Annotated in this window: 74 protein-coding genes and 2 tRNA genes (2 of these 76 running past the window's edge); 65 read left to right on the top strand and 11 right to left on the bottom strand. The window is 38.0% G+C overall.

Features of this window, described 5'->3' with window-relative positions; genetic code table 11:
• The 3 genes from QA584_RS22870 to QA584_RS22860 all read right to left on the bottom strand — a co-directional run.
• Positions 1 to 464 carry the 5' end (the start) of a tyrosine-type recombinase/integrase gene (locus QA584_RS22870; protein WP_278271415.1) on the bottom strand. It extends 583 nt beyond the left edge of the window, so only the first 464 of its 1047 coding nucleotides appear in the window; its start codon is at positions 462 to 464; the stop codon falls past the left edge of the window.
• Between the two features lie 216 nt (positions 465 to 680).
• Entirely contained in the window at positions 681 to 1148 is a 468-nt protein-coding gene (locus QA584_RS22865; RefSeq protein ID WP_334306035.1) for a hypothetical protein, read from the bottom strand.
• A gap of 2 nt (positions 1149 to 1150) precedes the next feature.
• Complete coding sequence (locus tag QA584_RS22860; RefSeq protein WP_278271413.1) at positions 1151 to 1615, bottom strand: helix-turn-helix domain-containing protein; 465 nt, start codon at positions 1613 to 1615, stop codon at positions 1151 to 1153.
• A gap of 164 nt (positions 1616 to 1779) precedes the next feature.
• Here QA584_RS22860 and QA584_RS22855 point away from each other — a divergent pair, with 164 nt between their 5' ends.
• The 4 genes from QA584_RS22855 to QA584_RS22840 are packed head-to-tail and all read left to right on the top strand — an operon-like array spanning position 1780 to position 2562.
• On the top strand, positions 1780 to 2001 hold the full coding sequence (locus QA584_RS22855) for a helix-turn-helix domain-containing protein (RefSeq protein ID WP_278271412.1): 222 nt from the start codon (positions 1780 to 1782) through the stop codon (positions 1999 to 2001).
• Positions 2002 to 2014: 13 nt separating this feature from the next.
• Positions 2015 to 2227: a helix-turn-helix domain-containing protein gene (locus QA584_RS22850; RefSeq protein WP_278271411.1), complete on the top strand. Its 213-nt coding sequence runs from the start codon at positions 2015 to 2017 to the stop codon at positions 2225 to 2227.
• Positions 2211 to 2411: a hypothetical protein gene (locus tag QA584_RS22845; RefSeq protein WP_278271410.1), complete on the top strand. Its 201-nt coding sequence runs from the start codon at positions 2211 to 2213 to the stop codon at positions 2409 to 2411. The genes QA584_RS22850 and QA584_RS22845 overlap by 17 nt, the downstream gene beginning before the upstream one ends.
• A complete protein-coding gene (locus tag QA584_RS22840; RefSeq protein WP_278271409.1) occupies positions 2386 to 2562 on the top strand; it encodes a hypothetical protein in 177 nt (58 codons plus the stop codon). Before QA584_RS22845 ends, QA584_RS22840 begins: the two co-directional genes overlap by 26 nt.
• Here the strand turns inward: QA584_RS22840 and QA584_RS22835 are convergent.
• A complete protein-coding gene (locus QA584_RS22835; RefSeq protein ID WP_278271408.1) occupies positions 2559 to 2873 on the bottom strand; it encodes a hypothetical protein in 315 nt (104 codons plus the stop codon). The two genes, QA584_RS22840 and QA584_RS22835, sit on opposite strands and share 4 nt — an antisense overlap.
• Positions 2874 to 2965: 92 nt before the next feature.
• Between QA584_RS22835 and QA584_RS22830 the strand changes: the two genes are divergently transcribed.
• The 18 genes from QA584_RS22830 (at position 2966) to QA584_RS22745 (ending at position 14900) form a co-directional block, all read left to right on the top strand.
• Positions 2966 to 3088: a hypothetical protein gene (locus QA584_RS22830; RefSeq protein WP_278271407.1), complete on the top strand. Its 123-nt coding sequence runs from the start codon at positions 2966 to 2968 to the stop codon at positions 3086 to 3088.
• Positions 3089 to 3129: 41 nt separating this feature from the next.
• Positions 3130 to 3672, top strand: a complete 543-nt coding sequence (locus tag QA584_RS22825; protein ID WP_278271406.1) for a hypothetical protein — start codon at positions 3130 to 3132, stop codon at positions 3670 to 3672.
• 1 nt (position 3673) lies between these two features.
• The gene (locus QA584_RS22820) at positions 3674 to 4027 is read left to right on the top strand and encodes a sporulation initiation factor Spo0A C-terminal domain-containing protein (protein WP_278271405.1); all 354 of its coding nucleotides are present in this window, start codon (positions 3674 to 3676) and stop codon (positions 4025 to 4027) included.
• Positions 4020 to 4226: a hypothetical protein gene (locus QA584_RS22815; RefSeq protein ID WP_278271404.1), complete on the top strand. Its 207-nt coding sequence runs from the start codon at positions 4020 to 4022 to the stop codon at positions 4224 to 4226. Before QA584_RS22820 ends, QA584_RS22815 begins: the two co-directional genes overlap by 8 nt.
• A gap of 66 nt (positions 4227 to 4292) precedes the next feature.
• Positions 4293 to 4793 (top strand): siphovirus Gp157 family protein, encoded by a 501-nt coding sequence (locus QA584_RS22810; protein ID WP_278271403.1) that lies wholly within the window; start codon positions 4293 to 4295, stop codon positions 4791 to 4793.
• 9 nt (positions 4794 to 4802) lie between these two features.
• On the top strand, positions 4803 to 5399 hold the full coding sequence (locus QA584_RS22805) for a hypothetical protein (protein WP_278271402.1): 597 nt from the start codon (positions 4803 to 4805) through the stop codon (positions 5397 to 5399).
• Positions 5399 to 6055, top strand: coding sequence for an AAA family ATPase (locus QA584_RS22800; RefSeq protein ID WP_278271401.1), 657 nt, complete (start codon positions 5399 to 5401; stop codon positions 6053 to 6055). Before QA584_RS22805 ends, QA584_RS22800 begins: the two co-directional genes overlap by 1 nt.
• The gene (locus QA584_RS22795; protein WP_278271400.1) at positions 6039 to 6638 is read left to right on the top strand and encodes a hypothetical protein; all 600 of its coding nucleotides are present in this window, start codon (positions 6039 to 6041) and stop codon (positions 6636 to 6638) included. The genes QA584_RS22800 and QA584_RS22795 overlap by 17 nt, the downstream gene beginning before the upstream one ends.
• 11 nt (positions 6639 to 6649) lie before the next feature.
• A complete protein-coding gene (locus QA584_RS22790; RefSeq protein WP_278271399.1) occupies positions 6650 to 7144 on the top strand; it encodes a hypothetical protein in 495 nt (164 codons plus the stop codon).
• An 8-nt stretch (positions 7145 to 7152) separates the two neighbouring features.
• The gene (locus QA584_RS22785; RefSeq protein ID WP_278271398.1) at positions 7153 to 9063 is read left to right on the top strand and encodes a DUF927 domain-containing protein; all 1911 of its coding nucleotides are present in this window, start codon (positions 7153 to 7155) and stop codon (positions 9061 to 9063) included.
• Between the two features lie 255 nt (positions 9064 to 9318).
• A complete protein-coding gene (locus tag QA584_RS22780) occupies positions 9319 to 9735 on the top strand; it encodes a Holliday junction resolvase RecU (RefSeq protein WP_278271397.1) in 417 nt (138 codons plus the stop codon).
• Positions 9726 to 11102, top strand: a complete 1377-nt coding sequence (locus QA584_RS22775) for a DEAD/DEAH box helicase (protein WP_278271396.1) — start codon at positions 9726 to 9728, stop codon at positions 11100 to 11102. The genes QA584_RS22780 and QA584_RS22775 overlap by 10 nt, the downstream gene beginning before the upstream one ends.
• Positions 11095 to 11406: a hypothetical protein gene (locus QA584_RS22770; protein WP_278271395.1), complete on the top strand. Its 312-nt coding sequence runs from the start codon at positions 11095 to 11097 to the stop codon at positions 11404 to 11406. The genes QA584_RS22775 and QA584_RS22770 overlap by 8 nt, the downstream gene beginning before the upstream one ends.
• A gap of 2 nt (positions 11407 to 11408) precedes the next feature.
• A complete protein-coding gene (locus QA584_RS22765) occupies positions 11409 to 12797 on the top strand; it encodes a DNA cytosine methyltransferase (RefSeq protein ID WP_278271394.1) in 1389 nt (462 codons plus the stop codon).
• A 14-nt stretch (positions 12798 to 12811) separates the two neighbouring features.
• Positions 12812 to 13141 (top strand): hypothetical protein, encoded by a 330-nt coding sequence (locus tag QA584_RS22760; RefSeq protein WP_278271393.1) that lies wholly within the window; start codon positions 12812 to 12814, stop codon positions 13139 to 13141.
• Positions 13138 to 13287, top strand: coding sequence for a hypothetical protein (locus QA584_RS22755; protein WP_278271392.1), 150 nt, complete (start codon positions 13138 to 13140; stop codon positions 13285 to 13287). The genes QA584_RS22760 and QA584_RS22755 overlap by 4 nt, the downstream gene beginning before the upstream one ends.
• A 21-nt stretch (positions 13288 to 13308) precedes the next feature.
• A complete protein-coding gene (locus tag QA584_RS22750) occupies positions 13309 to 13836 on the top strand; it encodes a hypothetical protein (RefSeq protein ID WP_278271391.1) in 528 nt (175 codons plus the stop codon).
• A gap of 80 nt (positions 13837 to 13916) precedes the next feature.
• On the top strand, positions 13917 to 14900 hold the full coding sequence (locus QA584_RS22745) for a radical SAM protein (protein WP_278271390.1): 984 nt from the start codon (positions 13917 to 13919) through the stop codon (positions 14898 to 14900).
• Between the two features lie 7 nt (positions 14901 to 14907).
• Here the strand turns inward: QA584_RS22745 and QA584_RS22740 are convergent, their stop codons facing one another.
• The gene (locus QA584_RS22740; RefSeq protein ID WP_278271389.1) at positions 14908 to 15198 is read right to left on the bottom strand and encodes a hypothetical protein; all 291 of its coding nucleotides are present in this window, start codon (positions 15196 to 15198) and stop codon (positions 14908 to 14910) included.
• Positions 15199 to 15279: 81 nt separating this feature from the next.
• Between QA584_RS22740 and QA584_RS22735 the strand changes: the two genes are divergently transcribed.
• From QA584_RS22735 to QA584_RS22580, 32 genes are all read left to right on the top strand, one after another.
• Entirely contained in the window at positions 15280 to 15474 is a 195-nt protein-coding gene (locus QA584_RS22735) for a hypothetical protein (protein ID WP_278271388.1), read from the top strand.
• Between the two features lie 136 nt (positions 15475 to 15610).
• The gene (locus QA584_RS22730; protein ID WP_278271387.1) at positions 15611 to 15805 is read left to right on the top strand and encodes a hypothetical protein; all 195 of its coding nucleotides are present in this window, start codon (positions 15611 to 15613) and stop codon (positions 15803 to 15805) included.
• Positions 15806 to 15818: 13 nt separating this feature from the next.
• Complete coding sequence (locus QA584_RS22725; RefSeq protein WP_278271386.1) at positions 15819 to 16271, top strand: hypothetical protein; 453 nt, start codon at positions 15819 to 15821, stop codon at positions 16269 to 16271.
• Between the two features lie 271 nt (positions 16272 to 16542).
• A tRNA-Val gene (locus QA584_RS22720) sits at positions 16543 to 16622 on the top strand.
• A 169-nt stretch (positions 16623 to 16791) separates the two neighbouring features.
• Positions 16792 to 17334, top strand: coding sequence for a hypothetical protein (locus QA584_RS22715; protein WP_278271385.1), 543 nt, complete (start codon positions 16792 to 16794; stop codon positions 17332 to 17334).
• A gap of 14 nt (positions 17335 to 17348) precedes the next feature.
• Positions 17349 to 17534: a hypothetical protein gene (locus QA584_RS22710; RefSeq protein WP_278271384.1), complete on the top strand. Its 186-nt coding sequence runs from the start codon at positions 17349 to 17351 to the stop codon at positions 17532 to 17534.
• A gap of 417 nt (positions 17535 to 17951) precedes the next feature.
• Positions 17952 to 18521: a terminase small subunit gene (locus QA584_RS22705; RefSeq protein WP_278271383.1), complete on the top strand. Its 570-nt coding sequence runs from the start codon at positions 17952 to 17954 to the stop codon at positions 18519 to 18521.
• 2 nt (positions 18522 to 18523) lie between these two features.
• Complete coding sequence (locus QA584_RS22700) at positions 18524 to 19918, top strand: terminase (protein ID WP_278271382.1); 1395 nt, start codon at positions 18524 to 18526, stop codon at positions 19916 to 19918.
• Between the two features lie 14 nt (positions 19919 to 19932).
• Complete coding sequence (locus tag QA584_RS22695; RefSeq protein WP_278271381.1) at positions 19933 to 21465, top strand: capsid protein; 1533 nt, start codon at positions 19933 to 19935, stop codon at positions 21463 to 21465.
• 141 nt (positions 21466 to 21606) lie between these two features.
• The gene (locus tag QA584_RS22690) at positions 21607 to 23142 is read left to right on the top strand and encodes a phage minor capsid protein (RefSeq protein WP_278271380.1); all 1536 of its coding nucleotides are present in this window, start codon (positions 21607 to 21609) and stop codon (positions 23140 to 23142) included.
• A complete protein-coding gene (locus QA584_RS22685) occupies positions 23139 to 23363 on the top strand; it encodes a hypothetical protein (protein ID WP_278271379.1) in 225 nt (74 codons plus the stop codon). Before QA584_RS22690 ends, QA584_RS22685 begins: the two co-directional genes overlap by 4 nt.
• A 193-nt stretch (positions 23364 to 23556) precedes the next feature.
• A complete protein-coding gene (locus tag QA584_RS22680; protein ID WP_278271378.1) occupies positions 23557 to 24177 on the top strand; it encodes a hypothetical protein in 621 nt (206 codons plus the stop codon).
• 16 nt (positions 24178 to 24193) lie between these two features.
• Complete coding sequence (locus tag QA584_RS22675) at positions 24194 to 25078, top strand: capsid protein (protein WP_278271377.1); 885 nt, start codon at positions 24194 to 24196, stop codon at positions 25076 to 25078.
• Between the two features lie 10 nt (positions 25079 to 25088).
• Entirely contained in the window at positions 25089 to 25415 is a 327-nt protein-coding gene (locus tag QA584_RS22670; protein ID WP_278271376.1) for a hypothetical protein, read from the top strand.
• 8 nt (positions 25416 to 25423) lie between these two features.
• Entirely contained in the window at positions 25424 to 25816 is a 393-nt protein-coding gene (locus QA584_RS22665; RefSeq protein ID WP_278271375.1) for a hypothetical protein, read from the top strand.
• The gene (locus QA584_RS22660) at positions 25816 to 26154 is read left to right on the top strand and encodes a hypothetical protein (protein ID WP_278271374.1); all 339 of its coding nucleotides are present in this window, start codon (positions 25816 to 25818) and stop codon (positions 26152 to 26154) included. The genes QA584_RS22665 and QA584_RS22660 overlap by 1 nt, the downstream gene beginning before the upstream one ends.
• Positions 26154 to 26531: a hypothetical protein gene (locus QA584_RS22655; protein ID WP_278271373.1), complete on the top strand. Its 378-nt coding sequence runs from the start codon at positions 26154 to 26156 to the stop codon at positions 26529 to 26531. The genes QA584_RS22660 and QA584_RS22655 overlap by 1 nt, the downstream gene beginning before the upstream one ends.
• The gene (locus QA584_RS22650; RefSeq protein WP_278271372.1) at positions 26531 to 26926 is read left to right on the top strand and encodes a phage tail terminator protein; all 396 of its coding nucleotides are present in this window, start codon (positions 26531 to 26533) and stop codon (positions 26924 to 26926) included. Before QA584_RS22655 ends, QA584_RS22650 begins: the two co-directional genes overlap by 1 nt.
• A gap of 8 nt (positions 26927 to 26934) precedes the next feature.
• A complete protein-coding gene (locus tag QA584_RS22645; RefSeq protein WP_278271371.1) occupies positions 26935 to 27381 on the top strand; it encodes a phage tail tube protein in 447 nt (148 codons plus the stop codon).
• Between the two features lie 56 nt (positions 27382 to 27437).
• Positions 27438 to 27734, top strand: coding sequence for a hypothetical protein (locus QA584_RS22640; protein ID WP_278271370.1), 297 nt, complete (start codon positions 27438 to 27440; stop codon positions 27732 to 27734).
• 17 nt (positions 27735 to 27751) lie between these two features.
• A complete protein-coding gene (locus QA584_RS22635; RefSeq protein WP_334306034.1) occupies positions 27752 to 28066 on the top strand; it encodes a Gp15 family bacteriophage protein in 315 nt (104 codons plus the stop codon).
• A gap of 206 nt (positions 28067 to 28272) precedes the next feature.
• A complete protein-coding gene (locus QA584_RS22630) occupies positions 28273 to 31215 on the top strand; it encodes a phage tail protein (RefSeq protein WP_278271369.1) in 2943 nt (980 codons plus the stop codon).
• 15 nt (positions 31216 to 31230) lie between these two features.
• On the top strand, positions 31231 to 31617 hold the full coding sequence (locus QA584_RS22625; protein WP_278271368.1) for a hypothetical protein: 387 nt from the start codon (positions 31231 to 31233) through the stop codon (positions 31615 to 31617).
• On the top strand, positions 31617 to 33854 hold the full coding sequence (locus QA584_RS22620) for a hypothetical protein (protein WP_278271367.1): 2238 nt from the start codon (positions 31617 to 31619) through the stop codon (positions 33852 to 33854). Before QA584_RS22625 ends, QA584_RS22620 begins: the two co-directional genes overlap by 1 nt.
• Positions 33838 to 34236, top strand: coding sequence for a hypothetical protein (locus tag QA584_RS22615; protein ID WP_278271366.1), 399 nt, complete (start codon positions 33838 to 33840; stop codon positions 34234 to 34236). Before QA584_RS22620 ends, QA584_RS22615 begins: the two co-directional genes overlap by 17 nt.
• On the top strand, positions 34236 to 34820 hold the full coding sequence (locus QA584_RS22610) for a hypothetical protein (RefSeq protein ID WP_278271365.1): 585 nt from the start codon (positions 34236 to 34238) through the stop codon (positions 34818 to 34820). Before QA584_RS22615 ends, QA584_RS22610 begins: the two co-directional genes overlap by 1 nt.
• A 12-nt stretch (positions 34821 to 34832) precedes the next feature.
• Positions 34833 to 35951 carry a hypothetical protein gene (locus QA584_RS22605; protein ID WP_278271364.1) on the top strand — a complete coding sequence of 373 codons (1119 nt, stop codon included), beginning with the start codon at positions 34833 to 34835 and terminating at the stop codon, positions 35949 to 35951.
• An 11-nt stretch (positions 35952 to 35962) separates the two neighbouring features.
• Entirely contained in the window at positions 35963 to 36295 is a 333-nt protein-coding gene (locus QA584_RS22600; protein WP_278271363.1) for a hypothetical protein, read from the top strand.
• Positions 36296 to 36309: 14 nt separating this feature from the next.
• On the top strand, positions 36310 to 36444 hold the full coding sequence (locus tag QA584_RS22595; RefSeq protein ID WP_278270325.1) for an XkdX family protein: 135 nt from the start codon (positions 36310 to 36312) through the stop codon (positions 36442 to 36444).
• A gap of 77 nt (positions 36445 to 36521) precedes the next feature.
• Complete coding sequence (locus tag QA584_RS22590; protein WP_278270324.1) at positions 36522 to 36827, top strand: hypothetical protein; 306 nt, start codon at positions 36522 to 36524, stop codon at positions 36825 to 36827.
• A gap of 21 nt (positions 36828 to 36848) precedes the next feature.
• Positions 36849 to 37124, top strand: a complete 276-nt coding sequence (locus QA584_RS22585; protein ID WP_278271362.1) for a phage holin family protein — start codon at positions 36849 to 36851, stop codon at positions 37122 to 37124.
• 2 nt (positions 37125 to 37126) lie between these two features.
• Entirely contained in the window at positions 37127 to 37984 is an 858-nt protein-coding gene (locus tag QA584_RS22580) for an N-acetylmuramoyl-L-alanine amidase (protein WP_278271361.1), read from the top strand.
• Between the two features lie 80 nt (positions 37985 to 38064).
• On the opposite strand, the gene QA584_RS22575 is transcribed toward QA584_RS22580, so the two are convergent.
• From QA584_RS22575 to QA584_RS22550, 6 genes are all read right to left on the bottom strand, one after another.
• Positions 38065 to 38526: a hypothetical protein gene (locus QA584_RS22575; protein ID WP_278271360.1), complete on the bottom strand. Its 462-nt coding sequence runs from the start codon at positions 38524 to 38526 to the stop codon at positions 38065 to 38067.
• 315 nt (positions 38527 to 38841) lie between these two features.
• On the bottom strand, positions 38842 to 39462 hold the full coding sequence (locus QA584_RS22570; protein WP_278271359.1) for a hypothetical protein: 621 nt from the start codon (positions 39460 to 39462) through the stop codon (positions 38842 to 38844).
• A 294-nt stretch (positions 39463 to 39756) separates the two neighbouring features.
• Positions 39757 to 39829: transfer RNA gene (locus QA584_RS22565), tRNA-Thr, on the bottom strand.
• 9 nt (positions 39830 to 39838) lie between these two features.
• Complete coding sequence (sigH, locus tag QA584_RS22560; RefSeq protein ID WP_278271358.1) at positions 39839 to 40471, bottom strand: RNA polymerase sporulation sigma factor SigH; 633 nt, start codon at positions 40469 to 40471, stop codon at positions 39839 to 39841.
• Positions 40472 to 40491: 20 nt separating this feature from the next.
• Positions 40492 to 40875, bottom strand: a complete 384-nt coding sequence (locus QA584_RS22555) for a DUF2085 domain-containing protein (protein WP_278271357.1) — start codon at positions 40873 to 40875, stop codon at positions 40492 to 40494.
• 6 nt (positions 40876 to 40881) lie between these two features.
• Entirely contained in the window at positions 40882 to 41094 is a 213-nt protein-coding gene (locus QA584_RS22550) for a hypothetical protein (RefSeq protein ID WP_278271356.1), read from the bottom strand.
• A 631-nt stretch (positions 41095 to 41725) separates the two neighbouring features.
• Here QA584_RS22550 and QA584_RS22545 point away from each other — a divergent pair.
• The 11 genes from QA584_RS22545 to QA584_RS22495 form a co-directional block, all read left to right on the top strand.
• Positions 41726 to 42733 carry a LacI family DNA-binding transcriptional regulator gene (locus QA584_RS22545; RefSeq protein ID WP_278271355.1) on the top strand — a complete coding sequence of 336 codons (1008 nt, stop codon included), beginning with the start codon at positions 41726 to 41728 and terminating at the stop codon, positions 42731 to 42733.
• 103 nt (positions 42734 to 42836) lie between these two features.
• Positions 42837 to 44549, top strand: coding sequence for a sensor histidine kinase (locus QA584_RS22540; protein WP_278271354.1), 1713 nt, complete (start codon positions 42837 to 42839; stop codon positions 44547 to 44549).
• A gap of 12 nt (positions 44550 to 44561) precedes the next feature.
• A complete protein-coding gene (locus tag QA584_RS22535; protein WP_278271353.1) occupies positions 44562 to 45626 on the top strand; it encodes a response regulator transcription factor in 1065 nt (354 codons plus the stop codon).
• A gap of 175 nt (positions 45627 to 45801) precedes the next feature.
• The gene (locus QA584_RS22530) at positions 45802 to 47172 is read left to right on the top strand and encodes an ABC transporter substrate-binding protein (protein ID WP_278271352.1); all 1371 of its coding nucleotides are present in this window, start codon (positions 45802 to 45804) and stop codon (positions 47170 to 47172) included.
• A gap of 512 nt (positions 47173 to 47684) precedes the next feature.
• Positions 47685 to 48563, top strand: coding sequence for a carbohydrate ABC transporter permease (locus QA584_RS22525; protein WP_278271351.1), 879 nt, complete (start codon positions 47685 to 47687; stop codon positions 48561 to 48563).
• Positions 48564 to 48580: 17 nt separating this feature from the next.
• The gene (locus QA584_RS22520) at positions 48581 to 49420 is read left to right on the top strand and encodes a carbohydrate ABC transporter permease (RefSeq protein ID WP_278271350.1); all 840 of its coding nucleotides are present in this window, start codon (positions 48581 to 48583) and stop codon (positions 49418 to 49420) included.
• A gap of 223 nt (positions 49421 to 49643) precedes the next feature.
• Positions 49644 to 50909: an MGH1-like glycoside hydrolase domain-containing protein gene (locus QA584_RS22515; protein WP_278271349.1), complete on the top strand. Its 1266-nt coding sequence runs from the start codon at positions 49644 to 49646 to the stop codon at positions 50907 to 50909.
• A 22-nt stretch (positions 50910 to 50931) separates the two neighbouring features.
• Complete coding sequence (locus tag QA584_RS22510; protein ID WP_278271348.1) at positions 50932 to 52488, top strand: DUF5605 domain-containing protein; 1557 nt, start codon at positions 50932 to 50934, stop codon at positions 52486 to 52488.
• Between the two features lie 21 nt (positions 52489 to 52509).
• Entirely contained in the window at positions 52510 to 55548 is a 3039-nt protein-coding gene (locus tag QA584_RS22505) for a glycosyl hydrolase (RefSeq protein WP_278271347.1), read from the top strand.
• A gap of 97 nt (positions 55549 to 55645) precedes the next feature.
• Positions 55646 to 57082 (top strand): four-carbon acid sugar kinase family protein, encoded by a 1437-nt coding sequence (locus QA584_RS22500; RefSeq protein WP_278271346.1) that lies wholly within the window; start codon positions 55646 to 55648, stop codon positions 57080 to 57082.
• A 225-nt stretch (positions 57083 to 57307) separates the two neighbouring features.
• Positions 57308 to 57671: the 5' portion of an aspartate/glutamate racemase family protein gene (locus tag QA584_RS22495; RefSeq protein ID WP_278271345.1), read on the top strand. 305 nt of this gene lie beyond the right edge of the window; 364 of the gene's 669 nt are visible here — the first part of the coding sequence; the start codon lies at positions 57308 to 57310; the stop codon falls past the right edge of the window.

Raw genomic sequence — 57671 nt, 5'->3', positions numbered from 1 at the left:
AATTCATTTATCTGTTTCTGAGTCCATGTTTTTTTCTTTTTCCTTTTGATTGCCGGCTTTCTGATTCCAATACATGGATTAGAACGGATATATTTCATTTCAATAGCAAAATCCATGATAAGCTTTAATGCTCCCATTATCTTGCTGATTGTTTCGGGAGCATAGTCAAGAGTCAACATAAATTCAGTTATATCCATTGGTTCAATATCACTGATTAGTTTATGTTCGAAGTTTTTCTTAAGATAAATATTGTATGTATTTTTATTTTGTCGGTAGGTAGCTCTGGCAACTGTTTTTTCCCGTACTCCTAGCCACTTTTCAGCTATGTATCCAAGACTTTTTTTATCTGCGACTTTATGGCCATTTTGTATAACAGATTTCTTAAGCTCCAGTTCAGCAAGTTGTGCGTCTGCTTTTTCAGTGTAACCGTCAGACCATTCATACTGACGCTCACCTTTTTTCATTCCCAGGTATACCGCTGCATACCATTTACCTTTTTTCTTGTGTAAACTCATATTAATACCATTCCTTTCTAAAATTGAGCATAAAAAATACACCTATTGCGGTGCAGAGATTAAAATGATATAATATGACTGTCAATTGGTATTATATCGTTGCGCTGCATCGAATAGTATCTATAAAAGCCGTTCCTGTGTTACTAGCACTGGGGCGGTTTTTATTTATAGCAATTTCATTACACCTAAATTGGGCTCAAAATAAATTATGTAATTATCTAATCTAGTGAATTCTCCATATTTACCTTTATAATATTTTAGAGTTTCCAATAAAAATTCTTCTGTTACATCTAAATGCTCAGCCATATCATAAAGGCATCTGCAATTGGCTTCGTAAGCATCTATGATACCTAATAGTCCGACTTGTTTGTTATATGCGATAATCCTAGCTTTAAGTTCTTGTTTCCTATTAATAGCATTTTTTTGATCCAGGATATTACCTACAGTAGTATAGTGATGTCCTAGTTCTTCAGCAAGGATACAAGCCTTTTCTTTAAGTGTTGGTATGTCTTTTTTTATTGCAATTCTATTCCCTTTCAATCTGCCTTTGTTTCCAGACAAATGAACTTCTTTAACAACTAAATCTAAACTATATGCCTCATCAAGTAATCCCTCGTAGTTCAAGTAGTGCACCCCTATTTCCAAAAATCATCATTATCCATGATATCCTCATCGAGCAGCTTATCTGCTTCTGATGTACCTTTGATCTCATGGGCAGCATTAGGAAGAAGATGAGTTTTTTTACACCTGTTATATTCCATTTCAAGAATAGTATCTACAGTATGCTTACCTTTTTCATCGAGACTTTCATATTTATGTAATATCATCTGTAGCTTCAAATCAATCTTGGATTGAGAAGGGTTTACTATCTCAGTTAAATTACTTCGGTTATTAACACTAGAATCTTTTGATAAAAGATAATTAGGCTCAATGTTTAGCACTCCACAAATTAGTTCAATCATATCAGGATCAGGTTTATTTTGGTCATTTTCCCAATTACTAATCGAGTTATGTTTAGCACCTAGTTGTTCTGCTAATTGTTTCTGTGTTAAGTTTTTAGCCTTTCTGGCATCCCTTAATTTTTGCCCAAATGTATTCATCCCTCATTTGCTCCTTTTGCTTTGTATTTCCAATTATATAATATAATTTCGAATTTGTAAATATAAAATTTCGATAATATTGAAAAAATATATTGACAATTCGAAATAATCGAAATATAATTAATATAAACTTCGATATATTCGAAATTAAGGAGGCGCTTATCATGTGTGTGGGACAAAAGATTAAAAAGTATATCAACGATAATGGAATTTCACAGACACATATCAGTAATAAAACAATGATTCCCTTACCCAAACTTAATCTGGCTCTTAATGGAAACAGAAAACTGACTTTTGAAGAATATGAACTGATATGTGGTGTATTGAATGTTAATACAGATAAGTTTTTAGAGCCCAAAATACCAGAAGAACAACAGTCAGGATAGGAGGTGATTCATTATGGAATTTGCATATTATACTATGAGCCAGGCAAGCCAGATGCTTCAGATATCTGAACGTACCATACAAAGAAGAATTAAAGATGGATTAATTCCCAAAGCAAATTTTTGTGGGAAAGTATTAATCCCAGCCTGGTTCTTTAGACAGGGATATGAAAAAGATTCAATACATCCGGTTATAAAGGAAGGAGAAGCCTATGAAGCAAAAGTATAAGTCCCGTCTGCAGCTCTTCGTGGCTGTAACATTCCTACTGGCTCTGCTGTACGTTTATGGCATAGCCGGTACCCTGGAATGTGACAGGATAACGGTAAGACAAGCCCTGATTAGCGGGGCGGTATTACATATAAATACTTGGGAAAGGAGGATGAAAGGTGAAAAAGCCTGTTTTAAATATTGAATCAGACGGTAAATGGAGCAAGATAACCCTGTTTGGAAAAGACATTTCGGAATATACAGAACATGCAGAATTGAAAATCGAACCTGGTAATGTAACCCTGTCTCTTAAATTATCTGGATTAGACAGAGTCACCCCAGGGATAGAAGATTAAGTAAATTTTGAAATAACGTCCAATACATCAAGTAAACCATTTTTAAAACGATTTTCCATATAAATGATCATGGAATCGGTAATCATGAAGTTACCGGCGATATCTAACCTAATGTACTGAGATTTATGTAGCTCAATTAGTGTTTCGCTAATATCATCATCTGTCCAATCACCGATGTGTTTATCGTTTTTATAAAATGATTCATAAAATTTTTTGGAATCAAATTTGCTTTTACCAGCTTTTCTGCTTTCTAAATATTGTTTATAAATGCAGCAAAGTAATTTATCAGCATCTTTAGTTAATTCAGCCATCGTATTTTCTCCTTTCGTAAGTATTGCAGCCTGGCAGCTGATAAGGAGATTATAACACTAAATTACAAAATATACCATAAGGAGGAATCACATTGAAGATCCCAGGTAAACAAAAGGGACAGATAACCGTACAAGCCGGTAACATGGCAAAGTATATGTATGGTAATAAAAAAGCGTCCAAAAGGCGGCAACCTAAAGGACGCGGTAAAAAATAATTTCACAGCCTTATTATAAGGCAGAATCAGGAGGATTACAAGTGGCAAATAAAATTCAAATCAAAAAGTTTCTTGAAAAGAAACAACAGGATGCAAAAATAAAGCTTAATGAAATGGAATCCCAAGAAGTCAATGAAGCTGTTATTTCATTTATAAGCACTCATGAAAGTGATATTAAAAAAATTAAAATCCTTCTCGGATCCCTAGATAGAGTTTTTGATGGATTTATATCAATGGTTAATAAATATGAAACGGCAGTATATAAATCTGAGTACAGCAACGCTCCGGGGAACAGAATAGACGGATTAATTCGCTTTTTCAACGGTAGCAACATAAAAGAATATTTTGCAATTACAGAAGTAAAGAAAATTGAAGTGAAATATAAAAAATTGCGCGAAGAATCTTATGCTACATACGACAACTTAATTGCCTTATGTCAGGCGAATAATGCTGCTGACAGCGTTAAGATTCTTGAAAACCTTGGATTTGATATATCCGAAATCGAAGTTAAGAAAGAAGAGTGTACGGCCCTGGTAACCAATATTGATGTTAGTAAGCTCTTTATTGTGAAGGAGGACAAATAGTATGCAAGATAAGAAAATTGTTGAGATATTAATGTCGTTAAAATTGCCCATGAGTAATTTGGGGTTTAAGTACATAGTAACTGCGGTAAAGATGGTTATCGCTGATGAAAGTAAACTCAGAAAAATTACCGGTCCTGACGGGATGTATGGCGTTATTGCTAAGGAATATAATTCCACTCCAAGCCGCGTAGAAAGAGCAATTCGTCATGAAATAGAGATTGCTTTCAGTATGGCGGACAAGGAAGTATTAAAGAAGTATTTCGGGCATCCAGACGGCAAGGAAACCAATAAGAACTTTATTGCTGTACTGGCTTATCAGATTATTTCGCAGGAGGTAGCAGAAAATAATGGGTGATAAAATACATATCCCTGCCAGGAACCGGAAGAACACAGAGAAGTCAGAAATAATTCGTATATCTGCTGATGCTTATAATCAGCTAGTTGAAATTTATAATGAGTCTACATTGTCTCTTTCTCAGGTTGCTTCCCTGCTTATTATAGAGGGAGCCGGTCGGGTTGTTTATGACAAAGATTCTGAGGAGGATGATAGTTAATGGAATATGTCCCAGATAATTATGATCAGTTCCTGAAACATGAAAGGGAAGAACAGGAGGAAGATTTTGAGCAGCCTATATCAGATAACAGAGAACTATGATGCAGTTCTAAATATGCTCTACGATGAAGAAATTGATGAGCAGACTATATTAGATACCTTGGAATCAATCGAAGGGGAATTTGAGGACAAAGCGGACGGATATGCCAAGTTATACAAAACCCTTAAATATGACGCTGAAATTATTAAATCGGAGATAGAACGGCTCCGAGCAAGGTTAAATACTTTTGAAAACAGATCACAAGCCCTTAAAGACACTCTGGAAGCCAATATGAAGCAGATTGGGAAAACTAAGTTTAAGACTACTTTGTTTAGTTTCAATATTCAAAAAAACGGTGGTTTGCAGCCTTTAAGGTTTGATGTATTAGATGTAAACAAAATACCTAAAAATTATCTTATTCCCCAGGATCCTATTCCGAACAATGAAAAGATAAGATCCTTACTTGAAACCAAGCAAGTGCCCTGGGCGCACCTGGAGCCACGAGGCGAAAGCCTTCGTATTCGATAGGAGGTACATATGTTTATAAATCCTACACACTTAAAAAAGCTTATGACGGCATCATATAAAGGCGGCGGTATCCGTATTGGATATTTTGATGATGGATATATAATTATTGCCTCACACTGGATGCTATGGCTTGATGTAAATTACATTCCAAACAAAGTAAAGGCAATTATCATGGAACTAGCCGGAACGCTCCCGGAAGAGGATACAGTTTTCCTTGTTAGTAAAGAAAAGCCTATTCCACAGATTGAAATGGACATTCATAACTATTTTCACTTGAATTTACTGGAAAAAGAAGCTAAGTTACCGGTAACACTTACCAATGTATTATTCGAAAGTCATACGAATACATACAAGTTAATGCAGGTTGATGATAATAAATGGCTTGTCATGATGGATATGTATTACTTAAATTTAATTGATGTAAATGAAATAGATTTTGAACACGAAAATACTCCATCTGGTCCATGCACTACGACTGGACAAAGCATGTTCTTCTGGAAGAATGCTACCTGCACATTATTGTTAATGGGAACTTCAGCGCCTACTGACAGCCCTATCATATCAGCATTATCAGAGGTTGATTTTGCTAAGGAGGTGAAAAAGTAATGGGGATACCGGTACTTGTAATTGGTAAATCGGGAAGCGGTAAAAGCACAAGCCTAAGAAATTTCAATGAAGGGATAGCCCTGATCAATGTATTAGGGAAACCGCTTCCGTTTAAATCTAAGATTCCTAAAGTTGTAACGGATGATTATCAGCAGATTATGAAACAGCTCTGTAATACACAATTTAAAAGCTTTGTAATTGATGATGCAGGCTACTTAATAACCAATCACTTTATGTCAAAACATAGTTCTGTAGGCGGTGGAAACGCCGTATTCAGTCTTTATAATGACTTAGGGGACTACTTCTGGCGGCTTATCCAGTTTGTTATAAAGAGCCTTCCTGCAGATAGAATTGTTTACTTTATCATGCATGAGGATATTAACGACTTTGGAGATGTCCGACCGAAGACAATTGGGAAGCTGCTGGACGAAAAAGTCTGCATTGAAGGAATGTTTACAATCGTTCTCCGGTGTATAGCAGAAAATAATGTTCATAAGTTTATTACCCAGGCAGATGCCGGGGCGGTATCGAAAAGCCCAATGGGTATGTTTGATACACTTGAAATTGATAATGACTTAAAAATCGTAGATGATTCCATCCGGGATTACTACGATCTGAATAAGAGGGAGGAAGTTAAAAATGCAGAAACCAAATGATTATGATAACGTACAGGCTTACGGGGAATTTACACCCATTAAACTTGGAGGTCATATTTGCAAGATAATGCAGGTAAAAGAAACAATTTCAAGCACCGGAAAGGATATGCTTGAAATTAGCCTTGATATTGCAGAAGGTGACCAGAAAGATTACTATGCGCAGCAATATAAAACAGATACCAGAACCAATAAAAAATGGGGATGTGTAGTAAATCAGTTGATAAATGATAATGACGGAAATACAAGCAGAGGATTTAAATCATTTATTACAGCTGTTGAAAACTCAAACTCTGGTTTTAAAGTTGCATGGGGAAACAATTTTGCAGCATGCTTTAAAGGTAAATTAATTGGTGGTGTGTTTGGACGAGAACAATATCTTAATGCAAACAATGAAAAAAAATTCTTTACAAAATGCTCACAGTTTAGATCAGTAGAGTCAATCCGGGCGGGTGTTGAAGTTCCAGCAGATAAATTACTACCAGATACCGACACCGCACCAGGAGCTCCACCAAGCATGTATGATAGTGATGGATTTATGACAATACCTGCTGGATCAGAGTCAGAACTTCCATTTATGTCATAGGAGATGATTACTTGACCATTGAAGAAATTCAAAGGCGTAAGGAAGAGTTAAGGGTTGTTATATCGGTACCGGATATACTTCATAAATATGGTGTTGAAGTTAAGCGTGGCAGGTGTAAAGGCATCTGCCACGAAGGCAAAGACTTCAATGCTAAAGTGACAGATGATTACCTATGGTGTTATGTTTGCAATTCTTCTATGGATATATTCTCGATAACCCAGCATTTTGAAAACTGTGATTTTTGGACAGCATTTGAACTGCTTGGAGGCACAGAGCGCCCAAGCTTTACTACTACTGTAAAAGCTCAGAAGGCAAGAAAGGAAAGAGAATTAAAAGAATCCCAGGAATTAAAGCACCGTATGGAGTTAAGACGTATACAAAATTATATAACAGCTTATAGAAATATCATTGCAGAGGAAAAACCACTATCTGAATTGTGGTGTTATTGTCAAAATAGGCTGCAATATCAGATTTATTTATTGGATTTACATAATGAAAAGAGGTGAGAAATCCTTTGCAGGAAATAAGTAAATTAACTGCAGATAGTATTCTGGAAGATGATGTACTGTGTGAAGTTTTTGAGCAGGATGATGAGATTTACAAAGCAAGGTTATTGCTTACACTTACCGATCGGGCGAAAGAACTTGGAGTTAAGACCAAATTTGAAGCCATGGTTAAAGCCTATAAAAAGGAACGGGCTAAGTATGATAAAGCGAGTAAACCAGAGATTGTTAATCCCAATTCGTTAGACAGAATGACGGAGTTTATCGGGAAATATGATCAAATGCGCTGCGGAAACTGGATAGCCAATGATCATGGTATTCGTACTTATAATATGCTTGGAGGCGAAATCCTTGCCTGTTATCATCCTATCTTGCCGGTCCAGAGATTAATTAATGCTGAAACAGGAAAAGAAAAGATTAAACTGGCATTTAAAAAGGGAGGAAAGTGGAAAGAGATCATTATTGATAAAAACATGATAGTAGTACCAAGTCAGATTGTTAAACTGGCTGATTACGGTATCTCTGTTATTGGTGGTAAGTCTGGAAACTCCGATAATATGGTACGGTACCTGGCAGACATTGAAAACATGAATATTGATTATATTGATACCCAGATATCTACATCGAAATTTGGATGGATTGATGATGAGTTTATCCCTTACAGCGGAAATGTGATATTTGACAGTGAGAATAAATTCAAAGAAATCTATGAGAGTGTATGTGAATATGGGGACATGGATCAGTGGATGGGACTTATTAAAAAAATCAGAAAAAGCAACCGGATGGAGCCACGCATTTATATGGCTGGAAGTTTTGCAAGCGTTTTACTAAAGCCGTTTAATATGCTGCCTTTTATATTAAATTTATGGTCTGAAACCGGAAAAGGAAAAACAGTAGCTATTATGATTGCAACATCAATCTGGGCAAATCCAGGGGAAAGCAAATACATAACAGATCCTTATTCCAAACCCACTGCGCTGGAAGTAAGAAATGACATCTTAAACAATCTTCCTTTAGTCATAGACGATCTTTCTAAAATGCGTGATAAATACGGTGAAGATTTTTCTGACATAATCTATATGCTGTGCGGTGGAAAAGGAAAGGACCGGTCTAACATCAATTTAGGGCTTAATCGGTCTATGACCTGGTGCAATGTAGTTCTGACCAATATTGAACGTCCTCTTGCTACTGAAACCATGAAGGGCGGTGCAATAAATCGTATTCTTGATTTTGAAATGGAAGACGGAAGCGTATTTGAAAATGGTAATGCAGTAGTAGAAATAATTACTCAAAATTATGGATTTGCTGGACGACTCTTTATTGACGCGATTCAAGAAATTGGAATGGATCATGTCAGAGAAATACAACAGGATTTTTTAAGAAAGATTAATGAAAGAGCAAAAGAATCCGGTGTTGAGAAAGAAGAAAAACAAACCATGCCGCTCAGTATTATGTTGACCGCTGACAAAATAGCTACAGATTACATATTTCAAGATGGAATATACCTTGATTTTGACCGGTGTTTTGACACTCTTAAAAGTAAGGGTGAGGTTTCAGAAAATGAAAGGGCATATGAGTTTATTCTTTCTGAGGTAGCTGTTAACATGAATAAATTTAAGCCGGATAACTACGGTGAATATAAAAATGAAATCTGGGGTTCTATAGAAAGCGGTTACGTTTATATTCTATCCAACGCTTTTAATCGTATCTGTGAGCGCGGTAATTTCTCCGGTAAGGCTTTCCTTTCCTGGGCAAGTAAACAAGGGTTTATTGAAGGGCAGAACGGTAAGAATACGAAGCCGAAGCGGTTGAATGGTAGTTTGAGCCGGTGCGTATGCCTAAAGATACCGGAAGAAAACGTGGATAAAGACGGATTTATATCCGTTTCGGAATACGATCAGGAACAGTTACCATTCAATTAGTGTTACACCGTTACACCAGTTACACCGGAAAATATAATACCTATATAAATAAAAATAAAAAATGCAAGTGTTTCATATTTTTATCTCTCACGTAGAAAAAAATAAAAAAAATGGTGTACAGGTGTAACACCATTAACAAATGCAGTAAAATCAATAGTTTAGCTGTTACACAGTCGGTGTAACAAGGAATTAAAACAGTGTAACTATATGGTAAAAATGGTGTAACATCAACTAAATTATGGAAGAAGTGATAAATTGAGATTAAATAATAATAAAAAATCAGGTACTGATTTTGAAGATATATTTAAACAGATTCTATCAAGTTATGGTTTCTGGGTACATAAATTCCAGGATAATCAAAACGGGCAACCTTTCGATGTGATAGCAGCCAAGAATGGAGATACTTATGTATTTGACTGTAAGGATTGTAAGAATGACTCATTTCCATTATCCCGGATAGAAGAAAACCAATACAATGCTATGATGCTCTGGCAGAAATGCGGAAACCATGAAGGACTATTTGCAATGAACACCAGCAAGGGTGTGAGAATCATCTCGTTAGAGGTACTTGAATTTCTTAAGAGTAAGAATATCAAAGTTGTTAATAAAAATGATTTGCTTTGGTATTCCACTCCATTACCGAAATGGATGGAGGAAATAGGATGCACATAACGATAAGCAGTGAAATTATAATTCAGGATCCGTTATCTGCTTTAGTGAAATGGGTACAGGATAATTTGATTATTGCAAATCCAGATTACCAGAAAAAAAGGAGAATGGGTTTATGGACCGGAAATACTCCGGAATATCTTACCCTGTACCGAGTAGATGGAAACAGCCTTATCGTTCCGGTAGGTACTGGGAAACACATTAAACAATTTATAGCCGGTGCGAAGATTGACCAGGACCTTTCCAATAATACAATAATTAATTATCGATCCAATATTCCATTGTATGAATATCAGGAACCGGCAGTAAAGGCAATGATAAAAGCTGGATGCGGAATACTACAATCTCCCTGTGGATCCGGTAAGACTCAAATGGGAATCGCCTTGGCTGCTGGAATAGGACGTAAAACACTCTGGATTACCCATACAGCGGATTTGTTGAATCAATCTTATGATAGAGCTGCCATGTACATGGATAAGAGCTTATTGGGACGAATTACAGAAGGTAAAGTACATATCGGTACCGGAATTACCTTTGCTACTGTACAGACGCTTACCAAACTGGATTTACAGCAATATAAATATACCTGGGACGTAATTATCGTGGATGAAGTACAGCGACTTGCCGGGACGCCGACACAGGCAACAATGTTTTCGCGGGTTATGAACAGTCTGGCTGCCAGATATAAATATGGTCTTTCTGCTACTGTACACAGAGGTGACGGGTTAATTAAATCTACTTTTGCTATTGTTGGAGATATTGCCTACACCATACCGGAGGAAGCGGTAGCAGATAAAACGATGCAGGTAAAGGTATATAAGTGTAATACAGAGATTAAAACCAGTGAATCATGTCTAGATACGGACGGTACCATGATATACAGCGAATTAATGAATTATTTAGTAACCAGCCAGGAACGCAATTATCAAATCGTAGAGCAGCTAAAATTGAATAAAGATCATAGCAACTTAATTCTTTCCGACAGGCTGGAACATCTTAAAATACTAATGAAAATGTTGAATTCTCCGGATTCAGTTATGATAAGCGGAGAAATGACCAGTAAGAGTGCAAAAGCAGAGAGAGTAAAAGCTTTAGATGATATGAGGTCAGGAAGAAAAAAATATCTTTTTGCATCGTATTCTTTGGCAAAAGAGGGGCTTGATATACCATGTTTAGACCGCTTATATCTTGCGACACCAAAAAAAGATTATGCAGTAGTGGTCCAGAGCATTGGACGGATTGGAAGGATAAGTCCAGGAAAATCAGATGCTATCTGCTACGACTATGTAGATGATATCCAATTCTGTGAAAACCAGTATAAAAAACGTAAGACTCATTACCGGAAGAAAGGGTGTGTGATACGTGAATGATGTAAAAAGTACTTTTAGTAATACCTATAAACTTTATAAAGACAATTTAAACAATCCCGTATTCTGGGCCATCATGGAGAACATTAAACATGAATCACCTGCAACAGTAGTCCAGATCACGACTGATACTTATAACTTTTTTACTAAGTGGGACAGTCAAATAGATAAAGAGGAATTTGACTGGGGTCAGATGCGGGTCGATGCAATCGAACTAACTCACAAGTATAATGACTGTGATTTATGCAGAAAGGTATTACTTGCATTGATGAATATCATTGAACAGGAGTTTACGCCAGGGAGGTAATAATGAAAAAAGTACTTATAGATTTATTCGCTGGCGGGGGAGGGGTAAGCGTCGGAGGTGAAGATGCTTGGGGACGCTGGTTCGATTTCGCTATTAACCATAGCCCTTCTGCAATAGCAATGCATTCTGTGAATCATCCTTACACCAAACATTTTACAGAGGATATCATGAGGGTTAATATTGGTAAATTCCTTAAATGGGGTCAGGAAGTTGGATTTATGTGGGCAAGCCCGGATTGTACATCTCACTCAAATGCAAAGGGAAATAAGCCCATAGAAAAAGGGTTACGTATCTTGCCTATGGGAGTTTGGAGGATGTGCAAGCAGATATTAAAGGCAACTGGGAAAGTCCCTGAAGTTATTATGATGGAAAATGTTAAGGAAATTCAAAAATGGGGACCACTAGATGAAAACAATAAGCCAATAAAAGCACGGGAAGGAGAATATTACAATAAATTTATTAAGCTCATGAAAGCTTTTGGTTATGAATTTGAGTGTAAGGTATTGGTAGCTGCCAATTATGGAGCTCATACAACAAGAGAGCGCTGGTATGCACAGTTCAGATGTGATGGAAGACCAATGGCATGGCCCGAACAAACTCATTCCAAAACTGCTGAAAATGGTTTGAAACCATGGGAACCAATTAGGCAGGATATTGATTTTACTAATTTAGGAAGTTCAATATTTACCAGAAAGACTCCATTAAAAGAAAAGACGTTAAGCCGGATAGCTGCAGGAATAAAGAAATTCGTAATTGATGATCCGAACCGATTCATTCTTCCTGATAAATTGGCGGCACCTTTCCTGATTCAGTATCATTCAGAAACTGGTAAAGGAGAAGTCAGGGGACAAAGTTTAAACGAACCAATTCAAACCATAGATACTTCAAACCGTTATGCACTAATAACATGTTTTCTATCTAAATTTTATAAGACGGGTACCGGTCAAACCATTAATGAACCAATACATACTATAACAACTTCTCCTGGACACTTTGCTTTAGTATCCGCATTCCTGATTAAGTATTACGGTAAAGGAATAGGACAGAGCTTAAATGAGCCAATAGGGACCATAGTTACAAAAGACCGGTTCGGACTTGTTCTGGTGGTAATTGACGGGATAACATATCAGATCGTTGATATCTGGTTCAGGATGTTAACCCCAGAAGAATTAAAGCTGGGCCAAACGTTTCCTAAGGATTACATAATAGATTTTAAAATGCCGAACGGGAAGAGATATCCAAAGAGTAAGCAAGTTGAGAAAATAGGGAACAGTGTAGTTCCATTAATGGCTAAAAAGCTTTGTTATGCAGCTTGTCCTTACCTAAAGGTTGGCGAAAGAATGACAAACATGAAAATAGATTATAGTCAAGAACAATTAAAATTCGCTTAAGATTGGAGGTATCCATGAATAGAGCAGAAATTCGTAGAAATCAACGGGAACAAAGTAAGTCAACCAAAACATACACCCTGAATCAGTCACAGATTGACCAGATCAAGAAACAGGCGGTTGAAGATGCCGTGGATAAAGCCTTCTTCCTGATGATGGCTCTTCCGTGTGAAGTCCTGGCAAACGAAGGATACTGGGAGAAATCAGCCAGGCAGCGTATGCCGAAGTTTATTGATGAGATTTTGAGCCTATATGCTGCATTCGAGCAGGGAGTCGTTACCATGGAACAGATGGAACTGGATCTCTGGGATATTGCAGGGGTTAGGCTGGAAAGGAAGAAATTATGAAACGTAACAGTACATATAAACGGTCTAAAACCGAACAGAAGGTGGATGTTTTAAAGCATTATGATACTTATGACAGGGATGCAAAGAAGGGGTTAAGTAAGATAAATCCTATATTTACCCGCAAACCGTATTCGTGTTCAAATTAAGATGATATGGAAACAAACATTTTGTATGAAATGGATAGACTAAGCGATAAGGACCATGTAGCTACACCAAGATATGTAGTTGAAAATATATATGACTTAATTGACATACGGTCATTTAAAAGTATTTGGTTCCCATTTAATCACTATGATAGTGAATTTAAATTAAAAGGTGATGAGTTAAAACTTAAATATAAAGCAACACACATTTTTGATGATTGCGGTAATGATTTTTTTAAAACCAAACCGCCGGAAGGATGCGATTTACTTATATCAAATCCGCCTTTCAGTAACCAGAATGAAATTATTGAACATACCTTTGAATTGGCTGATAGTGGAAAAATAAAGTCATTTGCACTACTTTTACCAATCGCTACATTAGAAACAGAGGCAAGGGCTAAGATGTATTCAGCACATGAAGATAAGCTTTCAATACTCATTTTTGGTAAAAGGATTAAGTTTAAAGGATGCACAAATAGTTTTAACAGAGGGTGTTGCTGGATCTGTTATAACATTCCGGCTTTAAGAAATAAAAGATTTAACTGGATTTAGATACTTAGGATATGGATGATATTTTGCGGCGGAAGGTAACTATTAAGTAATTAGGATTCAGGTAAGAATGGAGGAATGAATTGAAAATAGGATTAATTGACGTAGATAGTAAAATACCCAACTTAGCATTGATGAAAATTTCCTCTTTTTATAAATCATTAGGTGAACAGGTTGAATTTGTACGGGATAATGTAAAATATGAAAAAATATATGCCAGTGCGATATTTACCAGATCAAAAGACGAATGTGAAAAACTTATTGCAATGTATGGAGATAAAATCGAAATAGGTGGTACCGGATGGAGCCTACAAAAAGAATTACCGGAAGAAATAGAGAAAATGAAACCGGATTATGATTTATATTCCATTGAGGAAATAGCTTCAAGAATGAAAGGCATAGGAACTAAAGGGCATAAATATAAAAAGGCTGCCGAAATTGTTAATGCCGGTATTGGATTTACTTCCAGAGGTTGTATAAGAAATTGCGGGTTCTGCTTTGTTCCAAAAAAAGAAGGATTATTCAGGAGTGTGGCTGAAATAAAGGATTTGATCAATCCAAAATCTAAAGTATTAATCCTTCATGATAATAATCTTACTGCTGATCCGTACTGTATTGATAAGCTTCATGAAATTAGGGACAGAGGACTGATTGTTGACATTAACCAAGGCTGTGATGTGCGCCTTGTAAATGATGATATTGCCAAGGCACTTTCCGAGGTAAAACATTTGCGTTCCATACATTACGCCTGGGATTTGATGGGGTATGAAAATCAAGTTATGGATGGCATAAAGACATTAAGCAAATACATAAAACCATACCGACATATGTGCTTCATGTTAGTGGGATTTAATACATCGTTCGATGAGGACATGTATAGATTCAAAAAATTAGTTGAGATGAAAGTTGATCCTTTCGTTATGATTTACAATCAACTTCCAGATACAAAATTAAAGCATTTTGCAAGGTGGGTAAACAGCAGAATATATAAAAAATGCAGATTTGAAGAATATGGGCCTTGGATTAAAGAGCAAAACGGTCAATTAGAATTAAAGTTATTCAGATAACCTAATATTAATTACCCAGTACCCATAAATGCTTATCCAAATAATAAGTTAATATACATTCCCGCTCCTGGTCACCTGCCATATAGGTGCAGATAAAGGACTTACCGCCTCTTACATCCTTGGTATTTTTAATGCCGGTAACTTTAACTTTACAGACGTTTCCGTATAAGTCCATAAGCCCGAAATGTACAGGTTTAAACTCACCTTGGGGATTAAAGGCAGCTATCACGGAAACCGGCTGGCAACGGGAAAAATCAATATTCAACTCGGGAGTTTTATCAATCTCGAAAAATGGCATAAGTTTATACCTCATAGTAAATTTTAATTATCATTATACAAACAAATGTTCTGTAAATCAATAGGAAAAGGTAGGGATTATATGAAAAACGTAAGTGAATGGGTTGATACAACCAATAACATTGCTAATCAATTACAGCATGCAGCATCCTTAAGATTAAATGAAAAAGTTTTACAGGCACAGGCAGAGAAAAAAGGTTACGACCAGGCGTGTGAAGATTTTGCAAGAGCTATGCGACAAGAGTTTTCAGTAAATCAAGGTAAGGGCGGTGAATAACCATGACCTGTGATAGATGTCCAGACGAAGACACTGACCGCTGCAAAGAGTGCGGGAAAGATGTTGACCCAATAATGGAGAAACTGAAAGAAATAATAGACAAAGAGGAACGGAGGCTATCCGGAAAGGAGTAGAAATGCCATTTTTAGTAATGTGTTATGAATATTGTAATGAAAGACGCTGGTATGAATGTGATTTTCCAATGGAGTTTATGGAGTATTGGAAAGATAAGAATTCAGATGAATATAAAATAAATTATCTTGTTATATGTGGTCAATGGATTTCTGGACTAAAGGAATTTGATAATGTAATAAAGGCTTTAAAAGGATAAGGGAGGGATTTTATTGACAGAGAATGAATTAAGCCAGTATAAGGCACTAAAAACACGGATTGAACGTAATGAAAAGAAGTTGGAGGAACTACAAGAAAGAGATATACCTGCTGTTGCTGGAAAGGTTAAGGGATCATCCAGAGTACATCCATATATAGAAACTTATTTTCCTGTTCAAGTGAGTGAACCAAGCGAATTAGAAAGCTGTATGGAAAGAATTCGTAAGATTGAAATGGACATTGCTTCTGATCAGGGGAAGATTCGTCAGATAGAGGATTTTATAAATGGTATTGATGATCCAGAATTGCAATCAATATTTGAAATGAGGATTTATGACAAAATGAACTGGATTAACATAGCTGTAGAACTGGACGAGGATAAAAACAGGACTACATATTCAAGAAAGTTTAGAAAATATATTGAAAATGCACAGAATGCCCCCATTGCACAAAAAACCGTAGTATAATTCAAGATGGAAGGTTATAAGAAAACCTCCTGACGGCTACCCGGTGTCAAAGCCGGGCGTGTTGTTTAAGTGACTAAAACGTTTACTGCATTTGAATAGCCACTCTAATAAACAAACCAATGCAGAAGGATTTTACGGATGTAGAGTTTGACCACAACAAACTAGCATGAGGATTGTTATTGCTTCTCGAGATCTCACTAAACAGATGAAGTAACGTTTAGCCTTTGCATGAAATGGTTTCGCATGAACGATATCATGGGAAATAACGTTTGGAATAGTAGCTTAACGGACAAAGCACTGGCGCGCGCATAACAGGTACAGGGTATAATGGTTCGAGTCCATTCTATTCCAATCCCTCTTCGCTGGAGGGACCCTTATTATTTATACTCCCCTCATTTAAAAAGGCATCTTACAAAGGCGTAAGGTGTCTTTTTATGATTAAAAGATTAGAAAAACATTGAAAAACATGGAAATATATGCTAAAATTGATACACGATAATAAATTTTAGGATGTGGAAAAATGGATAGCTTAACGATGAAGCAAAATGAAGAAAAAAATGATAATGCATCTGAATTATGTTTTGATATTATACAGCATGAATATGACCATGTTTTTGAAAGAGGAAATAAATTAGACAATAAAGTTAATATTGCTTTAACATTCACTGGAGTTCTCTTTGTTTTTATAATAGATTTGTTTAATATTAAAAATTATTTTATTTTTCCATTGGATGAAATTCACACGCTAAAACTATTGGTGTATTTTATTATCGCGTTGTCAGTATTAGTTTTGTATGGATTAGCAATATATTTATTAACATCTACTTTAAGCCCAATGAAAATACAAAGATTCAATTCGGATATTTTATTAAGAAAAAATTTGCAGAAAAAACCAATAAATATAGTTTATAATTATGTTTCAATCAAATACTCCTCATCAATCAATTTAAATAATATTATATTAGACGAACAGTATAAAAAATACAAGAAGGCAATTAATATCGAGATAATTATGTTGGGTTTATCTGTTTTATTATATATTTTTAAATATAATTTTTTATAAAGGAGGGGATTATAATGGCTGATAAAGATGATGAATTAATTAAAAGACTTGAGGCTGGCGGAGATATTACTGACAGTGATATCGATGATAATTTTATAAATATTAAACCAGCTTTAGAAACTAAAATTCCAGGTCTTAGTTCATTTAGACCGGAATTCTTTAGTAGAGATTCTAATACTAAAAAGAAGAAAGAAATATAAAGGGTATAAAGGCATCCTTCGGGGTGCTTTTTTATTAGTTGCAATTACAAGTCTTGTATGGTAATCTTTGTAAGAGGTGAGAGAGTATGAAAAAGATTGATTTGAAAAGATTGAATATATCTGCATGGCTGATAGTAATTAGTACTTACTTGTTGCCTTATAGGTACTCTGATGGTTTTGAGACATCGTTTGGATATCCTATACCATTTATTGCTGTGCATAATGTGCCGATTGAAAGGACGCCGTTCAGCTCTATGTATGTTAATGCACTTGCGCTGTTAATTAATGTATTGATAATATATACATTTTTATACATTATAACGTTGCTATGGAAAAGGTTAAAAAAATAATAGAGATTTTTTACAGCTTATAACTTATGTGTTATAAGCTTTTTCTTTGAAAGGAAGTGAGCCTTGAATGGCATTAACAGATAAACAGAAGTTATTTGCAGATGAATATTTGATAGATCTTAATGCCACCAGGGCTTATAAGGCTGTCTATAAAAACTGCAAGAACGACGAAACAGCGGCGGCTGCCGGTGCAAGAATGTTAAGAAATGTTAAGGTTGCAGAATATATACAACAAAGGATGAAAGACCGTGAAAAGCGGACAGAGATTACTCAGGATAAGGTCCTTACTGAGCTTGCAGCCATTGCATTTTCAAAAGGATCCGACTTTGCTAAGGTGGTAGACGAGCCTATCATATCACATGGCAAGTATGTTATTGATCCGGACACTGGTAAGGTCAAAACCTTTAAGTCGGTGGAGGTCATACCTACAGATAAACTTACTGAGGAGAAGAAGAAAGCCATTTCCGGAATCAAGGAAGGCAAGTACGGTATTGAGGTTGCTACCTGTGATAAGGTCAAGGCTCTGGAGCTCCTGGGCAGGCATTTAGGTATGTTTAAAGATAAGGTTGAATTGACTAACCTGAATGAAGAAAAGGGCAAGCTTGATAATGTTATTGCACAGCTAAGGGGTGGTTAAGATTGAGCCAGGAACAGTTGATTCTGTCTGACAAGTATAAGGCTTTTATTAAACACTCTGCACCGGTTGAGTTCCTGGAAGGGACAACAGCTGCCGGAAAGACAACGGTAGGAATATTTAAGTTCATGCTCCTGGTGGCTGAGAGTAAGAAGAAATACCACATCATAGCTGCAAAGGATACCGGTACCGCTGAAAAAAATATCATTAACAAGGATTTGGGTATCGTGGATGACTTCGGGATCCTAACAGAATATAACGGTAATGGTACCAAGGATGAAAAAATACCTCATATCCTCTATCATACAAGTAATGGGGATAAAGTGGTTTATGTCATGGGTTATGGGGATAAAAAGAAGTGGCAAAAGGCTTTAGGTGGACAATACGGCTGTCTGTACATAGATGAAATTAATACGGCTGATATAGACTTTGTAAGAGAAGCTGCCATGCGTTGTGATTACATGATGGCAACACTTAACCCAGATGATCCAAGCCTGCCAGTGTATAAGGAATATATCAACTGCAGCCGTCCATTACCAGAGTACAGGGCAGATGCTCCGGAAGAAATAAATAATATGCTTAGTGAAGACCCGAAACCCGGCTGGGTGCATTGGTTCTTTTCTTTTGCCGATAACCTGGGGATGACCCCGGAAAAGATAGCCCAGATAAAGCTTAATGTACCTAAGGGTACAAAGCTATGGAAGAATAAGATCCTGGGTTTAAGAGGAAGGGCAACCGGTTTGATATTCTCCAACTTTGATAGAAAGCGGCATGTCAGATCAAAAGAGTGGGCGAAACAGTTCATCCAGAAGGACCGGCACCAGGAAGAGTACTTTGTTATCTTCACATCCGGACTGGATACCTCCTACTCTCAGGAAAGCCCGGATACCATTGCAATGTCATTTTCCGGAATAACCAATAAAGGCAGATATGTCCTACTCGATGAAAAAGTTTATAACAATGCCAGCCTTGAAATACCAATAGCTCCATCGGATACGGTAGTTAATTACATTGCATTCCTGGAACGTAACCGGAAAGAATGGGGCTTTGCGAAGAATGTATTCATAGATTCAGCTGATCAGGCAACGATAACCGAGTTCATGAAGTATAAACGGGCTCATCCTGAATGCATGTATATGTTCAACGGTGCGTATAAAGCAGTAGAAATTATTGACCGTATTATTTTACAGTTAGGATGGCTTTCTTATGACGATGAAGCAGGGAAAGAACCTGTATTTTATGTGGTTGAAACCTGTACCGTTTTTATATCTGAAAGTGAAATATACAGCTGGTTAGAAGGTAAGGATAATACCCCGGAAGATAAGAACGATCACATGATAAACAGTACACAATATGGTTGGATCCCATATAGGGATAAGATAGGAGTGGTTAAGAAATGAGGTGGTTAGACAATATGACTGAGAAAATCAAATCTGGAATCAGAAGCTGGCTCCGGATCGAGCCGGCACAGCAAAGTGTATTTCATATTCGTGAAACACTGGATTATGAATCCAATGCGATTAAGAACCGGATATGGTATAGAGGTGATTCAGAGGAGCTGTCACAGCTCTATGGTCAGATGCCTGGTGACAAGACAAGATTCTGGGCAGCCACTTCCACCCCAGGTCTTGAAATCCGGAAAATACATACGGGGCTGCCGGGCATGATAACGGAAGTTCTTACCTCTCTGGTTGTGGCAGATATGAACGACATAAAGATTACAGACAGCCGGCAAGCAGAATGGGAAGAGATAGCGGAGGATAATAGCTTTACTGAATTGGTAGCCGATGCACTGACAGAAACGTTATATATCGGTGATGGAGCCTTTAAAATCAGCTTTGACACGGTTCTTAGTAAGTTTCCTATCATAGAGTTTTACCCTGGTAATAAGATTGATATTAATTATGACAGGGGCAGGGTGAAAGAGGTAATCTTTAAAACGGTCTATGCGCAGGATTCTAAAGAATATATGCTTTTAGAGACTTATGGATACGGCTATATAAATTATTCTCTGCAGTATAGCGGAAAAGAAGTTGAGATTACTTCCATACCTCAGACAGCCGGGTTAAAGCCAGTGACCTGGGCAGATCCTTTTTGTATGGCTATCCCATTTAAGATATTTAAGTCCAGTAAGTGGAAGGGGCGCGGTAAAAGTATCTTTGATGGGAAAACAGATAATTTCGATTCCTTCGATGAAGCCTGGTCACAATGGATGGATGCCCTCAGGAAGAACCGGACCAAGGAATATATCCCGGAGGATATGCTACCACGGAATCCGAATACAGGTGAGGTATTAAAGCCAAATGCTTTCGATAATAGTTACATACAGACAGATAGTCCGATGAGCGAAAAGGCAACAAAGGAGATTAAGCTGATTCAGGGTGATATACCTCATGAGAGCTACCTAAGTACTTATATAACCGCTTTGGATTTATGCTTACAAGGTCTGATTAGTCCAAGCACATTAGGTATTGATGTAAAGAAACTTGACAATGCAGAGGCACAGAGGGAAAAGGAGAAGGCGACGCTCTACACCAGGAATAAGATTGTAGAAGCTATGCAAAATACGCTTCCAAAGCTGATTAACACAGTAATGAAAGCATGGGATACCTGGAATAAGAAAGCAGTGAAGGATCTTGAAGTCGAAGTTCCTTTCGGAGAATATGCTAACCCTTCTTTCGAAAGCCAGGTTGAAACAGTAGGCAAAGGTAAGACACAGGGAATCATGAGCATTGAGGCTTGTGTAGAAGAACTGTATGGTGATTCCAAGGATGATGAGTGGAAAGCAGAGGAGGTTAAGCGGCTTAAAGCAGAACAGGGAATAGCGGAAATGGAAGAGCCGGCGGTAAACATGGAGGGAGTTGAACTGGATGAAGGTAAAGGTAATGAAGCGAACATATCAGATGAGCAGAACGGAATACCAGGGGCTGCTAAAAATAGCGTCTGAGCAGGTGCCATTCGGCATATATGCCCTGGAGAAGAAAGACTACGCAGAACTTAGGGCGGACAAATGCGATAGTATAACGCAACTTAAGTATTTAACCAGGCAGTTTAAATCCCAAGGTTACAAGGTTTATTCGAATGGCAGGTGATACCCTTGGATGAATATGATATTGAGGAAGCTTTTGCGGCCATAGAGGAAGAGCTGATTAAATCCATGATGCGTAACATGAGCCGGCACCGGATTGAGGAAGTCACAGAGGATATGGAATGGAGTATGTGGCAGGCTGAACAGCTTAAAGCTCTGGAAAAATATAAGAGAACTAATCAGAAAGTTTTTAAAAAGCACTTTACTTACATAAACAATTCGATTGATACTTTAATCAATCAAGCCAGGCAGCAAGGCAGCATGGATCAGGAAATAGAAATCCTGGAAGCTATAAAAAATGGCTTTAGGTCTTCAAGAACACTTACTAAAGGGGTTCGTACTTCTGCAGAGTTCTTCCGGTTAAATGATAGAAAGCTGGAAGCACTTATAAAGGCTACGAAACAGGATTTCCAGAGAGCAGAAATAGCTATGCTGCGTATGGCGAATGACCAGTACCGTAAAATTATATTTATTGCACATGCTTATATGAATGCCGGAGCTGGGACTTATGAAAAAGCAATCGATATGGCTTCAAAAGATTTCCTTACGGCTGGTATTAACTGCATCGAATATAAAAACGGTGCCAGGGTAGCAATGGCTTATTATGCTAGAATGGCATTAAAAACGGCTGGTAAGAGGGCATATCTGACCGGGGAGGGTGAGAAACGTCGGGAATGGGGAATTACCACTGTAATCGTTAATAAACGTGGTGCTGCCTGCCCAAGATGCCTACCGTTTGTAGGTAAAGTTTTTATTGATGATGTATGGAGTGGTGGAAAGGCTTCTGACGGGGATTATCCCTTGCTTAGCTCAGCTATTGCTAACGGCTTATATCATCCAAACTGCAAAGATAGTCATACAACTTATTTTGAAGGGATAACGACACCACCTAAGAAGATGAGCCAGACCGACATAGACCGGATTGCAGAGAATTATAGGCTTGAACAGCAGCAAAAATATAATGAACGTATGGTTCGAAGGTATAAAATGCTGGAAGAGGGTTCACTGGATAATGATAATCAGAAGTATTACAAGGATAAGCGGGTAGAGTGGCAAACCAGAAATGATATATTAATATCCGAGAATGACAATATTCTTAGAAAAGATTCAAATGCTTATAGCACTAAAAATCTCAATCTGACCGGTAAAACACTGGAAAAATTGCAGAAAGAAAACCAAGATTATATTGATAAATACAGTAAATACCGATATAATGATAGTGGGAACATTATTGTTACGGATGACCATAAAAATGACAAGGAATATAAAATTCCTAAAGAATTAAAACCCTACGCAGTGCTTGAAACTACCGAAACAAAGAAGGGCATAACCTATATCAACAGAACCATTTATGATGAAAATTCAAGGATGGTTAAGCAAATACATTCCGGAAACCATGCTCAACCCAAGAATCACCCTTATGGAGAAACCGGTGAACATGCGCATGTTTACGATTGGGAAGATGGCAAGATAAAAGGAAAAAGCACCAGGGAAATGACCGAAATTGAAAGAAAGGAGAATGGAGATATATTATGAAGGCCAGTGAGCTAAAAGAGTGGATTTTGGATATGTTACAGGATGTAAATATTGAGTATGACGGCAAAGAAGGAAGTATATGTCCATTTGCCCGCGATAATATATCGTTTATGTTTGATGATGAGACCAGGGATTATAAAAGTCTGGATGATATGATGGCGGATCCTTTTATTGATGGAAAACCATTAAATGAAATATGTGAGAAGTTAGTAATTTATTAATACCACCAATCAGTTAAATGGTTAGGTGGTATTTTTATATTCAAAAGTCGTAGCAATACGGCTTTTTCTTATGTCCAAAATGCTTATGACTCTAAAAGATGCAGATGTGAGACACACTGAAAACTGTTAACCTGGGAGACACCCATAAAACTGATCAGAGAGACACTCTAACAACTGAAAGGAGCAGAAAGTTATGAAAAAAACACTATTACCAATGAAATTACAATTCTTTGCTGAAGGAGATGGAGCTTCTGGCCAGGGCGATTCCAATAATCAGCAGACACAGCAACAGCAGAACCAGCAGGGGACTGCCCCTGCATTTGATTATGATAAGCTTGCCAGTATCATTTCTGGAAAGCAGACTGTTACAGAGGATACAATCCTCAAAAACTATTTTAAACAACAGGGATTAAGCCAGGAAGAGGCTACACAGGCAATGCAGGCATTTAAGACTGAAAAAGCAAAGAATAATCCCGATGTAAACGCTATTCAGACTCAGCTTACTCAGGCACAGGCTGCAGCTGAAAAAGCAGAAGTTGACAAGGTGGCTACCCTTGAAGCAGTAGGACTTGGTATTGATGCAAAAACTCTTCCCTACGTCCTAAAAATGGCTGACTTAAGCAGCGTTAAAGGACAAGACGGTAAGATAAATCAAGAGGCGATTAAAAATGCTCTGAATAAAGTGCTGGAGGACATACCACAGCTAAAACCGGTAGCTGGATCGAACCAGGGCTTCCAGATCGGGGGAGCTGCCGGCGGACAGAATAATCAAGCAGACGAAGCGGCTTTAAAGGCTGCATTCGGAATAAAATAAGAAAAGGAGATAATATATGCCAGTATATGATTATGCAACACAATTTACAAATTTTTTGCAACAGAAATATGAAAAGGAGTTATGCTCTGATGCATTAACTAAGAGCAATACACAGGTACAATTTATTAATGCCCAGGTAATTAAATTACCACGTATGACGGTGAGTGGCTATAAGGACCATACCAGAACTGCAGGCTTTAATTCTGGTACCTTAAGTAATGACTGGGAGGCAAAGAAACTATCCCATGACAGAGACATTGAGTTCTTTGTGGATCCGATGGATATCGATGAGACCAACCTCACTTTATCTGTAGCGAATATCCAGAATACTTTTGAAACAGAGCAGGCTATTCCAGAGAAAGATTCCTATCGTTTCTCTAAACTGTTTTCTGAATTAACTAATTATTCGGGGAGAATCAATACAACGGTTATTGCTGCAGCAAACTTTCTGGAAGCCTTTGACGAAGAAATGGCTATTATGGATGAAGCCGGCGTTCCCCAGGAAGGCAGAGTCCTTTATGTCACACCATCTATGAATAAGGTTGTAAAACAGGCAGAGGGCATTCAGAGAACAATGACAGTAAATACTGCATCTACCATTAACCGTAATGTACATAGCCTTGATGATGTGGAAATCAGAATGGTACCAGCTGCCAGATTGAAAACCGCTTATGACTTTACGGACGGATGTACGGCAGCTTCTACAGCGAAGCAGATTAACTGGATCTTAATCCACACATCCTGCGTTGTTTGCCGTGATAGATACAGCTATATAAAGTTATTTACACCGGGAACCGATTCCAGGACAGCAGATGGATACCTGTATCAGAACCGTAATTTTGGAGACTTATTCTTGTTAGAAAGGAAAGTTTCTGGTTGTGCAATAAATGTAAGTGCTTAGGAGGGATTGTATGAAAGCTTTAAAAGATAATAAAGAATATACGATTGATGAAACACAAAAGGCTCATTATATTGCGCTTGGATATGATATCCGAGATGAAGAGGGCAATGTGATTGCTTATGGCCAAGGTAAAACAGTGCCTTATGAAAAGTATGCGGAGCTGGAAGCTGCTCACAAGGACTTAATGGATGCATATGAGAAGCTTGCAGGCGATGGACTTGGGGATATGGATATAGAGCAGCTTAAAGTATACGCTGCAGAACACAATATTGACTTAGGTCAGGCAACATCCCAGGATGGCATCCTTAAAAAGATCAGGTCAGCCCAGAAAGCGTAGGTGATTCTATGGCTTATGAACCCTATGCAGATACTAGCTACTATAATAGTGAGTACCATGGAGCGGTAATTCCTGCAGATGACCTTGGAAAAGCTTTAAAGCAAGCCAGCAGGCATATAGATGCTCTTACCTATAATCGTATTGTGGGTAGGGGTATTTTTAGGTTAACTGAGTTTCAGCAGGATATTATAAAAGAGTGCTGCAGTGAGCTGGCTGACTTTGAATATGAGAATGCTGATTATATTGAGACTGTATTGAAAAACTACGGAATCAACGGGGTATCATTGTCTTTAGAGGAAGGCTGGAATCTTAAAATTCAGAACGGAGTTGCTATCAAAGCAGATATTTATCATAAGCTTTGTCAAACTGGGTTATGTCGGTCAAGTCTGGGGGTGCGGTGATGAAGTATCCATGCTTAGTTGATAAGCGATTTTGTAAGACACCCATCCATGTGGAAATCACTCCGGAAGGGGTAGATAAATATGGGGATCCATACAATCCAACGGTGATTGAAACAAAATGCAATTATCAGGATACCGCTAAAACGGTATTAACAGCCGAAAAGAAGCTTATACAGCTTAGTGGTATTGCCCTATTTCCGGGAGATATTGCTCCGGACTTACCAACCTTAAGCGGAGGTACCGCTACTGTACATGGGGTAAAACGGACATTCTTTCAGGGAACGAAGGCAAGGAATCCGGATGGTACAGTTAATTACAGTAAATTGGAGCTGATGTGATGAAAGTAAATTCAAAGATAACAATTAATACCCAGAAAATCAAGCAGCTCACAAGAGCCCAAGTAACAGCCTTGGAACAGACTGCAGAAGCGTTACATACTGAAGTTGTCCAGGCGCAGGTAATGCCCAGGGATACTGGTAACTTACAGAATGAAAGCTCCTTTGTAGATTATACTGAAAGTTCAAAAGGCAAGGTATCCCTGATATCATCAACCCCATATGCCCGCCGGCTGTATTATCATCCGGAATATGATTTTCAAACGATGGAGAACCCTAACGCAAAAGCACACTGGTTTGATGATTGGATTGACGGAAACCAAAAAGAATTTTGCAAGAATGCATTCAAAGAATTTTACCGAAGGGCAGGGGGGCTATAATGCTTTATTTAGAGGATGTTAGAGACTATATTGCCACTCTTTGCATTACCGGTGATGACAATGTTTATATGGGCAAGATGGATAATAAGAAGGAAAAATCCATCGGTGTATACCAATTAAAACAGTCCCGGGCAGCTACGGTAAGCCTTGGAGATACTGGTACCTATAAGACAAAACCAATTTCCTTATTGGTACATTGGACCAAAAGTGCAAGAGAAACAGAGAAAGCAGCTTATCAGCTGTATGAGTTACTGACAAAGGCGCAAAACATAATAATCAATGATACCACAATTATTTATATCCAAATGCTCCAGGAAGAGCCTGTGGACGTTGATATGGATGAGAGCGGTATCTATGAACGTGTTATAGAAATAATGATATTTTATGAAAGGTAGGTAAAGGTATGGATAATACACCAAAAACATATCCGGTATTCAATAATAAATTTAAGATTGGTACGGACGGGCTTGGTAGTACAGACGGGCAGATGGTAATCATTGCAAATCTGGAAAACTTTGCTCCGAGTATTGAAGGGGGTATTGAGGAATGGAATCCTATGGAGGCAGAAGGCTGGGGGGATGCTATGATGACATCTAAAAAGCTATCATTTAGTTTTTCTGGAAAGCGTACCTACGGAGATCCAGGAAATGATTATGTGGCAGGTTTAGCATGGAAATCCGGGAACGATGTAGTAACTAAATTTGAATGGGAATTACCTTCCGGAGCAAAAGTTACGTTCCCATGTATTGTAAACGTAAAGACTCCTGGCGGTGGTGATTCTACAGCTCTTGATGGTCTAGAGTTTGATATCCAATGCAAAGGGAAACCGAATTTTGAAGCGGCAGCGTAACCTAATAACTTATTTATGGGGTGGATAGCCACCCCTTCTTTAGTAAAGGAGATAATATGGCAAAGACAGTGGATATTACAGATAAGCTCAGTTTCGAGGCGAATCCCAAAATTAAGGTAAAGAATGTTACATGTGAAGTAAATTCGGATGCACCAACGATGCTTAAGGTAATGCAGCTCATAGGTAATGGTGATAATGTAACCCCGAATGATGTTGTTAGCATGTATGAACTAATCTTTTGCGAAAAAGACAGGGAAAAAATTGATAAGCTTAAACTCCAGTTTTCAGATTTTCAGACACTTGTTATGTCAGCTATGACGTTAGTTACCGGAGTTAGTGAGCAGGGGGAGTAGCAGACCCATACTATGATCTGTTCGAGGACTGGGATTTAATTGTTTCCAGTTTTCAGACCCAGTATGGGATACGGATATATTCTGAGGTATTTAAGACCATGAAATGGGATGAATTCAAGGCGTTAGTAAGTGGATTGAGTGCGGATACTCCGCTTGGAAAAATTGTTGGAATTCGAGCCGAAAATGATAAGGATACCCTGAAACGATTTACGAAGGAACAAAGACGGATCCGGGATGCCTGGCGTAGTAAATCAGCTCAGAAGATGGATCAGGCAACCTTCGAACAGGAAATGTTTAAACTGGAAAAGATGTTTGAAGCTATGGCGAAGTAGGTGATTGTATAACGAAAAAGAAAGTAAAGTGTCCGTTCTGCGGTTATGAAATGCCCATTGTTTACAATGAAAGCAGTACAGCAAAGGGCATTTTTGTCCGGTGTAAAGGACGAAATTGTAAGAAAGAGTTTGAAATAAAGATAAACGTCAAGTAGTGCCATTATGAGCCGATGACCTTTAACTGCAAAAGGTAGGTGAAACGTGTAATGGCAGATAGTGTTGGACAAATCGGACTTGACCTGGTTGTAAATCAGAAGGGTTTTAATAAGCAGATGCAGGGAATATCAGGCTTGGCAAAAAAAGCCGGAGTTGCCCTTGCAGCAGCTTTTGCAGTGAAAAAAATAGTGGATTTCGGACAACAGTGTATTGAGCTGGGTTCTGATCTTAATGAAGTACAAAATGTGGTTGACGTTACCTTTACCAAAATGAGCGATAAGGTAAATGAGTTTGCCAAGAATGCAGCAACTAGTTTTGGCTTGTCGGAAACAATGGCAAAAAGATATACCGGTACGTTTGGAGCTATGGCAAAAGCCTTTGGGTTTACAGAAGGTGCTGCCTTTGATATGAGTACTACGCTCACTGGTCTAGCCGGTGATGTTGCATCCTTTTATAATATCAGTCAGGATGAAGCTTACACAAAGTTAAAATCTGTATTTACTGGTGAGACTGAGTCCCTTAAGGATTTGGGAATTGTAATGACCCAAAGTGCCTTAGATGCATATGCCCTGGCCAATGGTTACGGTAAGACTACAGCCAAGATGTCAGAAGCAGAAAAGGTTGCGTTGCGGTATGCTTTTGTAACTAAGCAGCTATCTCTTGCAAGTGGTGATTTCGTGCGTACATCCGATGGCTGGGCGAATCAGGTCAGAATCTTGAACCTACAGTTTTCCAGTTTTAAAGCTACGTTAGGTCAAGGGTTTATCAATTTATTCACACCCATACTAAAGATGATAAATATAGTTCTGGGAAAATTGCAGACATTGGCAGATGCCTTTAAACGATTTACAGAGCTGATTACAGGAAAGAAAGCACAAAGTTCCAGTACTGGTACTGGTGTTGGAAGCGTTGCAACAGATGCAGATGCAGCAACAACGGGATTAAATGGCGTAACAGATGCAGCAAAAAAGGCAGCGAAAGCAACAAATTCTTTAAGTATTGACGAATTAAATGTAGCTACTCCGGATGATGCCAGCGGCACTGGAGGAGCTGCAGCTTCTGGAGCTGACACCGGAACATTAGGACTTGCTGATCAAATGGCAGATGCTACCGAGGAAGCCGCGAACAAAGCCTCAACCGCATTCAACAAAATAAAGACCTTATGCATACAGATTGGAGAGGCATTTCAAAAAGGGTTTACGGATCAGATTAACAAGGTAGATTTCTCTAAGATAACTTCTGGTCTAAAGGGCATTGGTAGTTCTTTAAAAAATATATTTACCGATGCGGATGTGGCAGCCGCTGCTTATAACTTTATACTCACATTTGTAAATTCCTTGGGTACCTATTATGGAAGCTTAGTGACAATCGGCGCTAATTTAGCAACAAACTTAATCGCTGGATTAGGTAATTATCTCGAACAGAATACAGAATTCATACAGCAGAAATTAATCAGTTTTTTTAATATTGGAAGTACCTTTTCCGAATTATTAAATGAAGTTAGTACGTTCTTAGCGGATCTTAGCAGTGTTCTCCTAAGTGATTCGGCAATCAGCATTACAACAAATTTAATTAGCATTTTTGCAAACAGCTTTCTAAATATTATCGATCTGACGGGTAACTTTGCCGTAGATTTCCTGGATACGATTATTACACCGATAACAGCGAATGGGTCCAAGATTAAGGATGCTATCCAAAACACTCTGGATCCGATTGCTAAGATCATAGAATCAATTAAAAATGCATTTGATGAGATATGGAAGAAAATATTTGATGCCTATGAAGAATATGTGCGTCCTGCATTAGATAATCTCAAAGAAGGATTAACGGATATAGTAAGCACCATATTAGATGCTTATAACAATAACATTGCACCTGTCCTTGATAAGTTTGCAGATAAATTTGGAACTGTAATCGAAGATAGTATAGTGCCAGGAATCGAAAAATTCATAGACGGCATAGGTTTATTAATCTTAAAAGTATCAGAAATATGGAACCAGTACTTAGCGCCTTTTATATCGTGGCTCATTGCAACTATAGTACCTATCATTACTCCCATTATAGCGGCGATTGGGGATGCAATCCTGATGTTTTTTGAAACATTCGGGACAATTATGGGTGATATTGGTCAGTTACTGACTGATTTAGCAACTTTCCTGGGCAGTGTCTTTAAAGGTGACTGGGAAAAGGCCTGGAAAGCAATAAAAGACTTCTTGTCTACAATCTGGGATATGATAAAAACGATTGTATCAACTGCATTTGGTGCTGTGAAAACAGTCGTTTCCTCAATTCTGGGAGCTATAAAAGATTTATGGGATAAAATATGGACCCAAATAAAAGAATTTGTTAGCGGTGTTTTTACCAGTATAAAAGACGGTATAACAGAAAAGATCACAGCAATCAAAGATGGACTTGCCAGCGCGCTTGATAAAATCAAGGAGAAATGGAACGATATCTGGACAGGTTTAAAGACGACAGTAACAGATATCTTCAATGGAATCTGGACGAACATAAAAGGTGTAATCAATAGTATTCTGGGCGGTATTGAGGGGATGGCAAACGGGGTAGTTAAGGGTGTAAATAGAGTAATCAGTGCAATGAATAATCTTTCTTTTGAAATACCTGATTGGGTACCTGAGATGGGTGGCAAAACGTTTGGATTCCATATCCCGACTTTAAGTGAAATCAGTATCCCAAAACTGGCACAAGGCGCTTATGTAAAAGCCAATACGCCACAATTAGCTATGATTGGTGATAATATGCACCAGGGTGAAATAGTAGCTCCGGAAGATAAGATGCTTGAAATGGCAATGAAGGCAGCTGAACTTGTCAATGAGAATAAACAGGATAGCATATATCTGCCTATTATAATTGAACTATTGAATAAAATAATCAGTATCCTAGACGCGTTGGACTTAACCCTTGAATTGGACGGTAAGTCATTATTGAAAGGGCTTAAGGAAACAAGAAAACGGCTGGGATTTGAATTTTAGGAGGGATTAGTACATATGGCAAGTAGTTTTATCACGGTGAATGGAAAGTCCTTCCCTTCTCCGGATATCGGTCTTAATTTTGAGGTGGCTACCCTTGTAAATGGTGGCAAGAATGCGAATGGGGAATTTGTCGGGCAAAAGATAGGGCGGGATCAATATAAGATTGATAACCTGCAGTGGTTTTATCTGGATGCTGCAACCTGGAGTAAAATTTTAAAAGAATTCGATAAGTTTGCAGTTTCAGTAAGGTTTCCGGATATGGTAAATAACACATGGATTACCTTACTAATGTACCCAGGAAACAGGACTGCAGTGCCAAGTGGTGAAATTAATAAAAGCACAGGGCTTCCGATTGCTTATAAAAACTGTAAAGTAAACATAATTGATTGCGGGGTGGTGTAATGCAGAGTGTAAGTCAGGTATACAAGCAGAGCATGAAACAGATATTACGTAACCGGTCCTACATGAAAGTTACAATCGGTGTAATCAATCAGGAAGCACAGAGAACAGCGAAGGTACCCGCTCCAGACAGATACACTTATTTTTCTAACCTGTTAAAGCCTTTTGATAACTACACGGTAGACTATCTATATGCCACTGCCGAACAGAATTATAGTGCGGTGGATGGCAGTATGCTTTTCCTGCCAAGAAGTCCGGATAATGTTGTATTTAATTCGGGGATTGTTACAGCTGATCTGTTAGGCAGTATCGAGATTAGCTTTTCCACTACCTATGATATTAAAGGGTTAACGATAGAGTTCGGTAAGACTTACCCGGTTGAATTTATGATTGAATCGGATTATAACACGGTTCATGTAACCGGAAATTCCAGTGGTCACTTTGTTACGGAAGAAATCTTTCCACAGGCTACTTTTATTCGGATTACCCCACAGTCAATGGTTAACGGGCAGGGAAGATTCCGGATCCACCAGATTACCATGGGACTTGGCATTTATTTTGATAATAAGAAAATTATTTCCTCTTCCTTAAAGGATTCTGTTTCACCTATTTCGGAAGATATGCCTGCAATTGATTTTAATTTTACAATAGACAACCAGGATAAAGTATTTGATATTGATAATGAAAAGAGTAGTATTAACTTTTTGGAAACCGGTCAGGAATGTATTGTTGAGTATGGTTATGATATTGAGGATAATTTTACGGAATGGGTACCGGGTGCAAAATTGTATTTGAAAAACTGGTCAGCAAACGATAAGCAAATGAAGTGTACCGCAGTGGACCGCTTTGAGTATATGCAAGGCAGTTATTACAAAGGTAATTATTATCCGGAAGGTATCAGCCTTTATGACCTAGCTATTGATGTCCTAACAGATGCTGCAGTTGATCCCAGGGAGTACTGGTTGGACGGTTACCTGAAAACTGTAATAGTAAATAACCCATTGCCGGTTGCAACACACAAGGAAGCACTGCAGATAATAGCCAATGCCGGTCGGTGTATTTTATCCCAGGACAGAGCTGCGAATATCTATCTGAAATCTTCCTTTATACCGGATATGACAGCAACAGCAAATGATGAGGCTTATTATAGTAAGGTAGGAAATATATTGACAGCTGACACAAAAGCTGCATATGCGGATGCTCAAAACAAGGTAACAACGGTCCAGGGAAATCAATTCTTTCTACCGCGGACTGAATCAGGCACTAATTATTTGAATACTGGATATGTAAGTGAGGTGGTAGCGGATGCATCCGGTCTATTTTCTATAAATCCTGTTATTACTATACGTTTAGAGGCAGCCTTTAAGTGTTTTAGCTTTACAGTAGTATTTGGTGGAAATGCTCCAAGAGAATTTATCATTCATACATACTTGGAAAATACAGCAGTTGAGGTTGTCACTGTTACGGATATAGAAAAAGAAACCGTAATCAGCAGAGAATTTGCTGAGTTTGACCGGATGGATCTTGAATTTACACTTGCGCCGGCACACAACCGGATTATGGTTGATTATGTTGAGTTTGGGGAAGTAACAGATTATATCCTAGAGAGATCCTTGGATTTGAGTAAGATACCAAATGGCAATAAGCTTGAAAAGGTAAAAGAGCTGCAGGTGATACGGACGATGTATAACCAATCCGGAGAGCTTAAGGAACTGGTAAAGGAACTGATCCAAGTATCGGATATCGAAAACGAATTCATAGTTAACTTTTCTAATGCTTCTTATGGTTACAGCTGTACCCTGGAAGGGGCAGGAGCTGGGCAGAATGCAGAAATAGTAGAAAGCGGGGCTTATTATGCCAAAGTTATTATAAACGGCTTCATAGAGGAAACAGAGATTAATTTAATAATAACTGGTTATGAGTATGCGATTACTTCGGCTAGAGTAACACAGCCACTGAACAGTACCGGTACGATAGAAACCTGGGGTAATCCTTTAGTTAGCTCCCTGGCACATGCCCGGGACATAGGCGAATGGATCGGCGCTTATATGAAAGCGGATAGAGAGTACGACATTAATTACCGTGGAGATCCAAGGATAGATGCAAATGATATTCTGTTCCTGGATAATGATTATAATAATGATATGCAGATAAGGGTATCGGAACATACACTAAGTTTTAATGGTACCTTGTCCGGTGCGATAAAGGCAAGGAGGTTTATAAATGTGGACAATACCTAAAACAAACTGGAAGGCCAGTGATTATTTTAACATCGATGATTATAACCGGATAAAGAATAATCTGGATCATATTCATACTATGGCCTTAGAGTTATATTCAGAGTTCCCATTTGCTGAAATGGGAGAAGATAAGACCTACTCGGATTATTATTATGCTGATGAAATTAATCGGTTTGAAAGCAATCTTGAAGGTATCAACACCGGTACCTTTCCCAGAAGTATTGGTGAATCGGTAACCTACTATGATAATCAGCCTTTTATTGATTACGTAGAATTAAATCGAATCGAGGCAGGTATGTATGCAATTTATAAGGTTTTATACGGACAGAGCAAAGGTAGAAGAAGGCTGTCATTTCGATTAGGAAGGAGGAGAGCAGTTTAATGGATTTTAAAACGAATTATAAAGATGACATATATTCAGGAAATCGGAAATATGTCACGGTAACCAACGATGATGGTACTGTTTCATTCGTTGACGCAACAGTCTATGATCAGCAGGGTGATTATTTTGGAGGAAATGAATTAAATGCGATTGGGCAAAAGTTAAATGGCATTGAGGATAATGCTAACAAATATACCCATCCTACTAGCCATCCCGCGTCCATGATTACAGGTTTACCTACAAGTTTACCTGCAAATGGCGGTAGTGCAGATTATGCAACCAGCGCGGGTAATGCATCTAATGCTGACAAAGTTGGTGGATTACAACCATATCAATTAGGTTCTCTTGCGCAGGATGGAGGATCACACGGAACTCAGTATGCAGCCACACCTAAATATAATGTTAATGGCGATAATCGATTTAGATTAGATATTTATAATGGTGGTGGTGTTACCCATGGCGTAAGAGTTGGTTATGCTGATGGAGCAGATAATGCCGATACAGTAGACGGTATTCATCTCCTTACATCAACTACTATTCCAACATATCTCCCAAATAATGTATTGTGTATAGTGTATGAATAGGAGGTTCTAACCATGGCAAAAGGGATTTATTTTGGAGTTGGAGGAGCTGCAAGAAAAGTAAGTAAATTATATTATGGCGTTGGTGGGGTAGCACGTAAAGTAAAGAAAGGCTATATAGGAGTTAATGGTGTTGCTAGACTATTTTTTAATAGTGCACCAGAAAAAGTAGCAAGTGTTACACCTTTGTCTGTAGCTTCGGCTGGTACTTCTGTAGCTTTTACTGGCGCCTATGCTGTGGTTGCAAACGGTTCTGATAATAATGGATATCCTACAAAGAGTGTAGATGCTTATAATGCTTCCTTAGTAAAAGTTGCAGCACCTGCATATGATGCTAAATATAGATCTGGTATTACTCCAGCTAGTATAGGTGGTTATGCTTGTTTTTATGGTGGTGTATGGACTGACACTAGTTCTAACTATGCTAGTATGATTAGGTATGACCCATCGCTTATTAGAACTACAGCGGCTACTTCTTTAGCTAAAGGAGGAATGGCTGTCGCAAGAAATACCACCTATACCGTTTTTATAGGCGGTAATACGTATAACGGGGTAACACAACGTACAGCTGATACTGTAGCAGAAAATTTCCTTACACAGACCTTACCCGATGTATCTGCCAATGATATTTGGCAACGAGACACAATGGTGGCAAGTACACCTAATTATGCAGTATTTTCTAAAGACCCATTTAATGTAGCGTATGATAATGCCCGTGTGCAAGTCGCTTTCTCTTCACCAGGAAATAAGCAAGGTATAGGGGCAACACTTAAGAATTATATACTACTCGCTGGTGGTATTATGTTAAATGCCATAACAAACCAAGTAGCAGCGTATGATTACAATTTAACAAGAATAGCTACAACAACTTTGAATTTACCTGTACGATATTCTTCAAGTGTATCTAGAGATGACTATGCTATTATTGCTGGTGGTCAATATGGTAATGGCCAAATAGATTTAACAGGTGAAGCTTGCTACTTTGATACTTTTTTAGTTAGAGATACTTTACCTAGCTTAATTACTAATATGTATGGTGCTGGTACATTTAGTATAGGCGACTATGCTGTATTTGCTGGCGGTCGTCATCCTACTTTAGGTGTTACTGCAAATGTAGAAGCTTATAAATTTTAAGGAGGATTAATATGAAAAAATATGTGGAGCTTTATGATAATACAAAAACGTATATATTTCCTAACATGGCGGTAGCAACGCCTGATATTGTCGGTATGAACTATGCCGTAGTTAATACAGGTCAACCCGTAGTTATAGAAACAGATGAAAGCCGTATTATGCTATACTCTATAGATTTACTAAGTGCAACAAAAAGTCGTTTAGGTATAGAGTTAGACTTATCCATAGAGGATACTTTAGCTACTATAGAAGATATTTTAAATGCACCTGTGCCTGAACCAGAACCTACCGCTGAAGAGAGAATAGCAGCAGCGTTAGAATTTCAAAATTTACTAAGTATGTAAGGAGGTAAGCTATTATGACATTTGAAACAATTAAACGTAACTATGACCGTAAGCTCTGGAATAAGCAAATGGTTAAAACCGCGGTTATTAAAGAAGTGATTACACCAGAGCAATACCAGGAGATCACCGGAGAAGCTTACACAGAGTAGGCAGTTATATTACTACATAGAAGCCCTTATATGGTAAAACATATAGGGCTTTATTATTGAAAAGGAGTTTATTGCCTATGACAATAGAGGTAGCTTTATTAATTTCTGGTGTATCCCTGGCGTATGGGATATATACTGGAATAACAAATCTAAAAAGAAATCAGACAGCTGATGCGAAACAGGATGCCAGTGAGCTAACAACAGTTATTGTCAAGCTGGAGAACATCGGGAACGGTGTAACAGAAATCAAGTCCGAATTGATTAATGTAAAAAATGATGTAAAAGAGGACCGGGAGAGAATTATCCGGGTTGAAGAATCAGCGAAGCAAGCCCATAAACGGCTTGATGTTATGGAAAACTATAAAAGAGGTTTGGACGAATAGTCCAGAAAGAGAGGTAATTTTATGGACTTATCATTTTTAATGGAGTATATCAACTTGGTGGTGTTGGGCATTTGCTTATGCCTGGGTTACGTAATAAAAAATTATATACCAAAGATTAATAACCAGTACATACCGCCTATTATGTTGGTGGTTGGTACAATAATCAATGTATTAACTAATATCCCGAATTTCAATGCAGCCATCATCCTGGGTGGTATGATTAGCGGTCTTGCCAGTACCGGATTATACGAGGCAATGCGAAATCTCGTTGATAAAGATGGGAAGAAAGGGGAATAGGTATGGCTTATTTAATTGCAGTTGATAGTGGACATGGAATGGAGACACCAGGGAAGAGGACACCTGCCATACCGGAAGATTGGTTCGGTAAAAAGAAAGGCGAAGTTATCCACGAAAAGGAATTTAATAAACCGGCTGCCGAATACCTTATCGCTGCTTTAAAACGGTGTGGTTTTGATACAATTAGTGTTAGCCCAGGGACTGACGATGTACCGTTAAAAGATCGATATACCGCCGCAAATAATGCTAAGGCAGATGCATTTATATCCAAGCACTATAATGCAGCAACAGGAAAATGGGGCGGTGCTAACGGTATAGAAACAATTATCTCACAGTATGCCACCTCAAAAACTCAAAAATTAGCTGATCTGGTGCAGGCTGAACTGGTACAGGCCCATAAAAGGGAAGACAGGGGTGTTAAAGCAGATATTGTACAGGCAGGTATTAATATAGCGGTACTTCATAACACGAATATGCCTGCAATTCTTACGGAATCCGGATTCATGGACAACCTTATAGAAGCTAAGACCATGCTGGACCCGGAATTTCAGAGGGCGGATGCTGAGGCAACCTGCAGGGGAATATGTAAATACTTTGGAGTTACATATAGGGGGAAAACACAAATGCCAAAAGACAACGTAACCAGAAACTCGCCAAAAGAAGATATTAAGTGGTTACAAGAACAGATTAACAAATCAGGAATTGATTGCCCGTATTTACCATTTAAGATAAACGGGATATATGACGATGGATTAAGAATTGCAGTATTAATGTACTGGAAACAAAAGAAGTGGAATCAAGACGGCAGAAACACAGGGTGGATAGTTGGTCCAGGGACCAGAGAGGCATTAGTTAAGTGAATGTAATTAAAACTGAAAGGCTGCCTTTCGGCAGCCTTAGGTTAAAGAAACAAAATATAGCTAATAGTTAAATTACATTTTTAATTGGTGTAAAAGAACCCCAAATATTCTTTTACCGCTATAGTATCAGATAAAGCAATTACTGCTAATTGATAATACCCGTCTGTCGGCGTAGCTGGCAACTCTATATAAGTATGTGTTGAATTATAAAATTCATTGCTATAATATACATCATTTACACCATTTCTTAGTATTATGACTTTGTATGAGCAGGGGTATGCAAATGTTATATCAAAGCTAATTTCTTTATCTGCCGGCATATACCACTTATTATCAGATCGTGTTGTATTATGTAATGTTGCAGCAAATCCTGTTTTTACGATTAACGGGGTTGGTTGATATTCATACGCCTTAATCCACCAATCATCAGTAACTAACACTGGCTGTGGTGTAGCAGCCAATGCTGAAGTTGGAGCTGTAAAAAATACAGCAACTAAAGCTAAAGCAAGAATTCTGGATAACATTTTTTTGATTTTTTTCATAATAAATAACCACCTTTCTACATTTTCTGTAGTTAATTAGTTACACTTCCTTATCTCTATATTAAAGTTTCTCCATCCTTGAATTTAGAGAATACTATAATATTTATGATGCATGATTACAAGACATGAGACAATACTAACATATTTACCCAAAACTGTCAATATTATACATATATGCTGCGTTTTTTGCATATTCTACATATTTCAATAAAAACATGCAAAAAAATCCCGGGTCATTAAGATCCGGGAAACCTCTAATGTTTTTAGAGGGGAGTAAAGTTATTATATCATGGTGTGGAATAAGGTACAATAGCTTTATTCAACTGATAAACTATTAAAGGTTTTAATAATATCATCTTTATTATCCGCCTCTTCACAATATAATGCAAATTTTCCATTTACAGCACTCATTGTCATTTCGATATTTAAGCCTTCAATCATAACTTTATTTGTTTTAACTAAGGATTTATACGTATCTGAATTAGTGTCATATTCATATATTTCTATCTTGGAATCTTTATATTTTACTCCGGATATTCCGCCAATCATCGAAGCATCCATCTTAGTTTCATTCCCTTTTATATATCCCTTATCTTTTAAGAAATCAACAACATCGGATATACTTTCAACTGATGCGGTTTTCTTATCAACTACTTTTACTTTACAAGTATATTTTTTGCCCTCCACGATACCAGTTATCGTGGTTGACCCGGCTTTTTTAGCTATAACTTTACCCTTGGATACCGTGGCGACAGATTTTTTACTTGTTGACCATTTAACTTCTTTCGTAGTGCCCGTAATTTTCAGTGTTGCTTTATTGCCTACAGTTAATGTAAGGCTTGTCTTACTGATCTTAACAGCAGCCTCAGCATTTGCCGGTAATGCTAATGAAAACAGGATTACAAACGTCATTAGCATTGATAAAACTTTCTTCATATATAACCCTCCTATGTAATATTATATCAATAGTATGGGATATATTGGATAAATTGTCAATAAAAATTCCGCTTACTAAAAGGAAATTAAGGGAGCACATTTTGGTACAAAACAGGGAAAATAGTACAGAGTATTTCCTTGTTTAGTAGAATAAGTATGAGTTTCTTCCTATATTAATATTTATACAATAAAAAACCCTGTATCATAGATGACACAGGGTTAAAGTTTATATTTGATTGAACCATTGATTGAACTCATAATATGTAAAACAACTAAACCTATTGATTTTAGCGAAGCTCCCGACGAGACTTGAACTCGAGACCTTTACCTTACCAAGGTAACGCTCTACCGACTGAGCTACGGGGGCGGGTAGTACTTAATATAATTCTTTTAAAACTTTGTTCAACTTAAGTTTGATACGCTGCAGGGCATTGTCAATTGATTTAGGTTCTTTTTTTAACTTGTCAGCTATCTGCAGATAATTAAAATCAAACAAGTATAAATCAAGAACGTCTTTTTCGAATTGGCTTAAGTGCCTTACGAGTTCATATTCTAACATATTAGTACTCTCTTTGTCAATAACTAATTGCTCAGGATTTGAAATTTTATTTTCATACATCAGATCTAACAGGGATTCTTTGTCTTCAAAGTCAGTGTTTTCGCTGTATGCAGGGGTATATAAGGACACATAAGTATTCAGTGGGAGATTTTTTTTACGGTTGGAAGCTTTAATAGCGCTGTATATTTGTCTTGAAATGCATAAATCTGCAAAGTTATGGAAGGAATTGTCTTTATCCGGATTATAATCCCGGATGGCTTTATAAAGACCGATCATACCTTCCTGTATTAAATCGTCCTTATCGCCGCCGATTAGGTAAAGAGCTTTGGCTTTTTTTCTTACCAGGTTTTTATAACGGTTAAGCATATAATCCATGGCATCCGGATCGTTGTCCCGTATTAAGGCAATAATATCCTCATCGGATAAAGCATCCATCTTTTCTTCCAGCATTGTGTTCTACCTTTCTTGATTTAATGTTGCAACAGTTTAATAATTTTTTTGAGTAGGGCAAGTTGAAGGGTCATTATACCATAACCACCGAGGATGCCGGTGATTAAACGCCTTTTATTTGTAGAGGGTCGTATAGTTAAGGCTTGAAGTCCCCAATCAGTTAGCATGATAAGACAACCGAATACAGAGAAAAAACTATTAGTTTTGTTATACCAAATACCTGGAAGAGCAGCCAGATAACCAAGGATTACACCGGTGCACCTGGCACATACAGGCAATTGATAGCCATTTATAAAAAAGCTGCGTTCTGGCAGTTGATGGCAGCCGGTATGTTCTCCCAGAGTCATAAACTTACGCCATAAGCGGTAACCCCTTTGGGTGGATACTTGTTCTTGTCTTTTCATCAATACTTATACCCGGAATTTTCTGCCGCAGTGATTGCATACCCAAAATGCTTTTTTTGAAGTATGACCTTTTCCCATACCGCATAGACCGCATAACCAGCCAATGGGACCAAGAACCAAAAAGCCGCAGCAGCCTTTAAAAAATCCAAAGCCCTTTTGCTGGGACTCGAATTCCTCAACTATTTGACACTGATCAGAACCACATGATGGACATTTCATAGAAACCTCTTTCCCTTATCAGTTATTTTATTTTTTTCTTCGTAATAAGTTGTGACTATTCAATTAAAATCCATTAAATATCGCAATTACAGTTTAGCATAGGAACCTGTGTTTTTCAATAAAGTTACATTAAAATTACTATAGAAACAGATTAAACAATACTGCATTCATACAAAGCAACTTATTAATACAAGGCAGACTTATTAATACAAAGCAGACTTATTAATAAAAAGCAGACTTATTAATGCAAGCAGTCTTATTAATACAAAGCAGACTTATGAGAGATGGATAAAGTATCTGTATATTATATTTCTTTAAGCGATATTAGATTACTAATTGCTATTTATTTAATTAGAGTCTAGATGCTTAATTTGTTTAAATGGAATCAAAGGAAAATTAAATGAAATTAAATAAAATTAAATAAAAACGAATAAAAAGTTAAAGTGCTATTAATTGCATATTGATTTTGTTGAGTTAAATATGTACAATTAAGCATAGGAATACGAACAAAAATTAAAGATTATTACAAAACAAGCCGATAATTATCAAAGATTCATATGTAAGAAGCAGTTCAATAATTTATAAATGATACTAAATAATTTATAAATTATTTACAAATGGGAGGGAAAATATGAGGATTAAAGTCAAGGAGTTGGCTGGTTTAATGAATTTATCGCCATCTACAGTATCTTTAGTACTTAATAATAAACCGGGGATTAGTGAAGCAACACGAAACAGAGTGAAAAAGGCAGTCAGGGAGTTAGGATATGAAGAGTTAATTATTGATAAGAAAGAGGAAAAGAAAAGTTATTTGTTTATCATACATAGAAAAACAACAGAGGAGACAGAAGACTCTCAATTCTTTTCTGAGATTATAGAGGGAGTGGAAAGCCAGATTAAGGCAAGAGGCTTTAACCTTATGATTTCCTATATGGATGGGAAAACAACCAGAGAAGAAGTAGTTGAGTACTGCAAGGGAAATCCAGAGGGCATATTGATTCTGGCAACGGATCTGGAGGAAGATCAGATTAGTATTTTTGACCATTGCAATGTACCCCTGGTCATAATCGATAACTACCTGGAGAATAAGAAGATAAACTGTATTACCATAAATAATGAAAAAGGTGTTTATGAAGCGGTCAAATATCTCGTGGATATGGGTCATAAACGAATTGGTTATTTACATATCGCAAATCATACCAAGAATTTTAAGGAACGGTATTTTGGTTACAAAAGAGCAGCCGAGCTCTGTGGTATATACATAGAAAGTGAAGATATTATAGATATTTCAGCAAAGGGAAGTGAGCCTGTGTATAGGGAGCTTAAGAAAAATTTTGAAGGAAAAGAGAAGTTACCGACAGCCTTTTTTTCAGATAATGATGTTGTAGCATTATGCGCTGTGAAAGCGTTAAAGGAGCTGGGATACCGGGTTCCAGACGACATATCCATTGTTGGTTTTGACAACATGGCTTTTGCAGAAATGACAGACCCGCCACTTACCACCGTGCAGATTCCCAAATACCTGCTAGGTGTCATTGCAGCCAATACAATAGTGGATATGAAAAAAGCACTTATAGGACTTACAAAGATAGAAGTAGGGACTGACTTGGTTATACGAAGTAGTGTTAAGAAGCTTTAATAGGACTGTTGGTACAGCAAAACCATGAAAGAAAGGTGTATCAATCTGACTGGCAGATAATGATGTTATTCATTTTCCATTTAAACAAAAGGAGTGCGGCACAATGAATTTTTTAAAGAAAATGAAGATAAAGGATCAGATCTTACTGGCTATGATAATAGGAACGCTGTTGTCTTGTTCTATATTAGGGGTAACGATTTATAACTTCTCCAAAGTTACTATTGAGAATAATTATAAAAATTCCCATACCTATAATTTACAGGTTTCAAGTAATATTATTGATATTCAGCTTAAATCTATCATAGAACTGGGAAGAAGCGTACTGACCAATGATTCCTTTAAAAAAGCCCTGACCAGTGAAGATAACAAAAGGAATAGCAGATATTTTTCCAGTATTAATAGTCTGACTATTAACCGTACCATAAGTGATATTGTATCCCATGACCCATTAATTGATGGTATTGCTATTATAAATGAATACGGTAATGTATTGTTTTATTCCAAACGCAGTATTCCAAGCGGCTATTATCGTTATTATTCAAAAGACAATTTCTTAAATGAGGACTGGGTCGAACAGGCCAGAAAGGCTAAGGGAAAAGAAGTTTTTTATGGATATAACGCATTAATACCAGATCAGGAGGGGGATACAATCTCCTATGTGAAAAACCTGATTAATCCAAGGACCAGACAGTCCATGGGTTTTATGGTGGTTAACATCAGCAAAAAGCTTTTGGATAAAGCCTTTGGAACCCTAAAGGAAGGATATAGCACGAACCGGTATATGATAATTGATAAGAAAAGTAGATATCCCAGCGTTTATTTTAATGGGGATCAGTCTGCTAAGAGCGTGATATTAAAGGACTATTTAAATAAAGAGACAAAAGGTCGGTACTTATTCAGCAGCTATCTTAATGAGTCTACCGGCTGGATGGCAGTTAATGTAATAGAAAAGAGTGAGTTAAAACGGGATAGTGCCTATATCGGGGGCATTACCTTAATTGCTGTCATTGTACTGATTAGTTTGAGTATTTACATATCCAGAATTATATCCAACCAGATTAGCAAACCTCTTAATATCCTGGAAAAAACCATTGAATCCGTTGGTGAAGGCAGCCGTCATATTGAAGAGGAATTTGACAATAGTGAGCTTGGTGAACTTGGTAATAAATTCAAAGAGATGGTCAACAACAATCTGGAACTGAGAGAACGGCTTTTAAATGCCCAGTTAAATGAACGGGAAGCGGAACTATTACTGCTCCAGGCACAGATTAATCCCCATTTTTTATATAATACCCTGGATTCCCTTTACTTTATGGCAATTATCAAGCAGGATGACGATATTGCCAAAATGGTGCTAGCCCTATCAAATACCTTTAAGTTAAGCCTTAATAAAGGGGATAAATTCATAACGGTAGGAGATGAAATCAACCGGATTAAAGAATACATGACCATACAGAATATGCGTTATAACAACCGGTTCGAATTATTTCTTGACCTGGATCGTGTGAAGGATTATAAAATTATAACCTTTATCCTGCAGCCCTTTGTGGAAAATGCTATGTATCACGGACTGGAAGCCAAAATTGGTAAGGGATATATAAAGATAGAGGGACACGAAAAAGACGGCAACTTATATTTTACCATTAAAGATAACGGAGTCGGCATTGCAGACCTTTCCGTTCTGGATAACGGGTATGGGGTAAAGAATGTAAAGGAGAGGATTAAATTGCTCTATGGTGAAGAGTATGGAGTTTCATTTGCGAGTGAACCATATGTGGGTACAACGGTCACTATTGTTGTACAAGCAAGAAGTTAGGGGGTAAATGTCATGTATAAGATGGTAGTAATCGATGACGAATTTATTGTAGTGGAAGGCATTAAAGCCATGATTGCCAGGATGAAACTGGATTTTGAGGTGGTAGGGTTTGCTTATGACGGTATTGCAGCCCTTGAAGTGGTACGAAATACCAGACCGGATCTTGTAATTACAGATATCCGTATTCCGGGGCTGGATGGTTTGTCCTTAATTGAAGAGGCAAAGGAATTCCTGCCGGATACGGCGTTTGTAGTAATCAGTGGCTACAATGAGTTTGAATATGCCAGAAGAGCCTTGACCCTTGGGGTGAAAGGTTATATTGATAAGCCTATTACAATGGAGAAGTTAACAGAAGTTCTAAGGACTCTAGAGAAAGAATTTGAAAACCTGGAGCAGACAAATATTGAAAGACAGGATACAGAACGAAAGAAGCAGGCAATAAATACACATATTGACCTCTTAATCCACAGTATTATCAGAGAAGAAGCTGATAACGTAAGATTGCTGACAGAAAACATAATGGAGGATATTAAAAACCAGAATAATACCATAGAGGAATATAAAAATGAATCTTTTAAATTCCTGTGCGTTGCCCTGGGAGTATTTTCAGAACAGAAAAAGCAGTACGAAAGGGAGAATCTGGTCTCTTATAAAGACATTGAAGTATTAAGTAACTGGGAGGAAATCAAAGGGTACGTAAAGGGGATTATTGACCGGGTAGCAGAACGGATTGACGCCAGTAAATCCGGCAGCAGCCACAGAATTATTATCCAGTTATTAGACTATATAAAGCTCCATTATAACAAGGACATCGGACTCAATGAACTAGCGGATATGGTTTCTATGAATCCAGCGTATTTAAGTGTTTTATTTAAGGATGAAGTCGGAATGTCCTATATAAAATATTTGACCCAAGTACGTTTAACTCATGCCAAGGAGCTGCTGCTGGATGGACATAAGGTTATGGAGGTAAGCGAATTGGTGGGCTATAATGACTATCATTATTTTTGCAGCATATTTAAGAAAAACATAGGGCAAAAGCCGAATGAGTTCAAAGGAAGTGTAAGAAAAAAATAAAAAATGCAATAGATATGAGCAAAACCTAAAAAAATTATACAATTTACAAGAAATCATAGACTAAAAAACAAATAACATGTGTGATATTGTATATGTATAGAAAAAATTCCGGAAGATTCTATAATTAATAAACAAAAAACTACGAAGAAGGATTTTACAACACAGGGGGTCCAAAATGAAAAAACGTTTATTGTCAATAGTAGTAATGATATCGATGCTTGCAGTATTACTTACAGGCTGCGGAAAAAAGACGGAGACATCCACAAGTAATACAGATCCAGGAAAAACAGATTCGGCAGCAGAAACCACCGATTCTGCTAATGCAGCATCAGGGGATGACACACAGATAGCTAAAAAAATCAAAATTTTATCTATTTGGGCTGAAGACAAAGATAATGGTAAATTAATAACAGATTTAACCAAGAGATATATTAATGAAGTAAATCCTAAGTTTGAATATGAATTCGAATTAGTGGCATCGGATAATCTAAAACAAAAAATAGCAACCCTGGTAGCCTCTGATGACCTGCCGGATGTATTCGTGTATGAATCCGGTAAACCGATAGTGGAATTAATTGAGGCAGGTAAGCTCTTAGACGTTGGTCAGGCACTGGAGGATTTAGGTGTGGCAGATATGCTGGATGAAGGTGCGGTATCCTTATTAAAAACCTTATCCGGTACCGACCAGTTATACGACTTGCCTCTTGGTATGAATGTTGAAGGCTTCTGGTATAACAAAGCACTTTTTGAGCAGGCAGGAGTGGAAGTTCCGGCTACCTGGGACGAGTTTGAAGCCGCCTGTGCTAAATTGCAGGCAGCAGGAATCCAGCCCCTTACAGCAGGCGGTGCTGATAAATGGCCGGTTACCCGTCTGATTAATGCATATGTAATGAGAAGCATGGGCGTGGATGCGATGAAGAAAGCGGCCAACGGAGAGGCAAACTATACGGATCCTGGTTATGTAACCGCAGCCCAGAAGATTCAGGACCTGGCTATTAAGGGATATTTTGGTGAAGGTATCACGACAGTTGATCAGAACACCGCAGGCAATATGTTATTATCCGGCAAAGCAGCCATATTCTATAACGGCAGCTGGTTTACGGAAGCCCTTACCGCAGATACCAATCCCGCAGGAGCAGACGGAATCGGATTCTTTAATATTCCAGTGGTAGACGAAACGAAGGGTACAATTACAGAATACTCCATGAACTGCGGTAACATCCTTGCACTTGATAAGAGCAAATATGACGAGGGAACAGCAGGCTGGCTAAAATACATGGTGGAGAATATCGGAAATGAAGCAATGACTCAGTTTGGTGCTGTAAAGGGCTATAAATATGATGTTGCAGGTGATTTAAGTCCATACTCCAAGGTTGTCGCTGATGAACTTGCAAAAGTAACAAAAGCAAGCACCTGGTTTGAAGCAGCAATGAACAGTGAAACCTCAACAGTTGCTCAGGATAATGTACAGACACTCATTAACGGAGATACAACTCCTCAGGAATACATGCAGTCCATTCAGGATGCATATGACGGAAGTAAGTAATTTATAGGGATTAAAGGAAGGGCTGTTGCAGTTACATATAATTTATTGAATATGTCTGGGAAGTAGAGATAGATTACTTATTTCAAATCCGGTCAGGCGGGGTGTAAGGAGTTTTAAGTCCTTCAAAGTCAATAAAATCTATTATTTTGCGACAGCCCTAATTATGTCCAAATATAAGGAAATAATTAGCAAATGCTCATGGTTTTAAACGTGGATTTATAAAAGAAATTTAATAGAAATATTCAATTTATGAACTTCCAGTTAAAACCTCAGTTTAAAACATTTAGTTAAAAAACATTCATTTTGAAGAAATGCTGTTAAAAAAATGCTGTTAAAAAAATGCTGTTAAAAAAATGCAGTTAAAAAATGCTGTTAAAAAATGCAGTTAAAAAATGCTGATGAAAAAACGCTGTTAAATATGCTGTTAAAATAAACTGTTAAAAAATATGCAGCCTTTTAAAACATGCGGTCATAAAAATATGCAGGTTCATTGCAGAAAAGTGGGTAGAGGAATGAAGAGAGTATTAGGTAACAAAAAAGCCATTGCATTATTTGTTATACCGGCATTGATCTTATATACAGTCATAGTAATTTTACCGGTTGTTTGGTCTGTATACTATTCACTGTTTGAAGGATCACCGGGGTTAAAATGGAGATTTGCCGGTCTAAATAATTATAAAAGATTATTTACGGATAAGAACTTTATAGATGCATTAATCGTTAACTTAAAATATATCGGAATCGTAATGGCAGGACAGGTTGGACTTGGGCTCTGTCTGGCACTGTTTTTCAGATTCTGGTTAAAAAACTTTAAAAATGTGGTAAGAACCCTGGTATTTTTCCCGGTGGTACTTCCGACAGTGGCTGTGGGTCAGCTTTTTGTAAAAATCTATGAAATCCAGCCAAATTACGGCTTATTAAACAGTATACTGTCAAACCTTGGACTAAAAAACCTGGTACAGCCCTGGATTGGTCAGGCTTCTACGGCCTTAGGAGCTTTAAGTGCTATGGATATTTGGGTTGCTATGGGATTTTATTCGGTTATTTTTTATGGTGCGCTCCTTGATGTACCCGGGGAAGTAATTGAAGCAGCAAAAATTGACGGCTGTAATGCTATACAATTATTTAAAAGAATATTAGCTCCCCTGCTTCGTCCCATTATCATTACCTGCCTGGTATTTAGTTTTACCGGAACCGTTAAAATGTTTGAATCCGCTCTGGCACTGACTAAGGGTGGACCCGGTAACGCAACCAGATCCCTTTCCATGTATATGTATAATGTATCCTTTACCTACGGAAAAGTGGGTTACGGAAGTGTTATAGCAGTATTTATTTTCCTGCTGTGTATTATGGGTTCGGCAGTAATTAACCGTTTTGATAAAAAAGATTAAGAAGGAGGAGACAGACCGTGAAACAAAGTAAATTTAGAGTAAAACCATTCCTGATTGCCCTGCTTACCCTTGGGTTAGTCATACTTGAAGTCTATCCTATCTTCTGGATGGTCACCGCATCCTTTAAACAGCCTGCGGAATTTGTAAACAAACCGGCTTATGCCTTAAATGACGGTTTTTATGTTAAGAACTACATAGATGCCTGGACAAGAGGTAATATGGCAGTATTTTTTAAGAACAGTTTAATCAATACTCTGGCAGCACTGGTATTTATCGTATTCTTTGCAGTAACCGTTGGGTTTGCAGTTACTAAGATGGACTGGAAATATAAAGATAAAGTGGCCAAGTATTTTGGTATCGGCATTATGGTTCCCATTGCTACGGCATTAATTCCATTGTTTCAGATTTATAATAAACTACATTTAATCAATACCAGAACCAGTTTAATCCTTGCCTATATTGCTTTTGGGCTGTCGTTATCCATTTACCTGGTAACCGGCTTCTTAAGGTCCTTGCCGGATGAGATATTAGAAGCCGCAGTTGTAGATGGCTGTGGTATATACAGACTGATGTGGGAAGTAGTAGTTCCTCTTATGAAGAATGCAATTGTAACCGTACTGGTATTGCAGTTTTTCTTTAAATGGAATGATCTTTTGTTTTCCATGACCTTTATCAATGACACCAAGTTAAAGACCATACAGACCGGACTACTGTATTTTCAGGATGAATTCGGTTCTAAAAACTGGGGAGCTATCTTTGCGTCTGTGTCTATGAGTGTAATACCTATGTTGATATTATATATGATTTTAAATAAAGCAGTAATCGAAGGAATGACCGCCGGTGCGGTAAAAGGCTGATTGCATCAGGTTTTTAAATAAATAGTAAAAATAGATAGAAAGGATGCCAGATCAGATTCATTTAATCTGTTTATTAAGGCGGTACCGAAAGGTTATAGGTACACAAGGGTGAAGGTTGAAAGAAAATAAAAGAGTAGAAAGGATGCCACATTATGATTCTTTCAACCAGTTATTTTTGTGGCAGTATCGCAATTAAACTTGCGATATGCAATGGGTGTGAAAAATGAAAGATTACGAAGAAAGCATCAGAAATTTTATACTTAAGAATATACCTAAGGTTTTAAAAAATCCGGTGAGTTTTATCAAATATCCGTTTATCGATCCGGGTTCTGTTTATAACGGTAATGTGTGGGATTGGGATACTTACTGGTCGGTGTACGGTTTGCTTAATCTTCTGGATTGTGTGGAAAACACAGAGCAAAAGGAACAGATTATAACCCATGCCAAAGGAAATATCTTTAATTTCCTGGATCACCAGTTGGAAGACGGTTATATTCCCATGATGATTGAAGTAGGACAATGGACAGAGCCTTATCTTAATATGAAGCACAAAGAAGGTATCATTATGAATATGCATAAACCCTTTTTGTGTAACCAGATCTGCCTGATTAGCGATTATATAAAGGATTATACCTGGGTAAAAGAGGATTTGAGTAAGCTCTATCAATATTTTGATTGTTATTATAATAATTATTTCTCTGAAAACAGCGGTCTTTTTGTCTGGTGTGATGATATTATGATTGGCATGGACAATGATCCGGCCTCTTTTGGACGGCCTAAGTTTTCTACTGCCAATATCTTCTTAAACAGTTTTATGGTAACAGAACTACAGTCCATGGCTAACATATTAACTGCCCTTGGTGAAAGTGAAGCAAAAGCAGAAGATTACCTGTACAAAGCAAAACAACTCATTGAAGCCATACAAAAAGAATGCTGGGATAAACGTGATAAATTCTTTTACTCGGTGGATGTGGACATTAAAACCAGAAACTTTGACTGGTTCCATCAGGGACTGGGGGTTTTTTGGAAGACCCTGCCTATCAAAATCCGTGTCTGGTCCGGTTTTATCCCTATGTGGGCAGGCTTTGCCACAAAGGAACAGGCAGCAGAGCTGGTAAAACATCTTTTTGATGAAGATACTTTTCACAGTGAGTATGGTCTTACAACCCTTGCTAAAGATGAAAAAATGTTTGATTTATCCGTAACCAACAATCCTTCTAACTGGCTGGGACCTATTTGGCTGGTGGCTAATTACGTCGTATTCAGAGGACTTATGAATTACGGATTTAGAGAGGAAGCAAAAGTGCTTTGTGAGAGAACCTTACTGCTTCTTGGTGAGGATCTTAAAAAGACCGGCAGTCTCCATGAGTACTATAATCCGTTTAACGGAGAACCCATAATGAACGGTGGATTTATAAATTGGAATATACTTGTTCTTAATATGATTGACGAACTAAATGGTAAGAAACCTATGAAGGAAACGATGTAGTCTGGAAGAAAGCTTTTCCCATATGTATAAGAGAGGATGTGAAGTTATAGAACAGAACAAAAAAGTAACAAAAGTTGAAAAATGGGATGTCTTTGAACTTGTTTTGAAGGGAAGAAGGGATAAAAATCCTTATGTGGATTATGACATTTTTGGAACCTTTCACGGAGCACAGGAGTGTAAAAAGGTAGATGGTTTTTATGATGGGGATGGAACTTACCGTATTCGGTTTATGCCTTCCTTTGAAGGAAAATATGATTATGTAATTGGAGGTTCCTTTGGGGAGGAATCTTATAGCGGAAGCTTTGAGGTGATACCTGCGGTAAAAGAAAATCACGGACCGGTTCGGGTTGCATCTAAATACCATTTTACCTACGAAGACGGTACCCCCTATTACTGCCTTGGCACAACCTGTTATGCCTGGACCCACCAACCGGTTTCCATGCAGAAGACTACCCTGGCATCTTTAGAGAGCAGTCCCTTTAATAAAATTCGGTTCTGTATTTTCCCAAAACATTATGATTATAACTTATATGAACCTCTGACCTATCCTTATGAAGGTATTCCCTGCGATATATCTGCCCTGTCCAAAGAAAATTTTCTGGAATATAAACCTTCTAATCCTGAGAATCAGTGGGATTATACCACCTTTCGCCCAGAACATTTTCGAATCCTGGAAAACCGTATTGCAGATTTAAAGGAACTTGGAATAGAAGCGGACCTTATTCTGATGCACCCTTATGACAGATGGGGTTTTTCCGAGATGGATATGGACAGTGCTAAATTATACTTAAAATATGTTATTGCCAGATTTTCAGCATACCGGAATGTTTGGTGGTCTCTTGCCAATGAATATGACCTGTGTGAGAAAAAAACCATGAAGGACTGGGAAGAATACGCAGATACCCTATGCAGTCTGGACCCTTACCAGAGACTCCGATCCATACATAACTGTAAGACACTATATGATTTTACAAGACCCTGGATTACTCATTGCAGTATCCAGAGGACAGAAATCTATCTGTCGGCAGCCAATACCAAAGCCTGGAGGGAACGATATGGTAAACCGGTAGTCTTAGATGAAGTGGGTTATGAAGGAAATATCAACTATTCCTGGGGTAACTTAACCGCACAGGAAATGGTCCGATTATTCTGGACGGCTGCTGTTCGGGGCGGCTACTGCGGTCATGGTGAAACCTATATGAATGAAAAGGATAAGCTATGGTGGTCTCAAGGCGGTATTTTATATGGTGAGTCAGCACCAAGACTTCAATTCCTTCACAGTATCTTATGTGAGGTGCCAGGACTTGGTTTAGAACCGGCAGATATAAAGAAATGGGAAGAAAATAGTGCAACCGCAGCCCATGCAGGGTATAGGGGTAAATATTACTTATTCTACACCGGACATACCCGCCCTTCCTTCAAAGAATTTGAATTTGAACCAGAGAAGCGTTATCAGGTGGAGGTTATAGATACCTGGAACATGACAATTGATAACAAAGGCATATATACTGGTAAATTTTATATCTCTCTTCCAAGTCTTGAATATATGGCGATACGAATTCAGGAAGTAACGGAATAACATAAGTAAAGGAGATACAGCATGTTAAAGGAATTTAAAAACCCTTCGAATCAGTACCGGCCGATTCCTTTTTGGTCCTGGAATGATAAACTGAATAAAGAAGAGTTAAAATATCAGATTGAAGAAATGAAGGAGGCTGGAGTCGGCGGTTATTTTATGCATGCACGTTCCGGCTTGAAGGTTGATTATTTAAGTGAGGAATGGTTTGACTGCATTAAAACCGGTCTGGATAAAGGAAAAGAAGTAGGACTAGACGCCTGGATCTATGACGAAGAAGGATGGCCCAGTGGATTTGCCGGTGGTATTGTTCCGGCACTTTCACCGGATTATCATGCAAAATTCATGACCCTTGAGACCCAGCTTACTACAGATATGATGAATCAAGAATCGGTAATTGCTGGTTATGTATATAACAAAGCTATGTGCACGTACAGAAGAATCACTCATCTTGATACTTATAGCTGCCAAGAGGGCGAGGAACTATTAGTTATCAGAAAGCATACCAATCCCTATTATATCGATACTATGAATAAACGGGCAGTAGAAGCCTTCCTTAAATCCACCCATGATGTGTATTATGAGAAATTCGGGGAGGATTTTGGCACTTACATGAAAGGCTTTTTTACGGATGAACCAAGGCTTGCCTGCAATAACTTCGGGGAACTGGCCTGGTCGGATGAGCTTGTCGGTGAATTTGTGAAAAAGTACGGTTATGATATCAGAGATCATATCCCTGCCCTATATAGAAAAACTGACAATTATGAAACCCATCGCTATAACTTTTGGGAACTGGTCAGCGAACTGTTTGTGCAAAGTTATATGAAGACCATATATGACTGGTGTGAAGCCCATAAGGTAAAAGCAACTGGTCATATTATGATGGAGGAGAGTATCTTTAGCCAAATGACCAGTACAGCCGGGGTTATGCCCTTTTATGAATACCTTCATATACCTGGCATTGACTGGCTAAGACGCCCCATCTCCTCACCGGTTATCGGAAAACAGGTAGGTTCCGTAGCCTGCCAGCTTGGCAAAAAGCAGGTACTTACGGAATCCTTTGCTTTATGCGGCTGGAATGTTTCTTTTGAAGAACTTAAGTGGATAGCAGAGTGGCAGTTTGTGAACGGTGTCAACCAGATTTGTCAGCATTTACAGGCATATACCATTAAGGGAGTCCGCAAGAGGGATTATCCGCCGTCCTTGTTTATCCAGCAGACCTGGTGGAAGGAATACCGGCAGTTTAATGATTATTTGGGCAGGCTCTGTGTCGTATTATCCGAGGGCAGTCAGACCGCCGACGTATTGCTGCTGCACCCAATGGGAAGTGGTTTTATAGCCTATGACGGTACCAGAACTGAGGAAATTATAAGTCTTGACGATGCATTTACCAAACTTTCAGAAACATTGTCCGGTAACCATATTAGTTATCACTTTGGCGATGAAACTATTATAAAACGTCATGGTAAGGTAGAGGGCAGTCGTTTTGTTGTGGGAGAAATCAGCTACCGTACAGTGATTCTGCCCCATATGTATGCTATGAATGCCAACACGCTAGCTCTGCTTCTTACCTTTACTAAGAATGGAGGAACCGTATTTTGTCTGGGCGAATTTCCAACGTATACGAACGGCAGTAAAGAGGATTTGTCTCTGTTAGAAAACAAGGTGTTAAAAGAAACACCAGAAAATATACGGGAATTAATGATGCAGGAACACTTAGTGGCTTTAAGTATCGCGGATCAGAACGGGGAAGTACAGAGTATATCCTATCAGCAGCGGGAGACAGAAGACGGCATTTTATTATTTATGGTAAATCACCATCAGAAGGATACTTATCATGCAGATATAACTATATTCAATAAGCAGTATAAAGTAATCAGGATGATTGCAGAAACTGGTGATGAGGAAGTGCTTTCCTATGATACGCCAGACGGCAGTACGAATTTTAACCTTACCTTTGAGCCAATGCAGTCCTATATTATCAATTTAATAAAGCTTGAGGAGCGCTCTACCTATGAAAAAGAGGTGACAGAGGTTCAGTCGGTTTCTCTTTGTGACCATTGGAAGATTGATAGGATGGATTTAAATTCCATGACCTTGGATTATTGCAGTTATCGTATTGACGGCGGAAAATTGCAGGGACCCATTCCAGTAATCAAACTCCAGAGTATATTAATGGATTTGCAAAGACCCTGTGATATAGAACTTTATTTTAACTTCAGGATAGCCATGGACCTTGAGAAAAATAAAGAATTTTATGCTGTAATTGAAGACGCTGATATCTACGGGATATCGGTTAATGGAAAACAAATACCGTATAAGGATTTAAGCTATTGGAAGGATAAATCCTTCAAAAATGTGGATATAAAATCGGCTCTTGTACCTGGAGAGAATGAAATTATCTTAAAGACCAACTTTTTTCAGCCTCAGAAAGTATATGATGTCCTTTACGGTGATAATGTTTACGAGACAGAAAAGAATAAAATTACTTATGAGGTTGAATTGGAGAGCATCTATTTACTGGGGGATTTTGGCGTGGTAAGTGATACACCCTATTATCCTGTTGAACGGGGAGCTATGGTAACTAGTGGACCATTTACCATTACCGAGAGACCGGAGACTTTTAACAGCAATGAGTTTACGGTTAACGGACTTACCTTCTTTGCAGGTCAGTTAGAAATCAGCCAGGAGCTGTCCTTGATACGGGAGCCAGGAAAACGGGTTGTCTTACAGTTAAAGAAACACCATGCACCCTTAGTAAAACTGTATGTGAATGACATGCTGGTCAAACATTCCTTATGGGCTCCTTATACAGCTGATATTACAGATTATGTGAAAGATGGTGTGAACCTTATCCGTTTACAGGTATTTGCCTCGAATAGAAACCTGTTAGGACCCCACCACCATATAGACGGAGAATGTTACAATGTGGGTCCAGAAAGCTTTACCGGCAAATGGAGCTGGGTAGAACGAAAGTCCGAAGCAGATGCTACCGAGATTTTCGACCGTAACAAGAATTACTGGACAGATTCCTATTGTTTTGTGGAATTTGGACTTTCATAAAGCTGGACTTCAAAAAAAGGGGTTATGCTACTAGCAGGCTCAGAAAAAAATAGTAGTTGAAACTTTAGTAGTTGTATATCAAATGGGAGGGGTTTACATGGAACAAAAATTACTGACGGATTTATTGAAGAAATATAAGAAGTCTTCATTTAACACCAGTGTTATCAAAGATTTATTAGCTGATGAAATAAAAAAGTGTAATAAGAAAATCATTGTACTGGATGATGATCCTACCGGTGTCCAGACCGTTCATGGGGTTTATGTATATACGGACTGGTCACTAGAGAGTATAAGAGAAGGATTTACGGCACCGGAAAAGTTATTTTATCTGTTAACTAATTCCAGAGGTCTGACAGAAGCCCAGACCATAAAAGTCCATACCGAAATTGCGGAACGTATACTTGAAGTTTCGAAAGAAACCGGTCAGGAGTTTCTGATTATCAGCCGTGGAGATTCCACCCTTAGAGGACATTATCCTCTGGAAACAGAAGTGCTTAAAGATATTCTTAATATGAGTACGGGACGTGAAATTGACGGAGAAATCCTTTTTCCGTTCTTCTTAGAAGGTGGTCGGTTTACCGCAGAAAATATCCACTATGTTAATTACGGTGGGACATTGATACCTGCCGGAGGCACTGAATTTGCCGGGGATAAAACCTTTGGTTATCATAATTCAGACCTGAGGCGTTATATTGAGGAGAAATCGGCAGGAGAATATAAAGCCGAATCGGTAACGGCTATCAGTCTAGAGAGCCTTAAAAGCGGTGATATTGAAGGGATTACCAAACAGCTTGAACGTATCAGTAATTTTAATAAAGTAATTGTAAATGCTCTGGATTATCAGGATGTAGAGGTGTTTTGCCTTGCACTTTATATAGCCATAAACAGGGGCAGGAACTTTTTATTCCGCAGCGCAGCTTCCTTTGTTAAGATCATGGGAGGAATATCAGACAGACCGCTGCTAAAAAAAGCTGAAATGATTGAAAAAATGGATAGAAACTATACGAATGGAGGTCTTATAGTAGCCGGTTCCCATACGGCAAAAACCACGGAACAGCTAAATGGTTTAAGAAACAGGAAGGATATTGCTTTTCTCGAGTTTGACTCTGATTTAGTACTAATTGATAAATTGGAGGATGAAGTGGAACGGATTATTACATTGGCTGCAAGAAAAATCAGTGCGGGTATAACCGTAGTAATCTATACAAAACGTAAACTTCTGGTCTTGGATAATGACACCACAGAGGATGCCCTGCTGCGTTCCGTTAAGATTTCGGAGGCGTTACAGAGTGTTGTGGGAAGGTTCCCAATTAGACCAGCCTTTGTGATAGCCAAAGGGGGGATAACCTCAAGTGATATAGGAGTAAAAGCATTACAGGTAAAACGGGCGCTTGTACTTGGGCAGGCGGCTCAAGGTATCCCAGTCTGGAAAACAGATGAAGAAAGCAAATTCCCTGGTATACCTTATATCATTTTCCCGGGAAATGTAGGAAATGAGGATACGTTAAGGGAAGTGGTGGATCAGTTGACGTAATGCTGAAAAGATATGCGTAGAAGCAATTGTAATAATCAAACTTTAAAATATACGTTAGAGGGTATTTATAATAAGGCTTTATAGAAATAAGGCTATGTTGAAATAAAGCTAGTTATAATAAGCGATTAATTGATAAGAGATAATAGTAAGTCGGCAATATTAAGTAAGATAATAGTAGATTAATTATTAACCAGGTTTTGGTTTAAAAGACAGGAAGGAGTTTATATGAAATTATGTACATTACATACCTCGGACAAGTTTATGGAGTTAATGTCTGACCCTTTTACAAAGCCATTTCTTAAGGAACATCCAGAAATTGAACAGATGGATATCGCAGACAGTTCCTTAATTAAAGAAACCCAGACAGCAGGCTATGCCACTCCTGCCGTGTCAAGGCGGATGTTTTATTATATGATGAGTGCCGTTGAGGCCGGTGCGGATGCAATATTAGTTACCTGCACTTCTGTTAATACGGTTACGAAAGCAATCAGAAACATGATTCCCATACCAGTTATCAGCATCGAAGAACCGGTGGCACAGAGTGCGGTTAAGGCAGGAAAAAGAATTGGGATACTTTCCTCACTGGCTA

The sequence above is a fragment of the Anaerocolumna sp. AGMB13025 genome (genome assembly GCF_029689925.1).
In the GTDB taxonomy this organism is placed as follows: domain Bacteria; phylum Bacillota; class Clostridia; order Lachnospirales; family Lachnospiraceae; genus Anaerocolumna.
This window is presented reverse-complemented; position numbering and strand designations above follow the sequence as displayed.

Coding starts and splice junctions, on each gene's coding strand:
- QA584_RS22735 (WP_278271388.1), top strand. CDS start 15,280: ATGAAAAACGTAAGTGAATGGGTTGATACAACCAATAACATTGCTAAT.
- QA584_RS22535 (WP_278271353.1), top strand. CDS start 44,562: ATGTATAAGATGGTAGTAATCGATGACGAATTTATTGTAGTGGAAGGC.
- QA584_RS22600 (WP_278271363.1), top strand. CDS start 35,963: ATGAAAAAATATGTGGAGCTTTATGATAATACAAAAACGTATATATTT.
- QA584_RS22675 (WP_278271377.1), top strand. CDS start 24,194: ATGCCAGTATATGATTATGCAACACAATTTACAAATTTTTTGCAACAG.
- QA584_RS22655 (WP_278271373.1), top strand. CDS start 26,154: ATGAAAGTAAATTCAAAGATAACAATTAATACCCAGAAAATCAAGCAG.
- QA584_RS22665 (WP_278271375.1), top strand. CDS start 25,424: ATGGCTTATGAACCCTATGCAGATACTAGCTACTATAATAGTGAGTAC.
- QA584_RS22640 (WP_278271370.1), top strand. CDS start 27,438: ATGGCAAAGACAGTGGATATTACAGATAAGCTCAGTTTCGAGGCGAAT.
- QA584_RS22585 (WP_278271362.1), top strand. CDS start 36,849: ATGGACTTATCATTTTTAATGGAGTATATCAACTTGGTGGTGTTGGGC.
- QA584_RS22500 (WP_278271346.1), top strand. CDS start 55,646: ATGGAACAAAAATTACTGACGGATTTATTGAAGAAATATAAGAAGTCT.
- QA584_RS22815 (WP_278271404.1), top strand. CDS start 4,020: ATGGGTGATAAAATACATATCCCTGCCAGGAACCGGAAGAACACAGAG.
- QA584_RS22855 (WP_278271412.1), top strand. CDS start 1,780: ATGTGTGTGGGACAAAAGATTAAAAAGTATATCAACGATAATGGAATT.
- QA584_RS22860 (WP_278271413.1), bottom strand. CDS start 1,615: ATGAATACATTTGGGCAAAAATTAAGGGATGCCAGAAAGGCTAAAAAC.
- QA584_RS22835 (WP_278271408.1), bottom strand. CDS start 2,873: ATGGCTGAATTAACTAAAGATGCTGATAAATTACTTTGCTGCATTTAT.
- QA584_RS22715 (WP_278271385.1), top strand. CDS start 16,792: ATGGATAGCTTAACGATGAAGCAAAATGAAGAAAAAAATGATAATGCA.
- QA584_RS22685 (WP_278271379.1), top strand. CDS start 23,139: ATGAAGGCCAGTGAGCTAAAAGAGTGGATTTTGGATATGTTACAGGAT.
- QA584_RS22545 (WP_278271355.1), top strand. CDS start 41,726: ATGAGGATTAAAGTCAAGGAGTTGGCTGGTTTAATGAATTTATCGCCA.
- QA584_RS22525 (WP_278271351.1), top strand. CDS start 47,685: ATGAAGAGAGTATTAGGTAACAAAAAAGCCATTGCATTATTTGTTATA.
- QA584_RS22530 (WP_278271352.1), top strand. CDS start 45,802: ATGAAAAAACGTTTATTGTCAATAGTAGTAATGATATCGATGCTTGCA.
- QA584_RS22730 (WP_278271387.1), top strand. CDS start 15,611: ATGCCATTTTTAGTAATGTGTTATGAATATTGTAATGAAAGACGCTGG.
- QA584_RS22510 (WP_278271348.1), top strand. CDS start 50,932: ATGTATAAGAGAGGATGTGAAGTTATAGAACAGAACAAAAAAGTAACA.
- QA584_RS22705 (WP_278271383.1), top strand. CDS start 17,952: ATGGCATTAACAGATAAACAGAAGTTATTTGCAGATGAATATTTGATA.
- QA584_RS22575 (WP_278271360.1), bottom strand. CDS start 38,526: ATGAAAAAAATCAAAAAAATGTTATCCAGAATTCTTGCTTTAGCTTTA.
- QA584_RS22740 (WP_278271389.1), bottom strand. CDS start 15,198: ATGCCATTTTTCGAGATTGATAAAACTCCCGAGTTGAATATTGATTTT.
- QA584_RS22710 (WP_278271384.1), top strand. CDS start 17,349: ATGGCTGATAAAGATGATGAATTAATTAAAAGACTTGAGGCTGGCGGA.
- QA584_RS22645 (WP_278271371.1), top strand. CDS start 26,935: ATGGATAATACACCAAAAACATATCCGGTATTCAATAATAAATTTAAG.
- QA584_RS22845 (WP_278271410.1), top strand. CDS start 2,211: ATGAAGCAAAAGTATAAGTCCCGTCTGCAGCTCTTCGTGGCTGTAACA.
- QA584_RS22615 (WP_278271366.1), top strand. CDS start 33,838: ATGTGGACAATACCTAAAACAAACTGGAAGGCCAGTGATTATTTTAAC.
- QA584_RS22620 (WP_278271367.1), top strand. CDS start 31,617: ATGCAGAGTGTAAGTCAGGTATACAAGCAGAGCATGAAACAGATATTA.
- QA584_RS22540 (WP_278271354.1), top strand. CDS start 42,837: ATGAATTTTTTAAAGAAAATGAAGATAAAGGATCAGATCTTACTGGCT.
- QA584_RS22800 (WP_278271401.1), top strand. CDS start 5,399: ATGGGGATACCGGTACTTGTAATTGGTAAATCGGGAAGCGGTAAAAGC.
- QA584_RS22580 (WP_278271361.1), top strand. CDS start 37,127: ATGGCTTATTTAATTGCAGTTGATAGTGGACATGGAATGGAGACACCA.
- QA584_RS22850 (WP_278271411.1), top strand. CDS start 2,015: ATGGAATTTGCATATTATACTATGAGCCAGGCAAGCCAGATGCTTCAG.
- QA584_RS22625 (WP_278271368.1), top strand. CDS start 31,231: ATGGCAAGTAGTTTTATCACGGTGAATGGAAAGTCCTTCCCTTCTCCG.
- QA584_RS22775 (WP_278271396.1), top strand. CDS start 9,726: ATGCACATAACGATAAGCAGTGAAATTATAATTCAGGATCCGTTATCT.
- QA584_RS22590 (WP_278270324.1), top strand. CDS start 36,522: ATGACAATAGAGGTAGCTTTATTAATTTCTGGTGTATCCCTGGCGTAT.
- QA584_RS22630 (WP_278271369.1), top strand. CDS start 28,273: ATGGCAGATAGTGTTGGACAAATCGGACTTGACCTGGTTGTAAATCAG.
- QA584_RS22505 (WP_278271347.1), top strand. CDS start 52,510: ATGTTAAAGGAATTTAAAAACCCTTCGAATCAGTACCGGCCGATTCCT.
- QA584_RS22550 (WP_278271356.1), bottom strand. CDS start 41,094: ATGAAATGTCCATCATGTGGTTCTGATCAGTGTCAAATAGTTGAGGAA.
- QA584_RS22680 (WP_278271378.1), top strand. CDS start 23,557: ATGAAAAAAACACTATTACCAATGAAATTACAATTCTTTGCTGAAGGA.
- QA584_RS22650 (WP_278271372.1), top strand. CDS start 26,531: ATGCTTTATTTAGAGGATGTTAGAGACTATATTGCCACTCTTTGCATT.
- QA584_RS22610 (WP_278271365.1), top strand. CDS start 34,236: ATGGATTTTAAAACGAATTATAAAGATGACATATATTCAGGAAATCGG.
- QA584_RS22595 (WP_278270325.1), top strand. CDS start 36,310: ATGACATTTGAAACAATTAAACGTAACTATGACCGTAAGCTCTGGAAT.
- QA584_RS22660 (WP_278271374.1), top strand. CDS start 25,816: ATGAAGTATCCATGCTTAGTTGATAAGCGATTTTGTAAGACACCCATC.
- QA584_RS22760 (WP_278271393.1), top strand. CDS start 12,812: ATGAATAGAGCAGAAATTCGTAGAAATCAACGGGAACAAAGTAAGTCA.
- QA584_RS22695 (WP_278271381.1), top strand. CDS start 19,933: ATGACTGAGAAAATCAAATCTGGAATCAGAAGCTGGCTCCGGATCGAG.
- QA584_RS22805 (WP_278271402.1), top strand. CDS start 4,803: ATGTTTATAAATCCTACACACTTAAAAAAGCTTATGACGGCATCATAT.
- QA584_RS22515 (WP_278271349.1), top strand. CDS start 49,644: ATGAAAGATTACGAAGAAAGCATCAGAAATTTTATACTTAAGAATATA.
- QA584_RS22570 (WP_278271359.1), bottom strand. CDS start 39,462: ATGAAGAAAGTTTTATCAATGCTAATGACGTTTGTAATCCTGTTTTCA.
- QA584_RS22670 (WP_278271376.1), top strand. CDS start 25,089: ATGAAAGCTTTAAAAGATAATAAAGAATATACGATTGATGAAACACAA.
- QA584_RS22555 (WP_278271357.1), bottom strand. CDS start 40,875: ATGAAAAGACAAGAACAAGTATCCACCCAAAGGGGTTACCGCTTATGG.
- QA584_RS22605 (WP_278271364.1), top strand. CDS start 34,833: ATGGCAAAAGGGATTTATTTTGGAGTTGGAGGAGCTGCAAGAAAAGTA.
- QA584_RS22755 (WP_278271392.1), top strand. CDS start 13,138: ATGAAACGTAACAGTACATATAAACGGTCTAAAACCGAACAGAAGGTG.
- QA584_RS22820 (WP_278271405.1), top strand. CDS start 3,674: ATGCAAGATAAGAAAATTGTTGAGATATTAATGTCGTTAAAATTGCCC.
- sigH (WP_278271358.1), bottom strand. CDS start 40,471: ATGCTGGAAGAAAAGATGGATGCTTTATCCGATGAGGATATTATTGCC.
- QA584_RS22795 (WP_278271400.1), top strand. CDS start 6,039: ATGCAGAAACCAAATGATTATGATAACGTACAGGCTTACGGGGAATTT.
- QA584_RS22765 (WP_278271394.1), top strand. CDS start 11,409: ATGAAAAAAGTACTTATAGATTTATTCGCTGGCGGGGGAGGGGTAAGC.